Source organism: Burkholderia sp. MSMB1498, assembly GCF_001526245.1.
Lineage (GTDB): Bacteria > Pseudomonadota > Gammaproteobacteria > Burkholderiales > Burkholderiaceae > Burkholderia > Burkholderia savannae.
This window is the reverse complement of the sequence record NZ_LOYJ01000088.1, coordinates 1-49,374: the sequence shown is the minus strand read 5'-3', so window position 1 is coordinate 49,374 and position 49,374 is coordinate 1. Positions and strand designations below refer to the sequence as shown.

Below are 49,374 nucleotides of genomic sequence, written 5' to 3'. Positions count from 1 at the left end.
GCGGTTCGGCGGTTCGGCGGTTCGGCGGTTCGGCGGTTCGGCGGTTCGGCGGTTCGGCGGTTCGGCGGTTCGGCAATTGTGCGAACGGATGGACGCGCCCCGGCAAGCCGGCGATCCGGCCGCATCGAGAACCCGCTGCGGCGCGCCGGCTCGCCCGCCTCGGCGCGGCCGCGCGATGTCGTCGCACGTCGTCCGTTCGGCCGACCGCGGAAAGCCACGCGGTTTGCGGGATAATACGGGTTTTCCGCTTTCGCCCGCTTCCGCCCGAGCGCCCTCCGCCGCCACCCGTCATGTGCGGCCGCGCCGTCGGGCCGCAGCCGCCTTACCTTTCGAACGACATGACCACCGTCAACCTCGCCGCCTACCGCTTCGTCTCGCTCGACTCGATCGAGCAAATGCGGCCGCTCATCGCCGCGCGCTGCAATGCGCTCGAGCTGCGCGGCACGATCCTGCTCGCGCCCGAAGGCGTCAATCTGTTCATCGCGGGAACCCGCGACGCAACCGGCGCGTTCGTCGACTACCTGCGCCACGATCCGCTCTTCGAGGGCAAATTCGCGGACCTGCAGTTCAAGGAGAGCCTGTCCGACTCGCAGCCGTTTCGGCGGATGCTCGTGCGCCTGAAGCGCGAGATCATCACGATGAAGAAGGCCGCGATCAAGCCGGAACTCGGCCGCGCGCCGTCCGTCGACTCGCGCACGCTGAAGACCTGGCTCGACCGGGGCCACGACGATGCGGGCCGCCCGGTCGTGATGCTCGACACGCGCAATGCATTCGAAGTCGACGTCGGCACGTTCGACAACGCGCTCGACTACCGGATCGACAAGTTCAGCCAGTTCCCCGACGTGATCGAGGCGAACCGCTCGGACCTCGAAGGCAAGACCGTCGTGTCGTTCTGCACGGGCGGCATTCGCTGCGAAAAGGCGGCGATCCACATGAAGGACGTCGGCATCGAGAACGTGTATCAGCTCGAAGGCGGGATTCTCAAGTATTTCGAGGAAGTGGGCGGCGCGCATTATCACGGCGACTGCTTCGTGTTCGATTACCGCACGGCGCTCAATCCGCGCCTCGAGCCGACAGCCGACGTCACGTGCTTCGCATGCCGCGCGGTCGTGCCGGCCGACGCGCAGCAGTCGCCGCTCTACGTGCCCGGCAAGTCGTGCCCCGCATGCCATCCGGGCGAGCGCGCGGATCGCACCGCCGAGCCGGCGCACGCCGCCTGACGCCGCGCGCCTTCTTCGCACGCCGCATTCGATGACGGACTATCGCGGGCGCTTCGCGCCGTCGCCCACCGGCCCGCTGCATTTCGGCTCGCTCGTCGGCGCACTCGCGAGCTGGCTCGACGCGCGCGCGTGGGGCGGCGCGTGGCTCGTGCGGATCGAGGACATCGACGCACCGCGCACGGTGCCCGGAGCGGCCGAGGACATTCTCGCGACGCTGCGCAGCTTCGGCTTCGTCCCCGACGAGCCGCCCGTCTGGCAAAGCACCCGCGTCGCGCGCTACGCGACCGCGCTCGAACGGCTCACGGCCGCGGGGCTCGTCTATCCGTGCGGCTGCTCGCGCAAGGAAATCGCCGATTCGCTGCGCGCCGCGCACGAGCGGCACATGACGCTCGCGTATCCCGGCACCTGCCGCAACGGCCTGCACGGCAAGCCCGCGCGCGCGTGGCGGCTGCGCGTGCCGGACGGCGCAACCGCCGTCGTCACGTTCGACGATCGCTGGCAGCATGCGCAGACGCAGGATCTCGCGACGGAAGTCGGCGACTTCGTGCTGAAGCGCGCGGACGGACAGTGGGCGTACCAGCTCGCGGTCGTCGTCGACGACGGCGACGCGGGCATCACGCACGTCGTGCGCGGCGCGGACCTGCTCGACTCGACCGCGCGGCAGATCTACCTGCAGCGCTGCCTCGAGCTGCCGACGCCGCACTATCTGCACGTGCCCGTCGTCGTCGATGCGAACGGCGAAAAGCTCAGCAAGCAAACGGGCGCGACGGCGCTCGATCCCGCCGCGCCGCTGCCCCCGCTCGCCGCGGCCGCGCGGCATCTGGGGCTCGCGCTCGACGAGGCGGCGTGCGCGTCGCTCGGCGCGTTCCAGCCGGCCGCGATCGCCGCGTGGGACGCGCGGTTCGGACCGAACGCGCGTCGATGACGAGGCGCGTGGCGCTCGGCCGCGACGCGTAGCCTCGTCGCTCTGCCCGTCGCTCTGCCCGCAACCGCCGGTTCGCCGCTATCGCGCTCGTTCACCCACTACGCAGTACGCAGCCGCCGAGCCCGCGCGGAGCGGTTCTCTCGAGGCCCGACCGAGACACCGCCGCCATTCTCCCTCGGCCCGCCCGCTCTCGATCGGCCATGCAAAACGAAACGGGCGGATGCTCACGCACCCGCCCGTTTCTCATTGGCCTTGGCGCCGAGCCCGGCGTGACGCACCGTCACGCGCGACGCTCGGCCCCGCGCGTCACGACGACGTCTTGCGCGGCATCCCGAACCCGCCGAGCAGCGCGGCAAGCGGCTGCTTCGGCGCCTTCTTCTCCGGGTGCACGGGCTTCGCCTCTTCCGGCTGGCTCGCCGCAGGCGACGGCACGTACGGCTTCAGGAAGAAATCGTCGATCGGCGCATCGCGGCGCGAATGATGCGAGCGCTCGCCGCCCGCCGAGCGGCGGCCCACCGATGCGCCTCCTCGGCGCTCGTCACGGTCGCGCTCGCGGCGGCCGCCGCGGTCGTCGTGGCGATGGCGCGGCAGGTCGAGCTCGAGCGCCTCGAGCGGCAGCGCGCGCTTGATCAGCTTCTCGATGTCGGCGAGCTGCTTGCGCTCGTTCGGGCTGCACAGCGACAGCGCGTCGCCCGACGCGCCCGCGCGCCCCGTGCGGCCGATCCGGTGCACGTAGTCTTCCGCGTTGAACGGCAGATCGAAGTTGATCACGGCCGGCAGCTCGACGATGTCGAGCCCGCGCGCGGCGACGTCGGTCGCGACGAGCGCCTCGATCTCGCCGCGCTTGAACGCGTCGAGCGCCTGCATCCGCTCGCTCTGCGAACGGTCGCCGTGAATCGCCGACGCGACGATCCCGTCGCGCTCGATCTGGCGCGCGAGGCGGCTCGCGCCGATCTTGCTGTTGCAAAACACGATCACCTGCTTGAGCGAGCGACCGCGGATCAGCTTGACGACGGCCGCCTGCTTGTCGCCTTCGGCGACGTCGTAGACGACCTGCGTGACGTTCGTCGCCGTCGCGTTGCTGCGCGCGACTTCGATCGTCTGCGGGTTGCGCAGGTAGGTCGACGCGAGCTTCTTGATTTCCGGCGAGAACGTCGCCGAGAACAGCAGCGTCTGGCGCTCCTTCGGCAGCAGGTTCAGGATTCGCTGCAGGTCGGGCAGGAAGCCCATGTCGAGCATCCGGTCCGCTTCGTCGAGCACGAGGATCTGCACCTGGCCGAGATTCGCGGTCTTCTGCTGGACGTGGTCGAGCAGGCGGCCCGGCGTCGCGATCAGAACCTCGACGCCGCGGCGCAGCTCGGCCATCTGCGGATTCATGTCGACGCCGCCGAACACGACCGCGCTGCGCAGCGGCGTGTGCTTCGCGTATGCGTGGACGTTCGCGGCGACCTGGTCGGCGAGCTCGCGAGTCGGCGTGAGAATGAGGGCGCGCACCGGATGGCGGGCGGGCGACGCGCTCGTGTTCGCCTGCGGCAGCAGGCGCTGGATGATCGGCAACGAGAAGCTCGCGGTCTTGCCGGTGCCGGTTTGCGCGGCGCCCATCACGTCGCGGCCGGACAGCACGACCGGAATCGCCTTCGCCTGAATGGGCGTCGGCGTCGTATAGCCCTGATCGGCAATCGCTTTCAGGATCTCGGCGGCAAGGCCGAATTGATCGAACGTCGCGTCGACAGGCTTGGCAACAGAATCGGACATGGTGGCGTTTCGCTCAAAAGGCGCGGCGGGACATCTAGCGCGCGGCATGCTCGCTCGCGAGACACGCTGCGCAAACCACTTCGGAATGAAGACGAAGCCGCGGCGCGCCGCAGGGCGCCGCCGGCGCTTGAGGCCGTCCGGGCCGCGCGCGGGGCTTCCGCGCGCGGGGCTTCGTCCGGCAGGAGTGCCGGCAGAAAGGGCAGCATTGTAGCATCCCTCGCGAAAGGGTTCCGCCGGCCCGTCCCGCGCGGGCGATCCTGCGGGTAGATCCGTGCGGCGGCGATGCGGACGACGGCCTGCGGCAGGCGCCCGAACCACCGCGCGGCCGCACGGCACTCAGGCGCCGCGATACGGCCGCGGCGCGGGCCAAGCCGATCGATGCGGCGTCGCGCCAAGCGCCGGATGCAACGTCAGACGCCGAACGCCGGCCCCCCAATCACAATAACCCGATACCGAACGCCAAACGCCGAGCGACGACGAAGAACCGAGCGACAAGCACGAAGCGCACGCCCTCACGCGGCAGCGCCCTCCCGCCGTTCAATCCTTCTTGCGCTTCTTCTGAATCTCGCTGCAGCCGCCGAGCACGGGCGGCGCCTTCTCGTCCGCGATTTCGTCGTACAGATTCGCGTCGCGCCCCTTCGTCCACCAGACGTAGCGGCCCGCCTGATAGCGCGCGCCCGACGCCGACACGGTGTCGACGAACAACAGCGGCGTCCCGTTGACGGGCACGAGCGCGAAGCTCTGGCCGTTGTCCGCGCGCCAGTACGACACCCGCACCGGCTTCGGCTCGTTCGCGCACCGATAGACGATGGTTTCGCGCGCGTCGGCGTCGATTTCCTCGACGGTCAGCCGCGCCGCGTGCGCCGCACCCGCCGCCGCGCACAGAGCGGCGACGCCGATCGCCGCCTGCGTTGCCTTGTTCATGCCTTTCCTCTTCAAGCGATGGACGCGCGCCGCACGAGCGCCGCGCGCCGGTCCGTCAGTCCGGATCGATGACGCCCGCGCACGCGTCGGTCGGCGCCGCCGCGACGTGGCCGACGACGGGCACGATCTTCAGCCCCGCCGACGCGATCCGGCACGGCGCGGCGGCAAGCCCGCAGCCCGCCGTCGACAGACACAACACGACGATCAACATCCACTTCATTGCCACCTCCTCTACAGCCTTCGCCGCACGCCCAATCGCGGCGCGCGGCATCGGCCCGAAACCTCGACTGCCGCCGGCGGGCCGGGGGCGTCGCAACCGCCGGCCGATCGCGGCTGCCCCGCCCGTACCGGCGCGAGCCGACGCGGGCGATGCGCGATACGTGCCGCCCGCCGTCAGCGCGCGGACACCGGCCGCACCGCGGCGGCCGCCCGCTTCGCGCGCTCGCGCGCTTCGTCGACGTTCGCGCCCGCCGCGAGCGCGACGCCCATCCGGCGCTTGACGAAGCTCTCCGGCTTGCCGAACAGGCGAAGGTCCGCGCCCGGCACCGCGAGCGCGTCGCGCACACCTTCGAACGCGACGCCCGCCTCGTCGAGCCCGCCGTAGATCACGGCCGACGCGGCGGGCGTCGCGAGCGCGGGCTCGACCGGCAGGCCGAGGATCGCGCGCGCATGCAATTCGAACTCCGACTGACGCTGCGACGCGAGCGTGACGAGCCCCGTGTCGTGCGGACGCGGGCTCACTTCCGAGAACCAGACGTCGTCGCCGCGCACGAACAGCTCGACGCCGAAAATGCCGCGCCCGCCGAGCGCGCTCGTCACGCGATGCGCGATGTCGCGCGAGCGCTCGAGCGCCTTCGCGCTCATCGGCTGCGGCTGCCACGACTCGACGTAATCGCCCGCGACCTGCACGTGCCCGATCGGCTCACAGAAATAGGTGCGCGTCTCGAGGCTCGCCGGGTCGATCGCGCGCACCGTGAGTTGCGTGATCTCGTAATCGAACCGGATGAAGCCCTCGACGATCACGCGGCCGTGATTCACGCGGCCGCCCGCCATCGCGTACTGCCACGCGGGCTCGACGTCGGCGTCGCTCTTGACGACCGACTGCCCCTTGCCCGACGACGACATCACGGGCTTGACGACGCACGGGAAACCGATCTGCGCGACGGCCGCCTTGAATTCGTCGAACGATTGCGCGAACGCGTACGGCGACGTCGGCAGCCCGAGCTCCTCGGCGGCGAGCCGGCGAATGCCCTCGCGATTCATCGTGAGCTGCGTCGCGCGCGCGGTCGGGATCACTTCGGCCACGCCGGCCGCTTCGATCGCCGCGAGCGCATCGGTCGCGATCGCCTCGATTTCGGGCACGACGAGATGCGGACGCTCCGCGTCGACGAGCGCGCGCAGCGCGGCCGGGTCCGTCATGTCGATCACGTGCGCGCGATGCGCAACCTGATGGCCGGGCGCGTTCGGATAGCGGTCGACGGCGATCACTTCGACGCCGAGCCGCTGCAACGCGATGATGACTTCCTTGCCCAACTCGCCCGCGCCGAGCAGCATGACGCGCGTGGCGGACGGCGAAAGCGGCGTGCCGAGCCGCTGACCGATCTGCATGAGATTTCCCGCTGGATGATGGATGGCGAAAACGACTCGCGATGCTATCACGCGAGGCGCGCGCGCCGCCGGCCGAATTGGCGGATGCGCGGGCGGGCGCGCCGGCAACACGGCGCTGCGCGCGCCCGCGCCGCGCCGTGGCTCGAGACGCACGGTGAAACGGCCGGCGCCGCGCCGCCACGAGGCTCGGCGGCCGCGCGGCGGCCGCGTTGCCCTTGCCCTTGCCCTTGCCCGCGCCCGCGCCCGCATCATCCGCGCTGTTCACGACACGCGGCGTTCGCCGCAGCTTCCATGACTTCGCGGGCCTACGCCACGAGCATGTCGCCTCGCCGTCCGCCGGCGGCGGGTCGGCCCGTCGTCGCGCGCGACGGCGCCGACGTCGCGGAGCCATGCGCGGCCCCGGCGCATCGACCCAACTCGCGGCGAGCGCCGCGTTCCCTCGTGGCGAGCGCCGCGTTCCTTTTCGCCGCCGGCGCGCCGCGCCTCGCAACAACCCGAGGCCGATCCTCAACGCCGCGCCGCATTGCCGGCGAACCGCGCAAGAAACGCACCGCATCATCGCCGCAAAACACATGAACGAACGCGTGCGGCGACTGTCCGCTCGCATCCGGCGACGCTAGTGCGTTACCCTTACGGCTTCGCCCGCAACATTGAAAATTCGAAGAGGAACGAGGTCATGTTCAATTCATCCGCAGCCGCGCGCATGCGCTTTCGCATCGTCCGCTCGCTGCGCGCGCCGCTCGGCGCGCTGACCGTCGCCGCGCTTCTCGCCGCCTGCACGATGCCGACTCATCCCGACTCGAGCGCCCCCGCCCCCGATCCGTTCAATCCCGCGACGATCCAACTGATCGACGACACGAGCTGGGAGCTCGTCGGCTGGCGCAACGCCGACGGCTCGCAACGCGACATCCCGCACGGCGACAACGGCGAGCCGATCAAGCTCGCGCTGTCGACGCAAACGGGCGTGCGGCGCGTGGCCGGCTTCTCGGGCTGCAACCGCTACATGGGCGCCTACGACGTGAAGAACGGCGTGCTCGCCTTCGGCCCGCTCGTCGGCACGCGGATGGCGTGCGCCGCGCCCGCGCGCAGCGCGCTCGAGCGCGACTACCTCGCCGCGCTCGCCCACGTCTCGAAGGCCGGCGTGCAGATGCGCGAGCCGCAGCAGTTGATCATCGTCACCGACGACGGCGCGACGCTCACGTTCGCGCGCCGCGACAGCAAATAAGCCGCGTCACGCGACGCACGGCGCACGGCCCGGCCGGCGAACCGGACGGCGGGCGTCCCCGGCGCGCCGCACGGGAACGGCGCGGCGACGCGCGCCGTTCCCGAAAACATCGTCGTCGACCGGTTAAACTCGACGGGTTCGCGCATCGCGCCCCGTCCTCCTCCTGTTTCTGAGCATGCAAACGGTAGTTCTCGGCTGGTTCGGCTTCTCGGCCGTCTGGTTCATTCCTCTTTTCTGGCGGCTCGTCAAGGCGATGCTGCCGGGCGGCGGCGGGCTCGCGGGCCCCGGCTCGATCCGGCTCTGGCTCGGCTTCCTGTGCGTGCTGATCGCGAGCTGCACGCTCGCGACCGCGCTGCCGGGCGACGCGACGACGAACGCGCTCGGCCATGCGCTCGCGGGCGGCTTCGAGCGCGTGCTCGGACACGTCGGCACGCCGCTCGCGATGGTCGTGCTGTTCGTCGTCGGGCTGCCGTGGCTCGTCGGCGTGCGCTGGCAGCAGGTGAACGCGTGGCTCGACGCGTCGTTCGGCATCCGCCTCGCGCGCGATCACGGCGACGACGAATCGCGCGGCGTCGCGGATCTGCCGCGCGCCGCGCTGCATCGCGACGACGACCGGCGCGTGCGACGCGCGGCCGACGTGCAGCCGACGACCGCGCACACGGTCAACTCGATGGCTCCGCGACAGAACGGCCGCTATTCGCGGCCGACGCTATGGCGGCCGAACGACGCGCAACGCGGCGAGCGGCGCCATGCCGGGGCGAGCGGCGCGGCGAAAGCCGCCGCAGAGCCGACCGCGCCCGCGGGCTGGCTCAGGCCGGGCGCGACGCCGCGGAGCGCGACGCCGGCCGCCGCGATGGCGGCAGGAACGGCTGGAGCCGCGGGAACGGCAGCGAGCGGCGCCACGAAGGCGGCGGGCCCCGACGCGTCGGGGCCCGGATTCGCGAAGGCGACAGGCAGCGCCCTGCCGACGGGCGAGCCGGCAAAAACGGCCGGCGCAGCGATGCCCGTCCACATCGCACCGAACGCGGCCCATTCGACGTCGCCCGCAAGCGGCGTGCCGAAGGCCGCCGGTTTCGCGATGCAAGGAAGCGGTGCGGGTGCGGCGAAAGCGCCGACGCCCGTTTCGGCCACGCCCGCGACCGGCGCCGTGAAGCCTGCCGGAGCGACGATGCCGGCGGGCGTGCCCCTAAAGACGGCGAGCGCCGCCTCGGCGGGCGGCGCGGCCGCGCCGCTCGGCACCGGCACTTCACCCGCGTTGTTCGCCTCGCCCGCCCTGCCCGCCACGCCGCACGCGACGTTCGTGCCGGCCTCGGCCGGCATCGCGAAGCCGATCGGCTCGACCGCGGCCGTCGCGGCAATCGGCAAACGCTCTGAAGCGCGCCCGGCCACGCCCGACCACCGCTTCGCACCGCGCCGCCCGGCGACGCACGCCGCCGTGTCGGCGGTCCGCAATCGGCCGATGTCGTTCACGCCGTCGCAACAGACGGCCGGCCCGACGCGCAACGCCGCCGCGACGTCGCCGCAGCCCGCCGCCCGCGCGCCGATGCCGACGCAGGCCGCCGAGCCGGCGCGCAAGCGTGCGCCCGGCCCGGCGCGCGCGCCGCTCTACGCATGGACGGAAAAGCCCGCGGAACGCATCGCGCCCGCGCCGAGCGTGCACGAAACGCTGCGCTCGATCGAGGCCAGCGCGGCGCGGTGGACGGCGCTCGCCAGCGCAACGGATGCCGGCGCGGCGCTGGAAACAGCGCGCGCGCCGACGGCATCGACCGCATCGCCGGACTGGGATGCCGAGACGGCCGGATCGAACGTTCCGACGGCGGCGGCGATCGCCGCCGCGAGTCCTTCCGTCGCCGAAGCCGCCGCACCGGCTGAATATGCGGCCGCGCGGGCCGTCGGCGTCGCTTCCGTTGGCGTTGGCGTTGGCGGCATGGTCGCCGCCGACCCGGTAACTGAAGCTGCAGCCGCGGACATTACCGGTTGCGCAAGCGGGATTGCTCCGGTCGAAACCGCCGCCGCGGCCGCCGTCGACCCCGCCCACGACATCGACGACGGTACGTCCGTTGCCCATGTCAGCGAGGCCGGCGTGTCCGAAGAACCGGCGTCGTCGGCGACGAACGGCCCCCATCGCGATCGCGCCGACATGGCCGCGGCGCCCGCCGTTGCGGCCGTTACCGCGGGTGTCGTTGTCCAGGGCACGATGCCGGCTGCCGAAGCCGGCACGCACGCCGGCAGTTCGGTCGAGCAAAACGCGCCATCCGCCGTCGCTTCGCCGAGCAACCCCGCAACCGCCGTTGTCCCCGTTGCGGCGGCCCCCGCGCCGGTCGGCATCGAACCCGAGCAGCCGGTCGCGGCGACAAAATTCGCGTCAGCCGCAACATCCGAAGCCATCGATGAAAAGCGTGCGGCCGACTCCGCCGACGCGATGCTGCAAGCCGTCGCCGCGCCGCAAGGGCCGGCCCCCGGCGCCGCCGACACGCCGTCGTCGAACCGAGACTCGGCGAGCGCCGCAGCCTCGGCCTCGAACGAGCAACCCCGGTCAGCCGCCTCGCCGCGCGTCATGAATGCGTCGCCATTCGCGGCGCAGACGGCATTCGCCGCGCATGCCGCCACCTCGAACAACGGCGTCGCGGATCGCACCCCGATCGCGTCCGCCGGCGACGACGGCAAGCAAGCCGCACAGCAACCGGCTGCGGCGGTCGATTCGCACGCGATGACGAGCGCATCGCCGGCCGCCGGCGACATGCGCAACTCGGTCGCACCGTGGGAGAACGTGGCCGATGCCGGCGCAACGGCCGCTTCGTCCGCGACGACGCCGAGCGAATCGCACGCGCAGCCGCAGCCAGCGCAAGCCGCAATCGCGAGCGGCACAGCCGTTTCGCTCCCGGCGTTCCCAGGGGTGCCGGCAAGCGGCGCGGCCGTCGCGCTCCCCCGTTCGGCAGACGCCGCGCGCCCCGCGACGAGCGTCCAGCGCAGCGAGACGCAGGCCGTGGCGGAAACTTCGGCTGCCCAGGTCCCGGAACAGGCTGAGGCAACCTTATCGAACGACTCGAAGGACGGGGCTGCGCCGACACCGGCTGCATCGCCGGCCGCATCGACAACGTCGAGTGCGTCGGCCCCGGTCGACTCGACGTCTCCCGCAGCGCCCGCCCCGGCGGGCGACGCAGCCGCAGGCGGCGCCGTCGGCATCGTCGGTGCGGCATTCGGAATGCTCGGTGCCGTCCGCGCGGTTGCCGAGGTCGCCGAGGCCGCCGGGGTCGCCGAGGTTGCCGAAGCCGCCGGGGCCGACGCGGCTGCGCCGGCCGCCACGGCAAGCGCAAGCACAAGCGCCCCGGTGACGCCCGCCGGCCCCCCCGCGATCGATCGAGCGGCATCCGCCGCCGTGCCGCCGTTCGATGCGTCGACGGCGGCCGCTCCGACGGCGGCCTTCGGCGCCGCCAGCGGCCACGCTGGACCGACTTCCGCTGCGGCGTCGCCCGACGCCATTGCGCCGAGCAGCGTAACCGCAACGCTCCCCGGCGCGGCCGTCCCGGCCGCCCCCGCCGTGCCGACTGCGCCCGCGAGCACGGCTGCGGCGAGCACGGCTGCATCATCGGCCGGTGTGCCGAGCGTCCCGCGAGCAAGCGCCGCCGCCACGAACGTCGCCCCGTCGACCGCCGCGGCAGGCAATGCCGCTCAGAACGTTGCCGCTGCGCCTGCCGTCGCGTCGAACCCGATCGTGCCGCCCGCAGGTGCGCCGTTCGCGATGTCTAGCGTGAGCGCGCCGACAATCCCGGGGACAAGCGCCGCCGCTCCAGGCGCGACCACCGCGCCAATCACGCCGTCTATTCCGTCGCCGAACATCGCGCCGGTCGCGTCGACGCCGAGCGCCGCCGCAACGCACGCATCCGCCCCGCACGGCCACGCGACGAACGCAGCCGGGCCGGATTTCATCGCAACCAGCGGTGCGTTCCCGAGCCCGTCCGCGCCGTCCGCTGCCATGACTGCTGTCGCCGGACCGGCGGTTGCAGCGCCACCCGTTGCTGCGCCGGTAGTCGCGGCATCGACGGTCGTCACGCCGCCCGTCGTCACGCCGGCTGTGGCCGTGCCGACCGCAACCGCGCTGGGCGCGACGCTGCCGTCGCACGCCGCCGCACCGGGAGTACCGGGAGTACCGGGAGTACCGGGAGTACCGGGAGCACCGGGAGCACCGGGAACACAAGGAACACCGAGCGTCCCCGGAACGCCGGAAGCACCACCGGCATCCGGCGCACCGGCAACGCCCGGCACGCTGCTCATCCCCCCCGCGCCGGCCGCCATCGCCGCCGCGCAGCCGGCCGCCGCCCCCACTGCCCCGGCCGAGCCCGCCAGCCCGGCCCGCCAGCCCGGCCCGAACGCGTTCGAATTCCACGCGCCCGCCGCGTCGAACGTCGAGCTGCCGACGCTCGACCTGCTCGAGCCCGCATCCGACGCGATCGAGGCGATCTCCGACGAGCATCTCGCGCATACCGGCCAGATCATCGAGCAGCGCCTGCAGGAGTTCAAGGTGCCGGTGACGGTGGTCGGCGCGTCGGCCGGCCCGGTGATCACGCGCTTCGAGATCGAGCCCGCGCTCGGCGTGCGCGGCAGCCAGATCGTCGGCCTGATGAAGGACCTGTCGCGCGGCCTCGGCCTCACGTCGATCCGCGTCGTCGAAACGATCCCCGGCAAGACCTGCATGGGCCTCGAGCTGCCGAACGCGAAGCGGCAAGTGATCCGCCTGTCCGAAATTCTCGCGTCGCGCCAGTATCAGCACTCGGCGTCGCAGTTGACGCTCGCGATGGGCAAGGACATCACCGGCAATCCGGTCGTCACCGATCTCGCGAAGGCGCCGCACATGCTCGTCGCCGGCACGACGGGCTCGGGCAAGTCGGTCGCGATCAACGCGATGATCCTGTCGCTGCTGTACAAGGCGGCGCCCGAGGACGTGCGGCTCATCATGATCGATCCGAAGATGCTCGAGCTGTCGGTCTACGAAGGCATCCCGCATCTGCTCGCGCCCGTCGTCACCGACATGAAGCTCGCCGCGAACGCGCTCAACTGGTGCGTCGGCGAGATGGAGAAGCGCTACCGGCTGATGTCGGCCGTCGGCGTGCGCAATCTCGCGAGCTTCAACCAGAAGATCCGCGACGCCGCCGCGAAGGAAAAGAAGATCGGCAACCCGTTCTCGCTCACGCCCGACGATCCCGAGCCGCTGTCGACGCTGCCCCTCATCGTCGTCGTGATCGACGAGCTCGCCGATCTGATGATGGTCGCCGGCAAGAAGATCGAGGAGCTGATCGCGCGGCTCGCGCAGAAGGCGCGCGCCGCGGGCATCCACCTGATCCTCGCGACGCAGCGTCCGTCGGTCGACGTGATCACGGGCCTCATCAAGGCGAACATTCCGACGCGCGTCGCGTTCCAGGTGTCGTCGAAGATCGATTCGCGCACGATTCTCGACCAGATGGGCGCCGAATCGCTGCTCGGCCAGGGCGACATGCTGTTCCTGCCGCCCGGCACGGGCTACCCGCAGCGCGTGCACGGCGCGTTCGTCGCGGACGAGGAAGTGCACCGGATCGTCGAATACCTGAAGCAGTTCGGCGAGCCGCAGTACGAGGAAGGCATTCTCGACGGGCCGAGCGCCGAAGGCGGCTCGCAAGACTTGTTCGGCGAGGCGCCGGATGCGGAAGCCGATCCGCTCTACGACGAGGCGGTCGCGTTCGTCGTGCGCACGCGGCGCGCGTCGATCTCGTCGGTGCAGCGGCAGTTGCGCATCGGCTACAACCGCGCGGCGCGCCTCGTCGAGCAGATGGAGGCGGCGGGCCTCGTGTCGACGATGGGCATCAACGGCAGCCGCGAAGTGCTCGCGCCGCCGCTGCCCGAATAGGCGCGCCCGCGCGCATGCGGCGCAGCGCGATCGCCGCGCCGCGCGACGCAATGCGGCAAGCACAACCCCTCGCACGCCGCGAGGGGTTTTGCTTTTTCGCGCCCGAATCAACGCCAACGGCGAACGCCGCGCCCGTCGCCCGCCCCGATCCCCGCCGGGGCGGTCAAGCGCGCCGCGCGCCGCCCGGCGTCACCGCGCCGGCACGAACTTGAAGTCGACCGGCTTGCCGAGCTCGATGCGCGCCGGATTCGGCTCGAGCCGGCCGCTCGCGATGTCGCGCCGGAACACGAACACGCTGTCGCTGTCCTGGTTGCCGACCACGAGCCACTTGCCGCTCGGATCGATCGCGAACTCGCGCGGCGTCTTGCCGAGGCTCGATTGACGGCCGACGAGCGCGAGCTTGCCGTCGGCCGCGTTGACCGCATAGATCACGATGTCGTTCGCGTCGCCGCGATTGGTCGCGTACAGGAAGCGCCCGTCCGGCGACAGATGCAGCGCGCCGCCGCCGACCTTGCCCGCGAAGCCCGGCGCCGTCATCGGCACCGTCTCGACGTGCGCGAGGCGGCCGTCGTCGTAGCGGTACACGCCGACCGACGCGTTCAGCTCGTTGGTCACGTACGCGAACCGCCCGTTCGCGCTGAACACGAGATGACGCGGGCCCGAACCCGGCTTCGCGAGCGTGTAGCGCATGTCGGTCGGGCCGATGAGCCCGCGGCTACCGTCCGGCGTGTAGCGGTACGAGAAAATCTTGTCCGCGCCGAGATCCTGCACGAACAGATACCGGCCGTCCGGCGAGAACACGGTCGAATGAACGTGCGCGCCGTCCTGCCGCCCCTTCACGGGCCCCGTGCCCTCGTGATGCACGTTCAGCACCGCGGCGCCGAGCGCGCCCGTCGCCTCGACCGGGAACACCGAGAAGCTGCCGCCCGGATCGGACGCGACCGAATAGTTCGCCGCGACGAGATACTTGCCGTCCGGCGACAGGCTCAGGTAGCACGGGTCGTTCCCTTGCGCCGACACGCGGTTGACGAACGTGAGCGCGCCCGTCTTCGCGTCGAAGTCGAACGCGCTCACGCCGCCGCGCACGCTCGCGGGGCCGGCGTCGCCCGGCAGCTCGTTGACCGCGTACACGTGGCGGCCGTCGCGGCTCGCGACGAGATACGACGGGTTCTCCGCCTTCGCCGACGACACGGGCGTCATGCCGCCCGAGCCGGTGTCGAAGCGATACACGTAGATGCCTTCGCTGCCCGAGCCCGTGTAGGTGCCGACGAGCAGGTTGAAGACGCCGCCCGCCGGGCCCGCGCTCGCCTCTTCTGCGAACGCATGGGCGCCGAAAAGCGGCAGCGCGAGCGCGAAACCTTTCATCCAGTGGCTCAACCTAAGCGGGAAAGCGAAAGGCGAAGGCGCGTGAGCGCGTCGGGTCATCGGAACCTCCTTGCATCGATTCGTCTCAAGTGATGTGATGTTGCGAAACGCGGGCCGCCTCGAGCGCCCGCGCCGCGCCGCCCGCCGGAGTATACGGGCGCCCGCTTGCCGCCGTACAGCGCGGCGCGAACGTGCCCAGATCGTGAAACGACAAGGATTGTTGGAGGATCGTCGCCCATGCCCGCCCTCATCGAAGACTACGCCCTCGTCGGCGACGGCCACACGGCCGCGCTGATTTCCCGGGACGGCTCGGTCGACTGGCTGTGCTGGCCCCGTTTCGATTCCGGCGCGTGCTTCGCCGCGCTCGTCGGCACGCCGGAGCACGGCCGCTGGCTCGTCGCGCCCGCCGCCGACGTCCGCGTGAGCTCGACTTCGCGCCGCTACCGCGGCGACACGCTGATCCTCGAAACCGACTACGAGAGCGACGAAGGCGCCGTCACCGTGATCGACTTCATGCCGCCCGGCAGCGGCTGGTCGGAGCTCGTGCGGATCGTCGTCGGCCGGCGCGGCGAGATGAGAATGCAAATGCAGCTCGTATTGCGTTTCGACTACGGCTTCTCGGTCCCGTGGGTCACGCGGCTGTCGCGCGAAGCCGGCGTGAAGGCGATCGCCGGCCCGGACACGGTCGTGCTGCGCACGCCGGTGCCGCTGTCGGGCGAGAACCTGCACACGATCGCCGAATTCACCGTGAAGGCGGAAGAGCGCGTGCCGTTCTCGCTGTCGTACGCGCCGTCGCACCTGCGGCTGCCGCCCGCGCGCGAGCCGCTGTCGATGCTCGCGCGCACCGAGAATTACTGGCTCGAATGGTCCGCGCGCTGCCCGGTGCGCGGGCGCTACGCGGCCGCCGTGCGCCGCTCGCTGATCACGCTGAAGGCGCTCGCGTACGAGCCGACGGGCGGCATCGTCGCCGCGCCGACGACGTCGCTCCCCGAGCAACTGGGCGGCTCGCGCAACTGGGACTACCGCTACTGCTGGCTGCGCGACGCGACGATCACGCTGCTCGCGCTGATGCGCGGCGGCTACTACGACGAGGCGCGCGCGTGGCGCACATGGCTCGGCCGCGTGATGGCGGGCTCGCCCGAGCAGATCCAGATCATGTACGGAATCGCCGGCGAGCGGCGCCTGCCGGAGATGGAGCTCGGCTGGCTGCCGGGCTATCACGACTCCCGGCCGGTGCGCATCGGCAACAATGCGGCGAACCAGTTGCAGCTCGACGTGTTCGGCGAAGTGATGGCGGCGCTGCACGTCGCGCGCGTGGGCGGCCTGCAGGCGGACGACACGGTGTGGTCGGTGCAGACGACGCTGCTCGCGCACCTCGAGAAGATCTGGCGCGAGCCCGACGAAGGCATCTGGGAAACGCGCGGCGGCCGTCGCCACTTCACGTTCTCGAAGGTGATGGCGTGGGTCGCGTTCGATCGCGCGATCAAGTCGGCCGAGATGTTCCGCCTGCCCGCGCCGCTCGAGCGCTGGCACGAAGTGCGCGCCGAGATCCACGCGGACGTCTGCGCGCACGGCTGGAATTCGCGGATGCGCGCGTTCACGCAGAGCTACGGCAGCGACGCGCTCGACGCGAGCGTGCTGATGCTGCCGCTCGTCGGCTTCCTGCCGCCGTCCGATCCGCGCGTCGCGGACACGGTCGCCGCGATCGAGCGCGGGCTGATGCGCGACGGCCTCGTGCTGCGTTATCACACGACCGAATACGACGACGGCCTGCCGCCCGGCGAAGGCACGTTTCTCGCATGCAGCTTCTGGCTCGTCGACAATCTCGCCCTGTTGGGCCGCATCGACGACGCGCACGCGCTCTTCCGCCGCCTGCTGTCGCTCACGAACGACCTCGGCCTGCTGGCCGAGGAATACGATCCCGTGACGCGTCGCCAGGTAGGGAATTTCCCGCAGGCGTTCTCGCACGTCGGGCTCGTGCACACGGCGTTCAACCTGATGCATCACGAGGAGGAAATGCTGCGCGCGGCCGGCCAGCCGACGCCCGCCGACGCCGTCGCCGGACGCTAGCGCCGATCACGCTTTTCGCGACAAACGTAAGACAAGGTCAGATGTCGAGGCATCGCTCGGAAATGCGGGTATGCTGCGTTGCGACACCCCTGAATGTCCGATATGATCAGTCGCGACTGATTCGATCCGACGAGCGAATCGGTCCGATTGCTGACTGACACGGCACGCCGCGACGCCCCGCGCCGCGTTCGCGCACCGTTCTCCCATCGGGAGCTCGCATGCTTTACCAATTTCACGAATTCCAGCGGGCGATGTTGAGCCCGCTGACCGCCTGGGCTCAAGCCGCATCCAAATCGTTCGCGAATCCGTCGAGCCCGCTTTCGCTCGTGCCGGGCGCGACGCGCCTCGCGGCGGGCTACGAATTGCTGTATCGGCTCGGCAAGGATTATGAAAAGCCGGAGTTCGCGATTCATCAGATCGTCAAGGACGGGCACAACATTCCGATCGTCGAGCAGACGATCGTCGAGAAGCCGTTCTGCCGCCTGCTGCGCTTCAAGCGCTACGCGGACGATTCGGGCGCCGTCGGGCAACTGAAGGACGAACCCGTCGTGCTCGTGTGCGCGCCGCTGTCCGGCCACCACTCGACGCTCCTTCGCGACACGGTCCGCACGCTGCTGCAGGATCACAAGGTCTACATCACCGACTGGATCGACGCCCGGATGGTGCCCGTCGAAGTCGGCCCGTTCCATCTCGACGACTACGTCGACTACATCCAGGAATTCATCCGGCATATCGGCGCGCGCAACCTGCACGTGATCTCGGTGTGCCAGCCGACCGTGCCCGTGCTCGCGGCGATTTCGCTGATGGCGAGCCGCGGCGAGGACACGCCGCTCACGATGACGATGATGGGCGGCCCGATCGACGCGCGCAAGAGCCCGACGTCGGTGAATTCGCTCGCGACGAACCGCTCGCATTCGTGGTTCGAGAACAACGTGATCCACACGGTGCCCGCGAATTATCCGGGCGAAGGCCGCAAAGTGTATCCGGGCTTCCTGCAGCACACGGGCTTCGTCGCGATGAATCCGGAGCGCCACGCGCAATCGCACTGGGACTTCTACCAAAGCCTGCTGCGCGGCGACGAGGAAGACGCCGAGGCGCACCGCCGCTTCTATGACGAATACAACGCGGTGCTCGACATGGCGGCCGAATACTACCTGGACACGATCCGCATCGTGTTTCAGGAGTTCCGTCTCGCCGAAGGCACGTGGGACATCCGCGGCGAACGCGTGCAGCCGGCCGACATTCATTCGACCGCGCTGATGACGATCGAAGGCGAGCTCGACGACATCTCGGGCAGCGGCCAGACGCATGTCGCGCACGAGCTGTGCACAGGCATCCCGCAGGTGCAACGCCGCAGCCTCACCGCCGAGAAGTGCGGCCACTACGGCATCTTCTCCGGCCGCCGCTGGCGCACGATCATCTACCCGCAGTTGCGCGACTTCATCCGCGAGCACGCGTCGCAGCCGAAAAAGCCGACGCCGCAGGCCGGGCCCGCGCCCGCTTCGCGGTCCAAGCCGGGCGAATCGAAATCGGGCAGTGAAACGGCGAGCGCCGCGCCCGCGAAAGCGGCCGCGCTGCGTCTGACGACCGCGAAGCGCCCGGCGGCGAAAGCCCGCGCGGCGAAGCCGGCCGCCGCCAAGCGCACCGCGGCGAAGGCCCCTTCGACGCGCGCGCCGCGCTCGCGCAAGGCCGCCTGAAGCGGGCGCCGCCGCGCGCTCCCGCCGAATCGCGCGCCGCCTCCCGCCTTCGGGCGCGAGCGGCGCGCGTTTTTTTTGAATTTGACGAATCTACGGCCGCATCCGCGCCGCAAACGATCGGAACCGGCCGGGCGCCGCCCGGCTCAGCGCCTCAGCAAAAACGCGAGCAGCAGCTCGGTGTTCATCTTGATCATCTCGGTACGCTCGCCCTGCGTGCTGAAATCACGGCCGAAGATCGCCGCGAGCGTGAAGCGGTTCGACACCATGTAGTAGCCGAGCCCCGACAGCGTCACATAGAACCGCAGCGGATCGATGTCCGTGCGGAAGAGCCCGGCCCTCTGGCCGCGTTCGAGCACGCCGTCGAGCGTCTTGACGATCGGCGAGATCATTTCGCGAATGTGCGTCGATTTCTGCAGATAGCGCGCCTCGTGCAGGTTCTCGTTGTTGAGCAGGCGCAGCAAATCGGGATGATCACGGTAGTAATCCCACACGAAATGGGCGAGCCGCGTGATCGCCTCGACGGGCGCGATGCCTTCCAGATCGATCGTCCGCTCGGCTTCCATCAGCGCGGAGAATGCGTATTCGAGCACCGCGGTAAACAACTGTTCCTTGCTGCCGAAGTAGTAATAGAGCATGCGCTCGTTGGTTTCGGCGCGGCGCGCGATCTGGTCGACTCGCGCACCGAACAGCCCCCCTGTCGCGAACTCTTCGGCCGCCGCGAGCAGGATCCGGCGCCGGGTTCCCTCTGGGTCTCTTTTGATTTTTGGCTGATTCATAGTGGCGTTTTGCTATGTGAGCCGCGTAGTCCGGCTCGCGCCGCCGGCCCTGCGTCGATCGCCGGCGGCGTGAACGGGCGCGCCATCGTTAAGGGACACCCTGCTATAGTCACGCGAAAAAGCGTTTTGATTATGGCACATGCGTTGTTAAGCGCAATGCGAAAAATCGGCGATAATTGTCGTTTCGAGAGAGATCCTGGCCGCGTTCGAACGCCCGGCCGCCGCGCCGCGCCCGCGTGCCTCCCCACGTAGTCACTGTGACCGATTCCAAGACCCTCGCGGATCGCATCGAAGATCTGCTTCCTCAAACGCAATGCACGAAGTGCGGCTACGACGGCTGCCGCCCGTACGCGGAGGCGATCGCGGCCGGCGCCGCCGGCTACGATCAATGCCCGCCGGGCGGCGTCGAAGGCGTCGCGCGGCTCGCGAAGCTGCTCGGCAAGCCCGTGATCGCGCTCAATCCGGAGCACGGCGTCGAGCGCCCGCGCCCCGTCGCGTTCATCGACGAGCAGCTGTGCATCGGCTGCACGCTGTGCATGCAGGCGTGTCCCGTCGACGCGATCGTCGGGGCACCGAAACAAATGCACACGATCGTCGCCGAGCTCTGCACCGGCTGCGACCTGTGCGTGCCTCCGTGCCCCGTCGATTGCATCGAGATGATACCCGTCACGGGCGAGAAGACCGGCTGGGACGCGTGGTCGCAGCAGCAGGCGGACGCCGCGCGCGCGCGGCACGACGCGCGCCTCGCGCGCCAGAAGCGCGAGCGCGAAGCCGCCGAAGCGCGTGCGGCGGCGCGTCGCGCGGCGGCAGCGGCGAGCGCCTCCGTGGCCGCGCCGGCTGCCGATGCGCCAGCTGCCGGTGCGTCCGCTGCCTGCACGTCCGCCACCGCCACGTCCGCTACCGCCACGTCCGCCGACCACGATCCGGAAGCGAAGAAGCGTGCGATCATTGCGGCGGCGCTCGAACGCGCCCGCAAGAAGAAGGAAGAGCTCGCCGCGCAAGGCGCGGGACCGAAGAACACCGAAGGCGTGAGCGCCGCCGTGCAGGCGCAGATCGACGCGGCCGAAGCGCGGCGCCGGCGCCTCGCCGAACGGCGAGACACGACCGACCAGCCCGGCGGCGGCGAATCGAGCGCCGCGGGCGACGCGTCGCCGACCTCGAAAACGAAGCCATAACCGCATGAACGCCAACAAACGACGCGCGATCTTCGAAACGCTGCAAAGCCTCAATCCTCATCCGACGACCGAGCTCGAATACACGACGCCGTTCGAACTGCTGATCGCGGTGATGCTGTCGGCGCAGGCGACCGACGTGTCGGTCAACAAGGCGATGCGCAAGATGTTCCCGGTCGCGAACACGCCGAAAAAGATCGTCGCGCTCGGCGAGGACGGCGTGGCCGACTACGTCAAGACGATCGGCCTCTATCGAACGAAGGCGAAGAACGTCGTCGCGGCGTGCAAGATCCTGCTCGAGCGCTTCGGCGGCGAAGTCCCGGCCGAGCGCGAGGCGCTCGAGAGCCTGCCGGGCGTCGGCCGCAAGACCGCGAACGTCGTGCTGAACACCGCGTTCGGCCAGCCGACGATCGCCGTCGACACGCACATCTTCCGCGTCGCGAACCGCACGGGGCTCGCGCCCGGCAAGGACGTGCGCGCGGTCGAAGCCGCGCTCGAGAAGTTCACGCCGAAGGAATTCGTGCACGACGCGCATCACTGGCTGATCCTGCACGGACGCTACGTGTGCAAGGCGCGCCGGCCCGAATGCTGGCATTGCGCGATCGAGCCGCTGTGCGAATACAAGCCGAAGACGCCGGCGCCCGTGCAGTGACGAACGCGCGCCGCATGCGATGCGGCGCGGTCCGCTCGACTTGCTCCGCGCTTGCTTCGCGCCTGCGCGCAGGCGTTCGATGCGAAGGCGCGTGCGTCGAAATGCCTCGTCCGATCCGGCGATGCGAGACTCGAACGCGCCTTCGGCCGATGGAGACATCGTCAATCTCGCTCGCTTCGAACAGTCGCGATGAGGCCGCGTGGCGAGGCTCCGCGCCCCGTGCGTCCCGTTCACCGCAGGCTGCATCGACGCAATCGAAGCCGTTGAGGAGACCGCGGCGCGCGGCATCGACATTCGCACCGGCCGCTCAGCCGTTCCGAACGCGGATCGCACCGCCGCCTGCACGCCTCAATTCCGAGCGCCGCGTATAGCCGCTCGATCTGCTCGGCATGCTCTGCATATGGGGCGTGCTGGGCGCGCTCGCCGAAATTGAGTACGCGGCTTGCTCCGCGCGCTCGCCGTGCTTGGCTCGCTCGATGTGCTCGGCGTAGTTCATGTGTCCGGCGTACTCCGCATGCTCGTCGCTAGGCACGCTCGACATGTTCGACGTGCCCGACGTGCCCGACGTGCTCGATACGCCCGATGCACCTGACGTGCCCGATGTACTCGATGTACTCGATGCGCCCGATACGCCCGGCGGAGTCTCCGTCGCAAAAGCGCCTTCCGCGAGCGACGTCAACTCCCTCCCCACGCTCGCCCTCCGCCCCGCTCGATCGACAAGACGCCCCACGCGCCACCCCGCGCGCGTCACGCGCTCGCGATCGTCGACGGCGGCGCTTCGTCGGCCGGATTGCCGGCACGCACGAGCCACAGCACCGCCGCAAGGATCGCGACGCCGCCCGCCCATTGCAGCGGCGTCAGCGTCTCGCCGAACAGAGACGCGGCAAGCGCGACCGTCACGACAGGCTCGAGCGTCGACAGCATCGACGTTCGAGCGGCGCCGAGCCGCTCGAGGCCGGCGAAGAACGCGAGCATCGCGGCGACCGTCGACACGAGCGCGATCGCGACGAGCGCCGCCCAGCCGGACGCCGCGCGCGGCCAATGCGGCGGCGAGTCGAACGCGGCCGTGCGCGCAAGCGCGAGCCCGACGAGCGTCGCGGCAGCGGCGCAGCAGATGACCGCGACGGTCGCGAGCGGATCGACGCCGCGCGTCGCCTTCGCGCCGACGACGATGTACAGCGAATAGATGACCGCCGCGCCGAGCGCGAGCGCGATGCCGAGCGGCTCGCCGCGGCCGCCGCCCACCATCAGCGCCGAGCCGGCGACGCACAGCGCGAGCGCGAGCGCCTTCGCGCGCGTGAGCCGCTCGCCGAGCCACCACGCGGCGAGCAACGTGACGAACGCCGGATACAAATAGAGCAGCAACGCGACGAGGCTCGCCTGCGCATGTTGCAGCGCGCTGAAGTAGCACAGCGACTGGCCGACGTAGCCCAGCGCGCCCATGCCGACGATCGCGCAAAGCGCGCGGCCGCGCGGCCAGCTCACGCGCCGCCGTCGCGCGATGACGGCGAGCAGCGCGCCCGCGATCGAGAAGCGGACGATCAGCAAGCCGAGCACGTCGGCGCCGCCCGCATACGCGTAGCGGCCGAAGATCGCCATCGCGCCGAACGCGGCGGCGGACAACGCGACGTACAGCGCACCGCGCAAGGCGGCGGAAGGTGCTCCGGCGGCAGCGGCCATGGCGGGAAACGAGTAGTGAAAGCACTCGATTCTAACGAGCTTCGAACGCCCGCATAAGCGGTGTTTATGCCGAATCCGCCGCCACGCGCGCAACACGCGGCGCGGCGGGCTCCATGCCCCGCGTCACGGGCGCACCGCCCGCTCGCCAGCCGGACACGACGAAACGGAAAATCATCGCCGTGCATCTGCGCCGGCAAGCCGCCGCCGGACGATTTCCCGTGCGCCGCGACCATCCGCACGCGAACCTCGCGCGGGCGATCCGCCCCGTCGCATGCGCGCTGCCCGTCGCCCGCGCACCGTATCGACGCACTTTCGGCAGCCCGGCCGCAAGCGGCGTAAAATGCGCATTCGCGCGGCCGCGACGGCCCGCTACACGCACCCCGCTTTACGATCATGTTCAATCCGAGCCGCGACGACGTGCGTCGCTTCTTCATCGACGCCTGGCGCAAGCAGCGCAAGGGCGAAATCCTCACGCCGCTCGAAGCGATGGCGGCCGACTGGATCGTCGAGCATCCCGAATACCACGCGGAACTCGAGGACGCCGAACGTTCGGCCGCGCACGACTACACGCCCGACGAAGGGCGCACGAATCCGTTCCTGCATCTGTCGATGCATCTCGCGATCAGCGAGCAATTGTCGATCGATCAACCGCCCGGCATCCGGGCCGCGCACGAGAAACTCGCCGCCCGCTGCGATTCGGCGCACGACGCGCAGCATGCGATCATGGAATGTCTCGGCGAAACGATCTGGGAAGCGCAACGGACGAACACGCCGCCCGACTCCGACGCCTATCTGCAGCGCATCCTGCAACGCGCTTCGCGCGGCTGACGCGGCGGCGCTTCGCCACCTCGCGCTTCGCTGCCTCCTCCGGTATCTTCGTCCGGTTTCGCCATCCGCTTTCGCCGCGCCGTTTCGCGGCTTCGCACCGCCCGCTCCTGCCATCCGCCCTCGAAAGCCGCTGCGACGGCCGAAGCGACGACACGGCACGGCTTCGCCCGGCGCGCGAACATCGGCGCGCACGGATTGCGCCGCAATCGCAATCGGGCAAAAAAACGAGTCCGCCGCACGCTGCGCCGTGCGCATCCTCGGGCGAGCACACGCCGCCCGCGCGTCGCGCTCCGGAAACGCTCGCACACCGGCGAGCGCCGCGCTCACCCCGCGCTTGCGCGATCGCCCGCACCGCCGCGCTCGCGATCGCATCGCACGCCGCTATCCGCGCGCTGCGCGCCGAACAAAAAAATGCCCCGCGCGAAGCGGGGCATTTTTTCGGGCGCGCGCCGCGCAAGCGGACGCACGCGACGCCGGACGTATCCGTCCTTACTTCTTGAACACGAGGCTGCCTTGCAGCGACTCGAGATACGCGGCGATGTCCTTCATGTCGGCAACCGACAGGCTCTGCACCTGCGCCTGCATGATCGCGTTGTTGCGGCCGAGGAGCGGGTTCGTCAGGCCCATCTGATACTCGCGCATCGCCCAGACCAGATAGTCGGCGTGCTGGGCCGCGAGGCGCGGATATTCCGCGTTGATCGGATTGTCGAGCTTCGCGCCGTGGCAGGCCGCGCAGTTGTGCGACTCGACGAGTTCCTTGCCCTTCGCGATGTCCGCCGCATGCGCGGTGCCGATCGCGAAGCCGGCCGCGAGCGCGAGCGCCGCCGCCGTCTTGAGTGCCGTCTGAGGCTTCTTCATGGATGCTCCTATCCCGGTGCTGAGATCAGCAAGCGCGAGCTTACTTGTAGGGATTGTTCTTCGAATCGGGCTTTTGCGCGGCGTAGTAGGCCGCGAGATCGGCGACGTCCTGATCCGTCAGCGATTCGGCGATCGCGTTCATCGACGGGAAATGGCGATCCTTCTTCCGGTAGGCCTTCAGCGCGTTCTCGAGATAAACCTGGTTCTGGCCGCCGAGGAGCGGAACCCGGTAGACTTCCGGGTAAGCGACGCGGTAGCCGTCGATGCCGTGACAGCCGATGCACATCGCGGCCTTGCTCGCCCCGTCCTTCGGGTTGCCGACCACACCGGCCGCCTGCGCGCCGGCGGCGAGCGCCGCGAGCGCCGCTGCGACAACGACATGTTTGCCGAATTTATTCATAGCTCTTGTAACCTAGCTTGAGGGGAAACTGGCGCCCGCAAAGGCAACGGCCGGCGCCGTTTTACTTGTGAGGCCGCCACGCAGGCCAAAAAAACGGCCAGATTGTACCGCGTCGCCGGGGAATGCGTCCACCATGCGGCCCCGCCGAGTGCGCCCCGCACGATACACCGCGCGCGCGAAGCCGTCGGCGCTTCTGCCTTATACTGGGATTTTTTCGCCGGAAGCTCGCCGCCATGCGTTTCGAAGGTTCCTCGCACTACGTCGCGACAGACGATCTGAAGCTCGCCGTCAACGCCGCCCTCACGCTGCAGCGCCCGCTCCTCATCAAGGGCGAGCCGGGCACGGGCAAGACCATGCTCGCCGAGGAAGTCGCCGCGGCGCTCGGCATGCCGCTCTTGCAGTGGCACGTCAAGTCGACGACGAAGGCGCAGCAGGGCCTCTACGAGTACGACGCGGTATCGCGCCTGCGCGACTCGCAGCTCGGCGACGAGCGCGTGAAGGACATCGCGAACTACATTGTCAAGGGCGTACTTTGGCAGGCGTTCGACGCCGAGCGCCCGAGCGTGCTCCTCATCGACGAGATCGACAAGGCCGACATCGAATTCCCGAACGACCTGCTGCGCGAGCTCGACCGGATGGAGTTCCACGTGTACGAGACGCGCGAGACCGTGCGCGCGAAGCACCGCCCGCTCGTCATCATCACGTCGAACAACGAGAAGGAGCTGCCCGACGCGTTCCTGCGCCGCTGCTTCTTCCACTACATCCAGTTCCCCGATCCGTCGACGATGCAGAAGATCGTCGCGGTCCACTACCCCGGCATCAAGCAGGACCTGCTGCGCGCGGCGCTCGAGAGCTTCTTCGAGTTGCGCGGCGTGTCGGGGCTGAAGAAGAAGCCGTCGACGTCCGAGCTGCTCGACTGGCTGAAGCTGCTGCTCGCCGAGGACATCCCGCCCGACGCGCTGCGCTCGAAGGACCAGAAGCAGATCGTGCCGCCGCTCGCGGGCGCGCTGCTCAAGAACGAGCAGGACGTGAGCCTGTTCGAGCGGCTCGTCTACATGAACCGCCATAACCGCTAGGCGCGCGGGCGCTGCGAGGAGACACGCGAGATGAGCCGCCGGATTTCAGCCGCCACGAGCGCGAACGAGCGCGCGACGCGCGTTTGCCGCCCGGCTCGCCGCGATTGCGCGAGGGCCCGCCCATGCTGATCGATTTCTTCTACTCGCTGCGCGCCGCGAAGCTGCCGGTGTCCGTCAAGGAATACCTGACGCTGCTGGAGGCGCTCAAGGCGCAGACGATCGAGCCGTCGCTCGACGCGTTCTACTATCTCGCGCGCATGACGCTCGTGAAAGACGAGCAGTACTTCGACAAGTTCGACAAGGCGTTCGGCGCGTACTTCCACGGCGTGTCGGCGCTGCCGTCGGACGCGTTCGACATCCCGCTCGACTGGCTCGAAAAGCGCCTCGAGCGCGAGCTCACGCCCGAGGAGAAGGCGCAGATCCAGTCGCTCGGCGGCCTCGACAAGCTGATGGAGCGCCTCAAGGCATTGCTCGACGAGCAGAAGGAGCGCCACGAGGGCGGCAACAAATGGATCGGCACGGGCGGCACGTCGCCGTTCGGGCACGGCGGCTACAACCCGGAAGGCGTCCGGATCGGCGGGCCGTCGAGCGGCAACCGCACCGCGGTCAAGGTGTGGGAAGCCCGCGCGTATCGCGACTACGACGACTCGGTCGAGATCGGCACGCGCAACATCAAGGTCGCGCTGCGGCGGCTGCGGCGCTTCGCGCGCGAAGGCGCGGCCGAGGAGCTCGACCTGCCCGACACCATCCGCAGCACCGCCGCGAACGCCGGCTGGCTCGATATCAGGATGGTGCCCGAGCGCCACAACAACGTGAAGGTGCTGATGCTGCTCGACGTCGGCGGCTCGATGGACGACCACATCAAACGCACCGAGGAGCTCTTCTCCGCCGCGAAGGCCGAATTCAAGCACCTCGAGTTCTACTACTTCCACAACTGCGTGTACGACCATCTGTGGAAGAACAACCGCCGCCGCCACGCGGAGCGCACGCCGACGTGGGACGTGCTGCACAAGTTCACGCCCGACTACAAGCTGATCTTCGTCGGCGACGCGACGATGAGCCCTTACGAGGTGCTGCAGCCGGGCGGCTCGGTCGAATACAACAATCCCGAGGCGGGCGCCGTGTGGCTGCGCCGTCTCGCCGACCAGTTCCCGCGCTTCGCGTGGCTGAACCCCGAGCCCGAGCGGCTGTGGGAATACCGGCAGTCGATCTCGATCATCCGCGACGTGCTCGGCGACCGGATGTATCCGCTCACGCTCGCGGGCCTCGAATCCGCGATGCGCGCGCTGAGCAAGTGACGCACGCGCCGCGCACCGCGCCTTTCACCTCCCCCAACGCATCAGACCCGACGTTTCACCGATGAGCAGTCAGCCGCCCGCCTCCAATCTGTCGCCCGCGCTCGCGCGGCTCAATCTTCTCGCGGACACGTCGCCGTCCGCGCTCGTCGCGGGCTTCGTCGCGATGATGACGGGCTACACGAGCTCGCTCGTGCTGATGTTCCAGGCGGGCCGCGCCGCGCATCTGAGCGATGCGCAGATCTCGTCGTGGATCTGGGCGCTGTCGATCGGCATGGCCGTGACGACGATCGGGCTGTCGCTGCGGTATCGCGCGCCGATCGTCGTCGCGTGGTCGACGCCCGGCGCGGCGCTCCTCGTCGCATCGCTGCCGGGCGTCGCGTACTCGGACGCGATCGGCGCGTTCGTCGTGTGCGCGCTGCTGCTCGCGGCGGTCGGCGCGAGCGGCCTGTTCGACACGCTGATGCGCAGGATTCCGTCCGGCATCGCCGCCGCGCTGCTCGCCGGCATCCTGTTCGAGATCGGCATCGAGATCTTCCGCGCCGCGCAGTTCCAGACCGCGCTCGTGCTCGCGATGTTCTTCACGTACCTGATCGTCAAGCGCGCGGCGCCGCGCTACGCGATCGTCGCGACGCTCGCGGCCGGCACCGCGGCCGCCGGCGCGCTCGGCCTGCTCGACTTCAGCCGCTTCCACGTTGCGCTCGCGCGGCCGGTGTTCACGATGCCGTCGTTCTCGCTGTCGGCGATCGTGAGCATCGGCATTCCGCTCTTCGTCGTCGCGATGGCGTCGCAGAACGTGCCGGGCATCGCGGTGCTGCGCGCGGACGGCTACGAGACGCCGTCGTCGCCGCTCATCGCGACGACGGGCATCGCGTCGCTCGTGCTCGCGCCGTTCGGCTCGCACGGTATCAACCTCGCGGCGATCACGGCCGCGATCTGCACCGGCCCGGAAGCGCACGACGATCGCACGAAGCGCTACACGGCGGCCGTCTGGTGCGGCGTGTTCTACCTCGTCGCGGGCGTGTTCGGCGCGACGATCGCCGCGCTCTTCGGCGCGCTGCCGAAGGCGCTCGTCGTATCGGTCGCCGCGCTCGCGCTGTTCGGCTCGATCATGAGCGGCCTCACCAACGCGATGCAGGACGCGCGACAGCGCGAGGCGGCGCTCGTCACGTTCATGGTCACGGCCTCCGGCCTCACGCTGCTGTCGATCGGCTCGGCGTTCTGGGGGCTCGTCGCGGGCGTGCTCACGCAGGCGATTCTCAACGCGCGTCGCACCGCCTGACGTTCGCCGGGCTCGCGTGCGCGCCGCGTTCGGTCCGCCCGGCTCGCACGCGGGCGGCGGCGCGATCGGCATCCCGATGCATCGCCGGCATGCGCGCTCGATGCGCGGTCGGCGCGCGCCGCGCAACCGTCCGCGCACGAGCGTTCGGCACCGGTTCCCGATTCGGGCCTAAAATGGAGGGCCCGGCGGCCGCGCAAGCCGCGCCGCCACGCATCGCCCCGCGCCTCGCCGCGCGGTCGTCCTCACCGAACCGGCGCGCCGCGCCTCGCTTTCGACTCGTCATGACTACCGCACTCGACCAGCTCAAGCAATACACGACCGTCGTCGCCGACACGGGCGACTTCCAGCAACTCTCGCAATACCAGCCCCGGGACGCGACGACGAATCCGTCGCTGATCCTGAAGGCCGTCCAGAAGGACGCCTATCGGCCGATTCTCGAAAAAACGGTCCGCGACCATGCGGGCGAATCCGTCGGCTTCATCATCGATCGCCTGCTGATCGCGTTCGGCACCGAGATCCTGAAGCTGATCCCGGGCCGCGTGTCGACCGAAGTCGACGCGCGCCTGTCGTTCGACACGCAGCGCTCGATCGACAAGGGCCGCGAGCTCATCAAGCTCTACGAAGCGGCGGGCATCAGCCGCGAGCGCGTGCTGATCAAGCTCGCGTCGACGTGGGAAGGCATTCGCGCGGCGCAAGTGCTGCAGCGCGAAGGCATCCGCTGCAACATGACGCTGCTGTTCTCGCTCGTGCAGGCGGCCGCGTGCGCGGAGGCGGGCGCGCAACTGATCTCGCCGTTCGTCGGCCGGATCTACGACTGGTACAAGAAGCACAAAGGCGCCGAGTGGGACGAGGCGAAGGACGGCGGCGCGAACGATCCGGGCGTCGTGTCGGTGCGCCGCATCTACACGTACTACAAGCACTTCGGCTACACGACCGAAGTGATGGGCGCGAGCTTCCGCACGACGAGCCAGATCACCGAGCTCGCCGGCTGCGATCTGCTGACGATCAGCCCCGATCTGCTGCAGAAGCTGCAGGACAGCGCCGAAACGGTCGCGCGCAAGCTGTCTCCGGACGCGGCGAAGGACGCGCAGCTCGAGCGCGTCGCGATCGACGAATCGTCGTTCCGCTTCCAGCTGAACGACGACGCGATGGCGACCGAGAAGCTCGCCGAAGGCATCCGCCTGTTCTCGGCGGATGCGGTGAAGCTGGAGCGGATGATCGACGCGCTGCGCTGACGCGCGCGGGCCCCGAATCGCGGTGCGGCGCGCGGCGCGGCGTCGACGTCCGCCGCCGCGCGGCTCGGGGCCGGCATCCGTTTCTTTGCTTGCCATTGCATGAATCGACGAAGCGCTGCGTCGCGATGCGATGCGGCGCTCTTGCATCGCGCCGGTGGCGCATGCCCGGCCGTCCGCCACCGGCACGGTTCTTTTGGGGTCCTGTTCGATCGCGGCCCTTCTCCCGAGCGCTTTCCCCGCTCGCGCGTTGCGGCCCTTTTCATTCTTCCCGTCGCTGTCATCCAGACGCACTACAATCGTTCGCACGGGTGCGACTGCGCCCCTCCCAGCCCAAGTTCAAGGAGACGACGATGCAAGTACAACCGTATCTGTTTTTCGGCGGCCGCTGCGACGAGGCGCTGAAGTTCTACGGCGACGCGCTCGGCGCGAAAGTGAATTTCATCGCGCGCTTCAAGGACGCGCCGCCGAATCCCGAGCGGCCGACGCCGCCCGAGATGGCCGACAAGGTGATGCACGCGAATTTCCAGATCGGCGACTCGGTGCTGATGTGCTCGGACGGCGATTGCAAGTCGGGCACGCAGCAGGTGCACAACGGCTATTCGCTGTCGCTCAATCCTCCGAGCGTCGACGAAGGCAAGAAGATCTTCGACGCGCTGCTCGGCGGCGGCGGCGCGGTGACGATGCCGTTCGAGAAGACGTTCTGGGCGCTCGGCTTCGGCATGCTGCGCGACAAGTTCGGCGTGCACTGGATGATCAACGTCGAAGATCCGAACATGAAGAAGTGAAGGCGGCGAACGCTTCGGAAGCCGAAGCTTCCCGCAACCGATCGACGGACGACGCCCGCGGCGCGATGCGCGCCGCGGGCGTCTTTGCTTGCGTTTCCCGCCGGAGCGGACGCGCGCTTCAGCTCTCGACGACGTCGAGATAATCCTCCGGCCGCGTGCGGTCTTCCGCATGCGCCATCCCGAGCACGCGCACGAGCGCGCTGACGACGATCGACACGACGAGATTCACGGCCAGCGCCCAGACGGCCGCGTAGCCCGGAATCGCATAGCCGAACAAATGAATCGTGAAGATCGAGCCGGCGAGCTTCAGCGAGATCGCCATCCACGTGCCGCAGACGAGCCCCGCCGCCCAGCCGAGCAGGAGCCCGCGATAGTCGAGCATGCGCGTGTAGAGGCCGAGCACGATCGCGGGCAGCGTCTGGATGATCCAGATCCCGCCGAGCAGCTGCAGCTGGATCGCGTACGTGAGCGGCAGCCCGAGGATGAACGCGACCGCGCCGACCTTCACGATCAGCGACACGAGCTTCGCGACGTTCGTCTCCTGGTCGTGCGTCATGTTGCGGTTGACGAACTCGCGATGGATGTTGCGCGTGTACAGGTTCGCGGCCGCGATCGACATGATCGCCGCCGGCACGAGCGCGCCGATGCCGATCGCGGCGAACGCGACGCCGACGAACCACGACGGGAAGAAGTGCAGGAACAACGCGGGCACCGCGAAGTTCGGGCCGAACGCCTTGAAGTACGGCGCGTATTGCGGCATGTCCTTCACGCCCGACGCGAGCGCCATGTAGCCGAGCAGCGCGAGCAGGCCGAGCACGAACGAATACGCGGGCAGCATCGCCATGTTGCGGCGAATCGTGTTGCCCGACGACGACGACAGGATCGCCGTCACCGAATGCGGATACAGAAAGAGCGCGAGCGCCGAGCCGATCGCGAGCGTCGTGTATGCGCTGAAGCCGTTCATGCTCGACGCGTCGGGCACCTTCAGCAGCAGCTTCGCGGGGGGCACCGCGCCGAAGATGTGCCCGAAGCCGCCGAGCTTCGCCGGAATCACGATCACGGCCGCGGCGATCGTGATGTAGATCAGGATGTCCTTGACGATCGCGATCATCGCGGGCGCGCGCAGGCCCGACGTGTACGTGTACGCGGCGAGAATCGCGAACGCGATGATGAGCGGCAGGTCGCCGACGAAGCCCTTCGTGTCGAAGCCGAGCCCGCCGATCACCACTTCGATGCCGACGAGCTGCAACGCGATGTACGGCATCGTCGCGACGATGCCCGTCACGGCGACGGCGAGCGCGAGCGAGCGGCTGCCGTAGCGGGCGCTGACGAAATCGGCGGCCGTCACGTAGCCGTGGCGCTTCGCGATGCTCCAGAGCTTCGGAAACACGACGAACGCGAACGGATAGATGAGGATCGTGTACGGCAGCGCGAAGAAGCCCATCGCGCCCGCGCCGAACACGAGCGCCGGCACGGCGACGAACGTGTACGCGGTATAGAGATCGCCGCCCAGCAGGAACCACGTGACGATCGTGCCGAAGCGCCGGCCGCCGAGGCCCCATTCGTCGAGATGCGCGAGATTGCCGCGCCGCCAGTTCGCGGCGAGAAAGCCCATGATCGTCACGCCGACGAAGAACAGCACGAAGACGAAGGTCGCGGTCAGGTTCATTTGCCGTCTCCCCGCGGAACGCCCTTCCAGCAGTTCTTCGTCTTGAAGTAGACGAACGCGGTGATCACGGCGCTAATGAACACCCACATCAGTTGGTACCAGTAGAAAAACGGGAAACCGAGCCATTGCGGTTCGATCTTGTTGTACGACGGCACCCAGACCATCGCGACGAGCGGCAGGACCAGCAGCCAGAGCCAGCGTTTCGCGGCCCGGTTGGCGTCGGCATCGTGAGCCATGACGTCTCCTCTTCACATCCCGGTTATTGATATGTTCTGAACGGGTACGGCGGTGCGAGAGGAACGACACGACGGGTAAGCTGCGCCTCCCCTGGCGTCAGTCAGTATAAAAGTCGGAAATACCCTGTCATACGAGGGCGAACCCGGAGCCGGCCCCGCCGCCGCCCGCCCTTGCGGCGGCGGCGCGGGCGGCCTGCGCGGCCTCTGCGGCCTCTGCGGCCTCTGCGGCATACGCGGCCTTCGGCCTGCGCGGCCGCTTCGGCGTCAGATCGTGAACACGTCGGCGCGCTCGCCGAGCGACGCTTTCAATTCTTTCACCCATGAGCGCGCGGGCAGGCGCAGCTCGGCCTCGATCAGCTTCGCGCGCTCGGTCAGCTGCGCGAACGGCACCGATAGCGCCGGGCCCGAGAACGCGAGCGCGATCCGATTGCCGTCGTGCACTTCGGGCAGCGCGATCACGCGCTGGTCGAACGCGGCGTTCAGGTGCTTCATGTTGCGCACGAAGCTCGGATGATCGCCGAACAGGTTGATCGTCGCGACGCCCGCACCGGCCAGGCAGCCGCGCACCGCGCGATAGAACGCGACGCTGTCGAGCACCGGGCCGCGCGCGGTCGCGTCGTACAGGTCGATCTGCAGCGCGCCGATCGTGCCGCGATTCTTCGGATCATTGACGAAATCCCACGCGTCCGCTTCGTGGACGGTCAGGCGCGCGTCGTCGGGCGGCAGCTCGAACATCGATCGCGCGGCGACGATCACGGCCGGATTCAGCTCGACCGCCTCGACGTGCGCGCGCGGCAGGAAGCGATGCGCGAACTTCGTCAGCGCGCCGGTGCCGAGGCCGAGCTGGACGATGCGCTTCGGCGTCTCGAGAAAGAGCAGCCACGCCATCATCTGCTGCGCGTACTCGAGCTCGATGTGATGCGGCTTCGACAGGCGCATCGCGCCCTGCACCCACTCGGTGCCGAAATGCAGATAGCGCACGCCGCGCTCTTCGGAGAACGTGACGGGCGCGAAGCGCGGCTTGCGAGGCGCGTCGAGCACGGCAACGCCGTCGACTTCGTCGTCGAACGCGGCGCGGCTACGCTTCGCGCGGGACGGCTTGAGCTTGTCGGAGCCGTTGAACGGAGACGGCTTGCCGCGCTGGAACGCGCGCGCCTCGGCGGACGCGCGCTTGATCAATCGGGTCATGGATGAATCTCGTACTGATGTGGGTCTTCGGGCGAACGAGAGGATAGCACTCGCGGCATTGAGCACACGTGAAACGGTTGCTCGCCGCATCGGTTCGCCCCGCATTCCGCGGCACTCGACGCGAAGGATGACGAAGCAAAACGAAACGAACGGGAAACGCGCGACGGCCGGCGTCGGCGATCGCGTCGCGCGCAGCGCGTCAGGCGACGATGCCCTTCCAAATGATCAGCTTCTGGTCGAACGACAGCGTTGCATTGGCCGGGCTCGACGATGGCAACACGAGCGTATCGAACCCCGCCGCGCGAATGATCGCTTCGAACCGCCCCGCCGTCTTGCCGTTGAAGCACACCTTCTTCAGCGACGGCGCGACTTCCCGCAGCGAATCGAAATCATTGGGCTTCGCATGGCGGATCGCCGAATCGAGGCTGCCTTCGCGGTGGCACGCAGCGAGCACGTCCCAGATGCCGAAGCCGTGCGCGAGCACGCGCGCGAGACGCGCGTCGTACGGCAATTCATGCAACGCAGGCTCGCCGAGCGCCGCCCCGAGCAGCCGCCAGAACTGATTGCGCGGATGCGCGTAATACTGCGCGGCCACGAGCGACGCCTCGCCGGGAAAGCTGCCGAGAATCAGCGTGTGCGTGCCGGGCGCCACGACGGGAGGAAAGCCGCGCAACATCACGCGGCCTCGCCGCCGCGCGCGCGGCGCGCGCCGGGCGCATCGAGATGCCGCCACAACGCGGGCAGCATGCATTCGGTCACCATCAGCGGCTCGCCGTGCCGCTCGAACACCGAGCGGCGCGCGGCGAATGCGTGCGGCGCGATTTGCGCGCGCTCGAGCGCGCGCGACGCGAGCGCGAACAGCGAATGGCCGGCGATCACGCGCCGGCTCACGAGCGCCGAGCGCGTCACTTCGGGATCGCTGTACAGCAGCTCCGCGAGCGGCCGCGTGCGCAGCCGCCGCATCGCCTGCCACACGCCCTTGCTCGCGGCGAGCGGCGCGATGCTGTGCGCGGCGACGAACGGCGTGCCGTCGACCGCGAGCACGACTTCGCGCACCCACACCGGCGTGCGCGGCGCGCATGCGAGCGCCGCGTGCTCATCGGCCCACGGCGTCGCGACGGTCTCGCGCGTCACGCGCACCGTCACGCGGCCGAGCCGCGCGAGGTGCGCGGTCAGCGAGCCGCCGCGCGTGAGCCAGTCCTTCTGCGCGCTCGACGCGCCGGGGCGCGGCGTCTCGCGCCAATGCGCGTCGGCCGCGTCGAAACGCATCCGCGCCATCACGCCGCGCGCGACAGCAACAGCGCGTTGGTCCGCTTCACGAAGCTTGCCGGGTCCTCGAGCGCGCCCCCTTCGGCGAGCAGCGCCTGCTCGAACAGCAGATGGCACCAGTCGCCGAAGTCCGCGCCGTCGGCCTTCAGCGCCTTGACGAGCGGATGCTCCGGATTGATCTCGAGGATCGGCTGGAACGACGGCGCGTTCTGGCCCGCCGCCTTCAGCATCCGCTGCAGGTAGCCGCTCATGTCGTTGTCGTCGGCGACAAGGCACGACGGCGAATCGGTGAGCCGGAACGTCACGCGCACGTCCTTCACCTTGTCGCCGAGCGTTTCCTTCATCTTGTCGACGACGGGCTTCATCGCCTCGCCCGTCTGCTCCTGCGCCTTCTTCTCGTCGTCGTTCAGCGCGCCGAGATCGAGGTCGCCGCGCGCGACGCTCGCGAGCCCCTTGCCGTCGAACTCGTGCAGGAACGACAGCATCCATTCGTCGACGCGATCGGTGAGCAGCAGCACTTCGACGCCCTTCTTGCGGAACACTTCGAGATGCGGGCTGTTCTTCGCGGCCTGCCACGTGTCGGCCGTCACGTAGTAGATCTTCGTCTGCTCGGGCTTCATCCGCGCGACGTAATCGGCGAGCGGCACGTTCTGCTCGTCGGTGTCGCCGTGCGTCGACGCGAAGCGCAGCAGCTTCGCGACGCGCTCGCGATTCGCGTGATCCTCGCCGACGCCTTCCTTCAGCACCTGGCCGAACGCGCTCCAGAACGTCTTGTACTTCTCGCGGCCGGCGTCGTCTTCGGCGTTCGCGAGCTCTTCGAGCATCGACAGGGCGCGCTTGGTCACGCCTTCGCGGATCGCCTTCACGTCGCGGCTTTCCTGCAGGATCTCGCGCGACACGTTGAGCGGCAGATCCGACGAGTCGACGACGCCCTTCACGAAGCGCAGGTACTGCGGCAGCAGTTGCTCCGCGTCGTCCATGATGAACACGCGCTTCACGTACAGCTTGAGGCCGCCGCGATAGTCGCGGTTCCACAGGTCGAACGGCGCGTGCGACGGCACGAAGAGCAGTTGCGTGTACTCGCTGCGGCCCTCGACGCGGTTGTGCGTCCACGCGAGCGGATCTTGGTGGTCGTGCGCGACGTGCTGGTAGAACTGCTTGTACTGCTCCTCGGTGACGTCGCTCTTCGCACGCGTCCACAGCGCGCTCGCCTGGTTGACGGTCTCGTCCTCGTCCTTCTCGACCATCTCGCCCTTTTCCTGATCCCACTCTTCCTTCTTCATCAGGATCGGCAGCGCGACGTGGTCCGAATACTTCTGGACGATCGATTTCAGGCGGTACGACGAGAGCAGTTCGTCCTCGCCGTCGCGCAGGTGCAGCGTGATGGTCGTGCCGCGCGCGGCGCGCTCGATCGCATCGACCGAGAAGTCGCCTTCGCCCGCGCTTTCCCAACGCACGCCCTCGGACGCGGCCAGGCCCGCGCGGCGCGTCTCGACGGTGATCCGGTCCGCGACGATGAAGCCCGAGTAGAAGCCGACGCCGAACTGGCCGATGAGCGCCGCGTCCTTCTGCTGGTCGCCGGAGAGCTTCGAGAAGAATTCCTTCGTGCCCGAGCGCGCGATCGTGCCGAGGTTCGCGATGGCCTCGTCGCGGCTCATGCCGATCCCGTTGTCGTCGATCGTGATCGTGCGCGCGGCCTTGTCGAATGACAGGCGGATGCGCAGGTTCGGATCGCTCTCGTAGAGCGCGTTGTTTTCCAGAGCCTCGAAACGGAGCTTGTCAGCGGCGTCGGACGCGTTCGACACGAGTTCGCGCAGGAAGATTTCCTTGTTGCTGTAAAGCGAATGAATCATCAGGTGGAGGAGCTGCTTGACCTCTGCCTGAAAGCTCATGGTTTGCTGAGTCATCTTGATTTACCCATTGATTGCGTCAATTACGACAGACGTTTTCGATTCACGACCCCAAAGGAGCCGGCGCGCGGCGTCATCACGCTTTCGCGACGCTCGACCGCGCCTCAAGTTGGGGCGCTCGACGGAATTTCAAGAGGCGCGGCGGTTCACGCCGTCGAGATAGCGGCCGAGGAACGCGGGCAACGCCGGATCGCCGCAGTTCGCGACGTTAAAGCGCGTCCACGTCGACGGCGACTGCTGCGGCGAGAACAGGCTCCCAGGCGTGAGCAGGAAACCCTCCTCGTGCGCGGCCGCGGCGAGCGCGTCCGAATCGACGCTCGTGTCGGCCCACAGGAACATCCCCGCCGCCGGCATCGTGAAGAGCCGCATCCCGCTGCGCTCGAGCATCCGCGCGGTCTTGTCGCGCACGCCGTCGAGCCGCGCGCGCAGCCGCTCGACGTGGCGCCGGTAGTGCCCTTCCGTCAGCACCTTGTACAGCACGCGCTCGTTGAGCTCGGGCGTCGTCATTCCGACGAGCATCTTCTGGTCGGTCAGCGCCTTCGCGAGCTCCGGCGCGCATGCAATGTAGCCGACCCGCAGGTTCGCCGCGAGCGTCTTCGAATAGCTGCCGAGGAAGATCACGCGCTTTAGCTGATCGAGGCTCGCCATGCGCGTCGCCGGATAGCTCGGCGGGCACAGATCGCCGTAGACGTCGTCCTCGACGACGAGAAAATCGTACGCCTCCGCGAGCTTCAGTATCCGGAACGCCTGCGCGGCCGACAGCGACGTGCCCGTCGGGTTGTGCAGCACCGAGTTGATCACGAGCATCTTCGGGCGCCACATCTGCACGAGATTCTCGAGCGCGTCGAGATCGGGGCCGTCCGGCGTGTACGGCATCCCGACGAGCTGCGCGCCCTGCGACGCGAAGCGGCCGAACATCTGGAACCAGGCCGGATCGCCGACGATCACCGCGTCCCCCGGCCGCACGCAGTGGCGCGCGATGAGGTCGATCGCCTGCGTGATGCCGGACACGAGCACGAGCTGCTCGGGCGTCGCGCCGATCTCGATTTCGGCCAGGCGCGTCTGCAGCTGCTGGCGCAGCGGCAGGAAGCCCTGCGCGCTGCCGAAGCCGAGCATCTGCGCGCCGGACTGCCGGCCGAGCGCGCGCAACGCGCTCGTGATCAGCTCGCCGTCGAGCCAGCGGCTCGGCAGGTAGCCGAGCCCCGGCCCCTTTTCAGGGCTGACCGTATGCAGCATGTTGCGCAGCAGCCAGACGACGTCGATCGTGTTGTGCACGGGCTGCGCCCGCCCGCCGCCCGCCGCAACGGGCGGCGGCCCCGGCGCGCGCTCGCGCACGTAGAAGCCGGAGCCGCGCCGCGAATCGAGATAGCCCTGCGCGACGAGCCGCTCGTAGGCTTCGACGACCGTGAAACGCGACACGCTCTTGTCGATCGCGAGCTTGCGGATCGACGGCATCCGCATGCCGGGCCGGAACACGCGCTCGTCGATCCGGCGGCGCGCCCACTGCACGAGCTGGTCGACGAGCGTGAGCGTCGCGGTATCGTGCGGCGCGGGAATCTGCGCGAGCGGAACGGTGGACATCGCGGGCCTCCAACTGTACCGAAGAGTATCGCGGCGATTGTACCGTTACTGTGCCGGCCCCTGCGATTACAGTTTTTTCGACGGCGATGCGACGCGGTGACGCACGCGCGCCCGAAAAACCGGTTCCGACTTCCGGCCGGGCACGGCGCACCTGATCGGCGTCGAGACGGGCGATGCGCCCGCGCTCGCGGTCGAATTCGACACGCCGGCGGGCACGCTGCGCTCACGCGTGCGCCCGCCCCGCTTCCCGCTCACTACAACCGCTCACTACAACCGCTCACGACAACCGCTCATGACAACCACTCGCGACCACGGAGCCCCCTCATGAATTCGCGCGAAACACGCGGCATGCTGCTCGGCCTGATCGGCGTGATGATCTTCAGCCTGACGCTGCCGATGACGCGCATCGTCGTCACCGAGCTCCATCCGCTCCTGAACGGCCTCGGCCGCGCGCTCGCCGCCGCGGTGCCGGCCGGGCTGCTGCTGTGGCTGCGCCGCGAGCGCGTGCCGAGCCGCGCGCAGTTCAAGAGCCTCGCCGTCGTGTCGGCGGGCGTGATCGTCGCGTACCCGGTGTTTTCCGCATGGGCGATGAAGACCGTGCCCGCCTCGCACGGCGCGGTCGTCAACGGTCTGCAGCCGCTTCTCGTCGCGTTGTATGCGGCGTGGCTGTCGCGCGAGCGGCCGTCGAAAGCGTTCTGGGCGAGCGCCGTCGTGGGCAGCGCGCTCGTCGTCGCGTACGCGCTGCGCGACGGCGGCGGCGCGCTGCAGCGGGGCGACCTGCTGATGCTCGTCGCGGTCGGCCTCGGCGCGCTCGGCTACGCGGAAGGCGCGCGCCTCGCGCGCGAGATCGGCGGATGGCAGGTGATCTGCTGGGCGCTCGTCGTGTCCGCGCCGTTGCTCGTGCCGCCCGTCGGCTGGCTCGCGTGGGCGCACCACGCGGCGCACCCGGGCCCGGTGTCGCCGCGCGTGTGGCTCGCGTTCGGCTACGTGACGCTGTTCTCGCAGTTCGTCGGCTTCTTCGCTTGGTACGCGGGCCTCGCGATGGGCGGCACCGCGCGCGTGGGCCAGGTGCAGCTCCTGCAGATCTTCTTCACGATCGCGTTCTCGGCGCTCTGCTTCGGCGAAACCGTTTCCTCGTCGACCTGGCTGTTCGCCGCCGCCGTGATCGCGACCGTCGTGCTCGGCCGCCGCGCCGCCGTGAGCACCGCGCCGCAGCCCGCTCGCGCGGCCTGATTTGACGAGCGATAATCGCCCCTTTCATTCACGACCCACGATACCGACCGAGGAGACCATGAATCCGAGCGATCTCAAGCCGCCCCACTGGGCCCTGTCCGAACGCGCACGCAAGCTCACGAGCTCGGCGATCCGCGAGATCCTGAAAGTGACCGAGCGCCCCGAGGTGATCTCGTTCGCGGGCGGCCTGCCGTCGCCCGCGACCTTCCCCGCCGAGCGCATGCGCGAAGCCGCCGACCGCGTGCTGCGCGACTCGCCCGCCGCCGCGCTGCAATACAGCGCGACGGAAGGCTTCCTGCCGCTGCGCGAGTGGATCGCCGAGCGCTATCGCGTGCGCGCGACGCAAGTGCTCGTCACGACGGGCTCGCAGCAGGCGCTCGATCTGCTCGGCAAGGCGCTGATCGATCCGGCGAGCCGCGTGCTCGTCGAGACGCCGACCTACCTCGGCGCGCTGCAGTCGTTCTCGCTCTTCGAGCCGACCTACGTGCAGGTGCCGACCGACGACGCGGGCCTCGTGCCCGACGGGCTCACGCCCGAGCTCACGAAGGACGCGCGCCTGTTGTACGCGCAACCGAATTTCCAGAATCCGACCGGCCGCCGCTTGCCCGTCGAGCGCCGCCGCGCGCTCGCCGCGTTCGCGCAGACGAGCCCGTTCCCGGTGCTCGAGGACGATCCGTACGGCGCGCTCAACTATGCGGGCGAACCGCTGCCGACGATGCTGTCGATGGCGCCCGATCACGTCGTCCACCTCGGCACGTTCTCGAAGGTGCTCGCACCCGGCCTTCGGATCGGCTATATCATTGCGCCCGAGGAGCTGCACTTCAAGCTCGTGCAGGCGAAGCAGGCAACGGACCTGCACACGCCGTCGCTCACGCAACGCATCGCGTACGAGGTGATCCGCGACGGCTTCCTCGACGAGCACATCCCGACGATCCGCAAGCTCTACGCCGCGCAATGCGAAGCGATGCTCGCGTCGCTCGCCCGGCACATGCCGCAAGGCGTGAGCTGGAACCGCCCGGAGGGCGGCATGTTCATCTGGGTGACGCTGCCCGCGCAGATCGACAGCATGCAGCTCCTCGAGGCGGCGGTGGCGAACAACGTCGCGTTCGTGCCGGGCGCGCCGTTCTTCGCGAGCGACGCGCAGAAGAACACGCTGCGGCTGTCGTTCGTCACGGTGCCGCCGGAGCAGATCGAGGAAGGCATCGCGCGGCTCGGCAAGCTGCTGCGCGAGCGCCTGTGACGCTTCTCGTTCGTTCACACATTCACGATTTCACGATTGACTCACGAGGATAGGAATCAGATGGCAAACGTCTACGACAAACTGAAGGATCTCGGCATCGAGCTGCCGGTCGCGGGTGCGCCCGCCGCCGCCTACGTGATGAGCGCGCAATCCGGCGACACCGTCTATCTGTCCGGCCACATCGCGAAGAAGGACGGCAAGGTGTGGGCCGGCAAGCTCGGCCACGACGTGACGACGGAGCAAGGCAAGCAAGCCGCTCGCGCGGTCGCGATCGACCTGCTCGCGACGCTGCACGCGCACACCGGCGACTTGAACAAGGTCAAGCGCATCGTCAAGGTGATGAGCCTCGTCAACTCGACGCTCGAGTTCACCGAGCAGCACATCGTGACGAACGGCGCGTCGGAGCTGATCGCCGAAGTGTTCGGCGACGCGGGCAAGCATGCGCGCTCGGCGTTCGGCGTCGCGCAGATCCCGCTCGGCGCGTGCGTCGAGATCGAGCTGATCGCCGAAGTCGCGTAACGCGATGGCCGCCGCTGCCGGCACCGTGACGGTGCGCTTCAAGCAGGTCGACGTGTTCACGTCGGTGCCGTTCAAGGGCAATCCGCTCGCCGTCGTATTCGACGCGCACGCGCTCTGCGACGCCGACATGCTCGAGATCGCGCGCTGGACGAACCTGTCCGAGACCGCGTTCCTCGTCGCGCCGACCGATCCCGCCGCCGACTACCGCGTGCGGATCTTCACGCCGGGCGGCGAGTTGCCGTTCGCGGGCCACCCGACGCTCGGCGCCGCGCACGCGTTTCTCGACGCGGGCGGGCAGCCGAAGACGCCCGGGCGGCTCGTCCAGCAATGCGGCGCGGGGCTCGTCGAGCTCGCGCGGCGCGACGGCGGCTGGGCGTTCGCCGCGCCGCCCGCGCGCGTGACGCCGCTGCCCGAGCGCGACTGGCCGGCGCTCACGGCCGCGCTGCGCACGGGCGCGATCGATTTCGGCGCGCCGCCGCAGGCGGTCGACAACGGCGCGCCGTGGCTCGTCGTGCGGCTCGCGTCGGCGGCCGACTGCCTCGCGCTCGCCCCCGACCGCGAGGCGCTCGCGCCGATCGCCGCCGCGCTCGGCGCGGGCGGCCTCGCCGCATACGGCCCGCATCCGGCCGACGGCCCGGCGACGTTCGAAGTCCGCTGCCTGATGACGGGCGACGCGTTCGCCGCAGGCGAAGACCCCGTGACGGGCAGCGCGAACGCTGCGATCGCGGGCCTCCTCGCGCAGGCCGGGCGCCGCCCGGGGCGCAGCTACACCGCGCGCCAGGGCACCGCGCTCGGCCGCGACGGACGCATCGCGGTCGATTACGACGACGACGCGGGCAAGATCTGGATCGGCGGCGCCGCGGTCACGCTCGTCGACGGCCGCATCCGGCTGCGGTAGGCCGCGCGTTCACCCGGCCGCGCCCGCCGCGCGGCCGGTTCCGCGCGGGCCGCGCGCGGGACCGATCCCCTCCTCACCCGGTTAGCGATATCCTGGCCGCGCTAAATTAAAGACTGACCATTCAGTAATATCGGGCCTCGTCTATTGTCTTCTTTATCGGCCCGTTTACTCGGTTATCCTGTCGGATCGCCCATGCGCGCAAGGACACGTTTCGTCCGATGAGTTCGTCCCGGTCACACGCCGCCCGCGCCGCGCGGCCGGTGCGCGCGACACGCAAGTCGCGCCGCCGCCGCGCGTTGTTCGCGATCCCGCTCCTCGGCACGCTCGCGCTCGCGCTGCTGTGGGTAGCCATCATCGCGCGTCTGTCCGTCGAGAAGGAAAGCGCGTACCGCGAGGCCGCGGCGTCGGCCGCGATCCTGTCGACCGCGCTCGAGCAGCACACGGTCAAGGCGATCCATCAGGTCGACCAGATCACCCGCTTCGTCAAGTACGAGTTCGAGAAGTCGCCCGCGCACTTCAATCTCGCGAGCACCGTCGAGAAAGGCGTCGTGCCGAGCGACACGCTGATCCAGGTGTCGCTCCTCGACGCGCGCGGCCGGCTGACCGCGAACACGGCCGACCCGCATCCGAAGCCGATCGACCTGTCCGACCGCGAGCACTTCAAGGTGCACGCGCACCGCAACGACGACGATCTGTACATCAGCAAGCCGGTGCTCGGCCGCGTGTCCCGGCACTGGACGCTGCAGATGACGCGGCGCCTGAACCATCCGGACGGCTCGTTCGCCGGGGTCGTCGTCGTGTCCGAGGACCCGACCTACTTCACGAACGACTTCTACAACAACGCGACGCTCGGCAAGGACGGCGTGATCGCCGTGATCTCCGACACGGGCGCCGTGCTCGCGCGCAGCACGGGCTCCGCGCAGAAGGTGCCCGGCACGTTCTCCGCGTCGGGCGTGTATCCGGTGTCCGAGCGCGCGTCGGGCACCTACGTCGATCCGATCGACAGCATCGTGCGCATCGTGTCGTACCGCCATCTCGACGGCTACCCGCTCGGCGTGATGGTCGGCCTGTCGCAGGCGGACGAGCTCGCCGACTACCACCACACGCGCAACGTCTATCTGCTGATGACGAGCTTCATCACGCTCGCGATGCTCGCGTTCTTCGGCGTCGCGACGGGCCTGATCGGCAAGCTGCTCGGGCGCGAGCGCGAGATGACCCAGCTCGCCGAATTCGATCTGCTCACCGGCCTCGCGAACCGCTACGCGACGCTGCGCAGCCTGCGCAACGACGTCGCGCTGCCGTCGAACCTGTCGCGGCTCGCGATTCTCTTCATCGATCTCGACAACTTCAAGACCGTCAACGACACGCTCGGCCACAACGCCGGCGACATCGTGCTGCAGATGACGGCCGCGCGCCTGTCCGACGCGGTCGTGAACGAAGGCGCGCTCGCGCGCATCGGCGGCGACGAGTTCGTCGTCGTCGTGAAGGGCGACGACGTCGAGCGGCGCGCCGAGCGCCTCGCGGAGGCGATCGTGCGGATGTTCGCCGAGCCGTTCGACGTGCGCGGCAGCTCGTTCGTGCTGCACGCGAGCATCGGCATCGCGCTGCATTCGGTGGAAAACGAAAGCGAGATCGACCTGCTGAAAAAGGCGGACCTCGCGATGTACAGCGCGAAGGACGCGGGCAAGAACTGCTATCAGTTCTACGCGCCGCATCTGTCGCATCGCGCGGATCACCTGATGCGCTGGGAACAGCAGTTGCGCGTCGCGCTGGCGGACGGGCAGCTGTTCCTCGCGTACCAGCCGAAGATCGACCTCACGTACCGCTGCATCACCGGCTTCGAGGCGCTCGTGCGCTGGGACCATCCGGAACACGGCGTGATCTCCGCGAACGAATTCATTTCGATCGCCGAATCGACCGGACTCATCGTGCCGATCGGCGATTTCGTGATCCGCACCGCGTGCGAGCAGCTCGCGCGCTGGCGCAACGAAGGCCACGACAAGCTCACGCTCGCCGTCAACATCTCGCCCGTGCAGTTTTGGCGCGGCGACCTGATCGAGACGATCTCGCGCGCGCTCGTCGAGACCGGGATCGAGGCGCGCCGCCTCGAGCTCGAGATCACCGAGACCGCGATGATGGAATACCCTGAGCTCGTGTCGGAGAAGATCGTCGCGCTGAAGAAGCTCGGCATCCGCGTCGCGCTCGACGATTTCGGCACCGGCTATTCGTCGCTGTCGTACCTGCACCGCTTCTCGGTCGACACGCTGAAGGTCGACCGCTCGTTCATCCAGGCGATCCCGGCCGACCGCAGCGTCTGCGTGATGGTGTCGTCGATCGTGCACCTCGCACGCTCGCTCGGCCTCACGGTCGTCGTCGAGGGAACGGAAACCGAGGAGCAGATCGCCTGGCTCACCGCGCTCGGCCGGATCGAGGCGCAAGGCTTCCTGTTCTCCCGACCGGTGCCCGCCGACGGCATTCCGGCCCTTCTCGCGCGCTTCGGCGTATGCGGCGGCGACAGCGCTTCCCCGCTGCGCCGGGATATCGCGAGCACCGCTAAACAATCGACGGGCGGCGACTAAACACCGCACCCTCGTTTGCGCCGCGCGCCCGGTGCGTACTCGTTTTCGCTCATACAACTACCGGTTTTCCGAGTGCACAATGGAACGTGCGACGCACATGTGGCCGCGGGTGCGTCCACGACCGCACTTGGACATCAGCATGACAATCGCAAGCGTGGAGGCCGCGTGTTGCGGCGAGCGAGAATCGCTATGGGCATTGTTCAAGACCGTGACAGGCGTTTCCGCCGTGTCGTGGGGCGGTCTTGCGATGATGGCTCAGCTCGAGCAGCATTACGTCAACCATGAGCGGCGTATCGATCCGCTTTCGTTCGCCGATCTCGTCGCGCTCGCGTGGATGATGCCCGGCCCCGTCGGCTGCAACGTCGCGGTTCAGGTCGGGCACGCGCTGCGCGGCCACGCCGGCGCGTGGATCGCCGGCATCGCGAGCGTGCTGCCGTTCTTCGCGGCGATGACGGTCTTCGCGATCTTCTACCAGACGCCGTTCGTGCGCACGCTCGCGTCGCCCGTGCTGCTGCATCACTTCGGCATGGTGCTCGCCGCGCTGATCGGGCTCACCTGGTTCAGGCAGATCCGCGCGCTGGTGCACGCGCCGCTCGAGCGCGTGATCGCCGCGCTCGCGACGGTGCTCCTCGCGCTCGCGCACAGCCCGGCCACGTTCGTCGCGATCCTGACCGCCGCGTTCGCCGTCGGCTGGCTCGCGGGCGGGCACCGCAGCAGCGAGACGCTGCGGCTCGCGCTGCCCGCGCGCGAATGGCGGCTCCTCGTATCGCTGGCGGTCCTGATCGCGCTGTTCGCGCTGCCGCTGCCGATCGAATACGAATCGTCGCTATTCTGGCCGCGCCTCGCGGGCGCCGGCATGACGCTCTTCGGCGGCGGCTTCTCCGCGCTGCCCGTGCTGAAATCGCTGTTCGTCTCGCGCGCGACGGGCATCACCGAGCAGGACTTCATGCTCGCGTTCACGCTGTCGCCGGTGTCGCCCGGGCCGCTCCTGAACGTCGTGCCGTTTCTCGGCTATCTCGAGGACGGCTGGCGCGGCGCGCTGCTGTCGACGGTCGCGCTGTTCGTGCCGTCCGGCTGCCTCGTCATCTTCGCGCGGCGGCACGTCGAGCGCCTGAAGCTGCATCCGCGCTTCGCGAGCGGCATGCGCGTGCTGCGCGCGGCCACCACCGCGTTCCTCGCGATCGCGGCCGTGCGGCTCGTCGCGAAGACGCCCGTCGAGCCGGTGTATTGGGCGACGGGCGTGATCGCCTGGCTGTGCCTCGCGCGATTCAAGGTGCCCGTCTATGCGCTATACGGCGCGGTCGCGGCCGCGTGCGGCGGCTGGCTGATTCTCGCGGCGCATGGGTGAATGCGGCCCGAGGTTTTCCGCGATCTATTGTTTCTCGTGGTTTCGCGTTGTTGATTTGAGTTGCTGATTCGAGTCGTCGATTCGCTTCACGGTCGCGTTTCGCGTCGCGCCGTACTTGTCTCCCCCTTCGTTCGCTGCGTTGTGCTTCGCTGCCGCCCGCCTCCCGCTTCGCGGCCTTTGGCGATGCGTCGCGCGCCACGTGTCCGCGCCGACGGGGCAACTGCCGTCGGCGAAATAGCGGCCCGCCCGCGCGAGCACGCCGCGCGGCACAGCGCGTTCGGCTCGCGCTCGAACACCTCCGACATCACTGCGTCGCCCCAGTCCTCCGGCATCGTGTTCCACCCGCGATGCGCAGCGTCGAGAAAGCGCAGCTAGTTCATGTCGTGCACGGCCGCGATCGGCGCGACGCCGAAGTCGGCCGGCTCGCGCACGGAAAGGCCCATCGCGAGCGCCGCCGCGACAAGCCGCGCCGCGCGCTCGGGCACCTACGACGAAGCGCGCCGCGACGCGCTTGCACAAAAAAAGAAAAAGCCGGCGTCGCGCCGGCTTTCGAAAGGGACCATCGAAGAAGAATCGGATTCCGTTCATCGCCACGCCACCGCCCTTTGCGCGATCCAGCGCGCACGCAGACGGTCGTAGCCGAGGTTGAACAGGAACGTGAACGGCAGGAAGAACAGCAGGATGCCGAAATCGAGCAAGAGCGCCTCGAGCAGGCTGATCCCGAGCCACCATGCGGCGAGCGGCAGCGCCATCGCGACGAGGCCGAGTTCGAACGCGATCGCATGCATCGCGCGCACCGCGAACGTCCGCGCGAGACGATAGCGGCGCTCGATCCGCTCGAAGAGCGCGTTGAACACGACGTTCCACACCATCGCGATCACGGATACCGCCGCCGTCAGCACCCCGACGTGCACGAGCGACAGGCCGAGCACCCAGCTGACGACCGGCGCGCAGATCGCGATCGCGGTCACTTCGAACGCGAGCGCGTGCACGACGCGCTCGGCCAGCGTCTTCGTCGGCACGTGCCTGGTCATTTGCATTTGCATGAAAAGCTCCATCGGTGAATGAGATGGCGCTATTTTCATCGGATTAACCGTAATCATCCAATTTGATATGATCGGTTTTTCCGATACATCAAAGGAGCATGCGCGATGCGCCACTCCCCCGAAGCGCTGCTCGCGTTCGCCGAGGCCGCCAACCTCGGTTCGTTTTCGGCCGCCGCGCGCAAGCTCGGCAAGCGGCAGTCGACGATCAGCGAAGCGATCGCGAACCTCGAGATCGACCTCGGCGTCACGCTGTTCGACCGCTCGACGCGCCAGCCGACGCTGACCGACGCGGCCCGCGCGCTGTTGCCCGAAGTGCAGCGCGTGCTCGAGGCGAGCGAGGCGATCGATCAGGTCGCCGCGCGTCTTGCGGGCGGCGAGGAGGCGCGCCTCACGCTCGTCATGTCGGACACCTATCAGTCGAGCCGATACGAGCAGACGCTTGCAGCGCTCGACCGTCGCTTTCCGACGCTCGAGTTCGAATGTCAGATCGCCGAGCACGACGACGTGCTCGACCTGATCCAGCAAGGCCGCGCGCAGCTCGGTCTGATGGCGGCGCGCAGCACCTACCCGCCCGACATCGGCGCGGCGACGGTCGCCGAGCGCTCGGAGATCGGGCTCTACGTCGGCCGGCAGCATCCGTTCGCCGCGTACGGCGACGCCGAAGTACCGCTCGCCGCGCTGCACGACGCACGCGAGCTGCGCCTCAATACCTACGTGGCGCCGCACGGCGAGCGGATCGAAACGGGGCTCGTCGCGGGGCGGCGCTGCTGGTCGGCGCCGAGCTATCTGCTGTTGCTGGAAATGGCGGTGGCGGGCTTCGGCTGGGCGGAGTTGCCGCGCTGGATGGTCGAACACTTCGCGCGCGAACAGCTCGTCGAGCTCAATGCGCGCGGCTGGCCGCGGCGCGTGCCGGTGGATGCCGTGTGGTCGCGCGGCCGGCCGCTCGGACCAGCCGGCTCATGGCTGCTGGAGACGATGCTCGCGCCGTGACGCGCGCATCGGCGAAACAAACGCCCCGCGTGCGCGAGCGTCGAAGGCTGGGGACGCCGAAGGTCAGAAGCCGCGCGACAGCGCCGCGGCGGCGATCGTCACGACGCCGAGCACGAGGTTGACGATCACGAGGAGACGCACCGCATTCACCGCGCGCGCGCCGTCCGGCCAGTTCTGCGCCTGAACCGCGCGGCGGATGCGCGGGAACAGCGCGAAGCGGATGTGGCCGAAGATCAGCATCATCACCACGCCGAGCCCCGCCATCGCATGCAGCGGCCACGTCGCGTGCGCGCCGCCGAACTGCGTGAGCAGGAAGCCGCCCGTGAGCAGGATCACGATCACCGAGCCCGCGACCCAGTTGAAGAAGCGGCCGAATACCGCTTCGACGAGCGGCAGGCGCAGTTGCGGCGACAGATCGGACAACGCGGGACGCAAACAGAAGTTCGCAAACACCATGCCGCCGACCCACACCGCGACCGCGAGCAGATGGAGAAACAGAGCGACGGCGATGGCGTGAGACATGAGGGGGACCTTTTCTTTCCGGTTTTCAGGTGACCGATGCGCCGCGCGGATGCACGGCGCGCGACACGATGAGCGCATTCGACAGCCGCGGCGCGCGACGGTTCAGCGCAATGCACGCGGGTTGCGGCTTTTGGGTGCGCCGCTCTAGTCGAACGGCGCTTCGGCGTTTCGGCGTTTCGGCGTTTCGGCGTTTCGTTTGTCGATTGCGGGTTCGTCGACGTTGCGACGATGCGTGCGATTCGCTTGACGCGCTGCGGATACGCCGCGACACGTGCGCCGCCGCGCGGATCGCCATGGCCGACATCGTGCGCAAAGGATAACGAACGAAGAGGGTCGGCGGTCGGCGGTCGGCGGTCGGCGGTTCGCCGTTCGCCGTTCGCCGTTCGCCGTTCGCCGTTCGCCGTTCGCCGTTCGCCGTTCGCCGTTCGCCGTTCGCC

General features: G+C 69.1%; 41 protein-coding genes and 3 pseudogenes. 23 read left to right on the top strand and 21 right to left on the bottom strand.

The genetic code is table 11. The features are described from left to right. The 3 genes and pseudogenes from WS91_RS37425 to gluQRS form a co-directional block, all read left to right on the top strand. A pseudogene (locus WS91_RS37425) lies at window positions 1–234 on the top strand (hypothetical protein); the annotation flags it as partial. 104 nt (window positions 235–338) lie between these two features. Continuing rightward, the gene (locus WS91_RS19410) at window positions 339–1,220 is read left to right on the top strand and encodes a sulfurtransferase (protein WP_038748651.1); all 882 of its coding nucleotides are present in this window, start codon (window positions 339–341) and stop codon (window positions 1,218–1,220) included. A gap of 31 nt (window positions 1,221–1,251) precedes the next feature. Next, window positions 1,252–2,145 (top strand): tRNA glutamyl-Q(34) synthetase GluQRS, encoded by an 894-nt coding sequence (gene gluQRS / locus WS91_RS19405; protein WP_038748653.1) that lies wholly within the window; start codon window positions 1,252–1,254, stop codon window positions 2,143–2,145. 306 nt (window positions 2,146–2,451) lie between these two features. Here gluQRS and WS91_RS19400 read toward each other — a convergent pair whose 3' ends face one another. The 4 genes from WS91_RS19400 to purT form a co-directional block, all read right to left on the bottom strand. Next, on the bottom strand, window positions 2,452–3,900 hold the full coding sequence (locus tag WS91_RS19400) for a DEAD/DEAH box helicase (protein WP_059670805.1): 1,449 nt from the start codon (window positions 3,898–3,900) through the stop codon (window positions 2,452–2,454). A gap of 537 nt (window positions 3,901–4,437) precedes the next feature. Then, window positions 4,438–4,824, bottom strand: coding sequence for an MliC family protein (locus tag WS91_RS19395; protein ID WP_059670804.1), 387 nt, complete (start codon window positions 4,822–4,824; stop codon window positions 4,438–4,440). A 55-nt stretch (window positions 4,825–4,879) separates the two neighbouring features. Next, window positions 4,880–5,044: a DUF6726 family protein gene (locus tag WS91_RS19390; protein ID WP_038748659.1), complete on the bottom strand. Its 165-nt coding sequence runs from the start codon at window positions 5,042–5,044 to the stop codon at window positions 4,880–4,882. Between the two features lie 173 nt (window positions 5,045–5,217). Then, on the bottom strand, window positions 5,218–6,432 hold the full coding sequence (purT, locus tag WS91_RS19385) for a formate-dependent phosphoribosylglycinamide formyltransferase (protein ID WP_038748661.1): 1,215 nt from the start codon (window positions 6,430–6,432) through the stop codon (window positions 5,218–5,220). Window positions 6,433–7,108: 676 nt separating this feature from the next. Between purT and WS91_RS19380 the strand changes: the two genes are divergently transcribed. Further along, complete coding sequence (locus tag WS91_RS19380) at window positions 7,109–7,657, top strand: META domain-containing protein (RefSeq protein ID WP_038748664.1); 549 nt, start codon at window positions 7,109–7,111, stop codon at window positions 7,655–7,657. Window positions 7,658–7,780: 123 nt separating this feature from the next. Here WS91_RS19380 and WS91_RS37780 read toward each other — a convergent pair whose 3' ends face one another. Next, entirely contained in the window at window positions 7,781–8,188 is a 408-nt protein-coding gene (locus WS91_RS37780) for a hypothetical protein (RefSeq protein WP_156432399.1), read from the bottom strand. Here WS91_RS37780 and WS91_RS37420 point away from each other — a divergent pair. Beyond that, window positions 8,100–13,538: a DNA translocase FtsK gene (locus tag WS91_RS37420; RefSeq protein ID WP_442854975.1), complete on the top strand. Its 5,439-nt coding sequence runs from the start codon at window positions 8,100–8,102 to the stop codon at window positions 13,536–13,538. The two genes, WS91_RS37780 and WS91_RS37420, sit on opposite strands and share 89 nt — an antisense overlap. Window positions 13,539–13,727: 189 nt before the next feature. Here WS91_RS37420 and WS91_RS19370 read toward each other — a convergent pair whose 3' ends face one another. Then, window positions 13,728–14,903, bottom strand: a complete 1,176-nt coding sequence (locus tag WS91_RS19370; RefSeq protein ID WP_038748668.1) for a lactonase family protein — start codon at window positions 14,901–14,903, stop codon at window positions 13,728–13,730. 56 nt (window positions 14,904–14,959) lie between these two features. Continuing rightward, window positions 14,960–15,185 (bottom strand): annotated as a pseudogene (locus WS91_RS38200) (hypothetical protein). Between WS91_RS38200 and WS91_RS19365 the strand changes: the two are divergent. Together WS91_RS19365 and WS91_RS19360 are read left to right on the top strand one after the other, a co-directional pair. Next, window positions 15,141–16,973, top strand: coding sequence for a glycoside hydrolase family 15 protein (locus tag WS91_RS19365; RefSeq protein WP_038748670.1), 1,833 nt, complete (start codon window positions 15,141–15,143; stop codon window positions 16,971–16,973). The pseudogene WS91_RS38200 and the gene WS91_RS19365 sit on opposite strands and share 45 nt — an antisense overlap. A 218-nt stretch (window positions 16,974–17,191) precedes the next feature. Next, complete coding sequence (locus tag WS91_RS19360) at window positions 17,192–18,670, top strand: polyhydroxyalkanoate depolymerase (protein WP_038748672.1); 1,479 nt, start codon at window positions 17,192–17,194, stop codon at window positions 18,668–18,670. Between the two features lie 143 nt (window positions 18,671–18,813). On the opposite strand, the gene bspR is transcribed toward WS91_RS19360, so the two are convergent. Continuing rightward, window positions 18,814–19,446 (bottom strand): T3SS transcriptional regulator BspR, encoded by a 633-nt coding sequence (gene bspR / locus WS91_RS19355; protein ID WP_038748673.1) that lies wholly within the window; start codon window positions 19,444–19,446, stop codon window positions 18,814–18,816. Between the two features lie 257 nt (window positions 19,447–19,703). Between bspR and rsxB the strand changes: the two genes are divergently transcribed. Both rsxB and nth read left to right on the top strand, forming a co-directional pair. After that, window positions 19,704–20,621, top strand: a complete 918-nt coding sequence (rsxB, locus tag WS91_RS19350; protein WP_059670802.1) for an electron transport complex subunit RsxB — start codon at window positions 19,704–19,706, stop codon at window positions 20,619–20,621. A gap of 4 nt (window positions 20,622–20,625) precedes the next feature. Next, window positions 20,626–21,270, top strand: a complete 645-nt coding sequence (gene nth / locus WS91_RS19345) for an endonuclease III (protein ID WP_059670801.1) — start codon at window positions 20,626–20,628, stop codon at window positions 21,268–21,270. A gap of 747 nt (window positions 21,271–22,017) precedes the next feature. Here nth and WS91_RS19330 read toward each other — a convergent pair. After that, entirely contained in the window at window positions 22,018–22,950 is a 933-nt protein-coding gene (locus tag WS91_RS19330) for a DMT family transporter (RefSeq protein WP_059670798.1), read from the bottom strand. Between the two features lie 393 nt (window positions 22,951–23,343). Between WS91_RS19330 and WS91_RS19325 the strand changes: the two genes are divergently transcribed. Further along, window positions 23,344–23,778 carry a DUF1841 family protein gene (locus WS91_RS19325; protein WP_038748684.1) on the top strand — a complete coding sequence of 145 codons (435 nt, stop codon included), beginning with the start codon at window positions 23,344–23,346 and terminating at the stop codon, window positions 23,776–23,778. A gap of 489 nt (window positions 23,779–24,267) precedes the next feature. On the opposite strand, the gene WS91_RS19320 is transcribed toward WS91_RS19325, so the two are convergent. After that, a complete protein-coding gene (locus tag WS91_RS19320; RefSeq protein WP_038748686.1) occupies window positions 24,268–24,636 on the bottom strand; it encodes a c-type cytochrome in 369 nt (122 codons plus the stop codon). 40 nt (window positions 24,637–24,676) lie between these two features. Further along, entirely contained in the window at window positions 24,677–25,036 is a 360-nt protein-coding gene (locus tag WS91_RS19315) for a c-type cytochrome (RefSeq protein ID WP_038748688.1), read from the bottom strand. A gap of 233 nt (window positions 25,037–25,269) precedes the next feature. On the opposite strand from WS91_RS19315, the gene WS91_RS19310 reads away from it, so the two are divergent. The 5 genes from WS91_RS19310 (at window position 25,270) to WS91_RS19290 (ending at window position 30,709) form a co-directional block, all read left to right on the top strand. Then, on the top strand, window positions 25,270–26,112 hold the full coding sequence (locus WS91_RS19310; protein ID WP_038748690.1) for an AAA family ATPase: 843 nt from the start codon (window positions 25,270–25,272) through the stop codon (window positions 26,110–26,112). A 122-nt stretch (window positions 26,113–26,234) separates the two neighbouring features. Continuing rightward, window positions 26,235–27,410 carry a vWA domain-containing protein gene (locus WS91_RS19305; RefSeq protein ID WP_038748692.1) on the top strand — a complete coding sequence of 392 codons (1,176 nt, stop codon included), beginning with the start codon at window positions 26,235–26,237 and terminating at the stop codon, window positions 27,408–27,410. Between the two features lie 61 nt (window positions 27,411–27,471). Then, window positions 27,472–28,689: a benzoate/H(+) symporter BenE family transporter gene (locus WS91_RS19300; protein WP_059670797.1), complete on the top strand. Its 1,218-nt coding sequence runs from the start codon at window positions 27,472–27,474 to the stop codon at window positions 28,687–28,689. Between the two features lie 281 nt (window positions 28,690–28,970). Continuing rightward, window positions 28,971–29,924, top strand: coding sequence for a transaldolase (tal, locus tag WS91_RS19295; RefSeq protein WP_059670796.1), 954 nt, complete (start codon window positions 28,971–28,973; stop codon window positions 29,922–29,924). A 350-nt stretch (window positions 29,925–30,274) separates the two neighbouring features. Further along, complete coding sequence (locus WS91_RS19290; RefSeq protein ID WP_059670795.1) at window positions 30,275–30,709, top strand: VOC family protein; 435 nt, start codon at window positions 30,275–30,277, stop codon at window positions 30,707–30,709. A gap of 118 nt (window positions 30,710–30,827) precedes the next feature. On the opposite strand, the gene mctP is transcribed toward WS91_RS19290, so the two are convergent. From mctP to WS91_RS19255, 7 genes are all read right to left on the bottom strand, one after another. Then, on the bottom strand, window positions 30,828–32,378 hold the full coding sequence (gene mctP, locus WS91_RS19285) for a monocarboxylate uptake permease MctP (protein ID WP_038748699.1): 1,551 nt from the start codon (window positions 32,376–32,378) through the stop codon (window positions 30,828–30,830). Continuing rightward, window positions 32,375–32,614 carry a DUF3311 domain-containing protein gene (locus WS91_RS19280; protein WP_038748701.1) on the bottom strand — a complete coding sequence of 80 codons (240 nt, stop codon included), beginning with the start codon at window positions 32,612–32,614 and terminating at the stop codon, window positions 32,375–32,377. Before WS91_RS19280 ends, mctP begins: the two co-directional genes overlap by 4 nt. Window positions 32,615–32,878: 264 nt before the next feature. Further along, window positions 32,879–33,802, bottom strand: a complete 924-nt coding sequence (locus WS91_RS19275) for a hypothetical protein (RefSeq protein WP_059670794.1) — start codon at window positions 33,800–33,802, stop codon at window positions 32,879–32,881. Window positions 33,803–34,001: 199 nt separating this feature from the next. Then, on the bottom strand, window positions 34,002–34,478 hold the full coding sequence (locus WS91_RS19270) for a DNA-deoxyinosine glycosylase (protein ID WP_038748743.1): 477 nt from the start codon (window positions 34,476–34,478) through the stop codon (window positions 34,002–34,004). Further along, window positions 34,478–35,080 carry a chorismate--pyruvate lyase family protein gene (locus WS91_RS19265; protein ID WP_197419449.1) on the bottom strand — a complete coding sequence of 201 codons (603 nt, stop codon included), beginning with the start codon at window positions 35,078–35,080 and terminating at the stop codon, window positions 34,478–34,480. The genes WS91_RS19270 and WS91_RS19265 overlap by 1 nt, the downstream gene beginning before the upstream one ends. Beyond that, entirely contained in the window at window positions 35,080–36,978 is a 1,899-nt protein-coding gene (gene htpG / locus WS91_RS19260) for a molecular chaperone HtpG (protein WP_038748705.1), read from the bottom strand. The genes WS91_RS19265 and htpG overlap by 1 nt, the downstream gene beginning before the upstream one ends. A gap of 132 nt (window positions 36,979–37,110) precedes the next feature. After that, window positions 37,111–38,562 carry an aminotransferase-like domain-containing protein gene (locus WS91_RS19255; RefSeq protein WP_059574701.1) on the bottom strand — a complete coding sequence of 484 codons (1,452 nt, stop codon included), beginning with the start codon at window positions 38,560–38,562 and terminating at the stop codon, window positions 37,111–37,113. Window positions 38,563–38,886: 324 nt separating this feature from the next. Here WS91_RS19255 and WS91_RS19245 point away from each other — a divergent pair, with 324 nt between their 5' ends. The 6 genes from WS91_RS19245 (at window position 38,887) to WS91_RS19220 (ending at window position 46,379) form a co-directional block, all read left to right on the top strand. Beyond that, window positions 38,887–39,795 (top strand): DMT family transporter, encoded by a 909-nt coding sequence (locus WS91_RS19245; protein WP_059670793.1) that lies wholly within the window; start codon window positions 38,887–38,889, stop codon window positions 39,793–39,795. Between the two features lie 58 nt (window positions 39,796–39,853). After that, a complete protein-coding gene (locus WS91_RS19240) occupies window positions 39,854–41,035 on the top strand; it encodes an aminotransferase-like domain-containing protein (RefSeq protein WP_038748712.1) in 1,182 nt (393 codons plus the stop codon). 60 nt (window positions 41,036–41,095) lie between these two features. Then, window positions 41,096–41,554: a RidA family protein gene (locus tag WS91_RS19235; protein WP_038748714.1), complete on the top strand. Its 459-nt coding sequence runs from the start codon at window positions 41,096–41,098 to the stop codon at window positions 41,552–41,554. A 4-nt stretch (window positions 41,555–41,558) separates the two neighbouring features. After that, entirely contained in the window at window positions 41,559–42,452 is an 894-nt protein-coding gene (locus tag WS91_RS19230) for a PhzF family phenazine biosynthesis protein (RefSeq protein ID WP_059645794.1), read from the top strand. A gap of 218 nt (window positions 42,453–42,670) precedes the next feature. Beyond that, complete coding sequence (locus WS91_RS19225; RefSeq protein ID WP_059574704.1) at window positions 42,671–45,031, top strand: bifunctional diguanylate cyclase/phosphodiesterase; 2,361 nt, start codon at window positions 42,671–42,673, stop codon at window positions 45,029–45,031. Window positions 45,032–45,170: 139 nt separating this feature from the next. Next, window positions 45,171–46,379, top strand: coding sequence for a chromate transporter (locus WS91_RS19220; protein ID WP_052145093.1), 1,209 nt, complete (start codon window positions 45,171–45,173; stop codon window positions 46,377–46,379). Window positions 46,380–46,505: 126 nt separating this feature from the next. Here the strand turns inward: WS91_RS19220 and WS91_RS36895 are convergent. Together WS91_RS36895 and WS91_RS19210 are read right to left on the bottom strand one after the other, a co-directional pair. After that, window positions 46,506–46,864 (bottom strand): annotated as a pseudogene (locus WS91_RS36895) (histone deacetylase family protein); the annotation flags it as partial. 99 nt (window positions 46,865–46,963) lie between these two features. After that, a complete protein-coding gene (locus WS91_RS19210) occupies window positions 46,964–47,425 on the bottom strand; it encodes a multidrug/biocide efflux PACE transporter (RefSeq protein WP_038748747.1) in 462 nt (153 codons plus the stop codon). 105 nt (window positions 47,426–47,530) lie between these two features. On the opposite strand from WS91_RS19210, the gene WS91_RS19205 reads away from it, so the two are divergent. Beyond that, complete coding sequence (locus WS91_RS19205) at window positions 47,531–48,415, top strand: LysR family transcriptional regulator (protein WP_038748721.1); 885 nt, start codon at window positions 47,531–47,533, stop codon at window positions 48,413–48,415. Between the two features lie 63 nt (window positions 48,416–48,478). Here the strand turns inward: WS91_RS19205 and WS91_RS19200 are convergent, their stop codons facing one another. After that, window positions 48,479–48,937: a CopD family protein gene (locus WS91_RS19200; protein WP_059670791.1), complete on the bottom strand. Its 459-nt coding sequence runs from the start codon at window positions 48,935–48,937 to the stop codon at window positions 48,479–48,481. A 68-nt stretch (window positions 48,938–49,005) separates the two neighbouring features. On the opposite strand from WS91_RS19200, the gene WS91_RS36025 reads away from it, so the two are divergent. Beyond that, the gene (locus WS91_RS36025; RefSeq protein WP_197422252.1) at window positions 49,006–49,257 is read left to right on the top strand and encodes a hypothetical protein; all 252 of its coding nucleotides are present in this window, start codon (window positions 49,006–49,008) and stop codon (window positions 49,255–49,257) included. The last annotated feature ends 117 nt before the right edge of the window (window positions 49,258–49,374 follow it).

What these genes read in the sequence shown, in the direction of transcription:
- WS91_RS19410 (WP_038748651.1), top strand. Translation starts at nt 339, where the DNA reads ATGACCACCGTCAACCTCGCCGCCTACCGCTTCGTCTCGCTCGACTCG.
- gluQRS (WP_038748653.1), top strand. Translation starts at nt 1,252, where the DNA reads ATGACGGACTATCGCGGGCGCTTCGCGCCGTCGCCCACCGGCCCGCTG.
- WS91_RS19400 (WP_059670805.1), bottom strand. Translation starts at nt 3,900, where the DNA reads ATGTCCGATTCTGTTGCCAAGCCTGTCGACGCGACGTTCGATCAATTC.
- WS91_RS19395 (WP_059670804.1), bottom strand. Translation starts at nt 4,824, where the DNA reads ATGAACAAGGCAACGCAGGCGGCGATCGGCGTCGCCGCTCTGTGCGCG.
- WS91_RS19390 (WP_038748659.1), bottom strand. Translation starts at nt 5,044, where the DNA reads ATGAAGTGGATGTTGATCGTCGTGTTGTGTCTGTCGACGGCGGGCTGC.
- purT (WP_038748661.1), bottom strand. Translation starts at nt 6,432, where the DNA reads ATGCAGATCGGTCAGCGGCTCGGCACGCCGCTTTCGCCGTCCGCCACG.
- WS91_RS19380 (WP_038748664.1), top strand. Translation starts at nt 7,109, where the DNA reads ATGTTCAATTCATCCGCAGCCGCGCGCATGCGCTTTCGCATCGTCCGC.
- WS91_RS37420 (WP_442854975.1), top strand. Translation starts at nt 8,100, where the DNA reads ATGGTCGTGCTGTTCGTCGTCGGGCTGCCGTGGCTCGTCGGCGTGCGC.
- WS91_RS37780 (WP_156432399.1), bottom strand. Translation starts at nt 8,188, where the DNA reads ATGCCGAACGACGCGTCGAGCCACGCGTTCACCTGCTGCCAGCGCACG.
- WS91_RS19370 (WP_038748668.1), bottom strand. Translation starts at nt 14,903, where the DNA reads ATGAAAGGTTTCGCGCTCGCGCTGCCGCTTTTCGGCGCCCATGCGTTC.
- WS91_RS19365 (WP_038748670.1), top strand. Translation starts at nt 15,141, where the DNA reads ATGCCCGCCCTCATCGAAGACTACGCCCTCGTCGGCGACGGCCACACG.
- WS91_RS19360 (WP_038748672.1), top strand. Translation starts at nt 17,192, where the DNA reads ATGCTTTACCAATTTCACGAATTCCAGCGGGCGATGTTGAGCCCGCTG.
- bspR (WP_038748673.1), bottom strand. Translation starts at nt 19,446, where the DNA reads ATGAATCAGCCAAAAATCAAAAGAGACCCAGAGGGAACCCGGCGCCGG.
- nth (WP_059670801.1), top strand. Translation starts at nt 20,626, where the DNA reads ATGAACGCCAACAAACGACGCGCGATCTTCGAAACGCTGCAAAGCCTC.
- WS91_RS19330 (WP_059670798.1), bottom strand. Translation starts at nt 22,950, where the DNA reads ATGGCCGCTGCCGCCGGAGCACCTTCCGCCGCCTTGCGCGGTGCGCTG.
- WS91_RS19325 (WP_038748684.1), top strand. Translation starts at nt 23,344, where the DNA reads ATGTTCAATCCGAGCCGCGACGACGTGCGTCGCTTCTTCATCGACGCC.
- WS91_RS19320 (WP_038748686.1), bottom strand. Translation starts at nt 24,636, where the DNA reads ATGAAGAAGCCTCAGACGGCACTCAAGACGGCGGCGGCGCTCGCGCTC.
- WS91_RS19315 (WP_038748688.1), bottom strand. Translation starts at nt 25,036, where the DNA reads ATGAATAAATTCGGCAAACATGTCGTTGTCGCAGCGGCGCTCGCGGCG.
- WS91_RS19310 (WP_038748690.1), top strand. Translation starts at nt 25,270, where the DNA reads ATGCGTTTCGAAGGTTCCTCGCACTACGTCGCGACAGACGATCTGAAG.
- WS91_RS19305 (WP_038748692.1), top strand. Translation starts at nt 26,235, where the DNA reads ATGCTGATCGATTTCTTCTACTCGCTGCGCGCCGCGAAGCTGCCGGTG.
- WS91_RS19300 (WP_059670797.1), top strand. Translation starts at nt 27,472, where the DNA reads ATGAGCAGTCAGCCGCCCGCCTCCAATCTGTCGCCCGCGCTCGCGCGG.
- tal (WP_059670796.1), top strand. Translation starts at nt 28,971, where the DNA reads ATGACTACCGCACTCGACCAGCTCAAGCAATACACGACCGTCGTCGCC.
- WS91_RS19290 (WP_059670795.1), top strand. Translation starts at nt 30,275, where the DNA reads ATGCAAGTACAACCGTATCTGTTTTTCGGCGGCCGCTGCGACGAGGCG.
- mctP (WP_038748699.1), bottom strand. Translation starts at nt 32,378, where the DNA reads ATGAACCTGACCGCGACCTTCGTCTTCGTGCTGTTCTTCGTCGGCGTG.
- WS91_RS19280 (WP_038748701.1), bottom strand. Translation starts at nt 32,614, where the DNA reads ATGGCTCACGATGCCGACGCCAACCGGGCCGCGAAACGCTGGCTCTGG.
- WS91_RS19275 (WP_059670794.1), bottom strand. Translation starts at nt 33,802, where the DNA reads ATGACCCGATTGATCAAGCGCGCGTCCGCCGAGGCGCGCGCGTTCCAG.
- WS91_RS19270 (WP_038748743.1), bottom strand. Translation starts at nt 34,478, where the DNA reads ATGTTGCGCGGCTTTCCTCCCGTCGTGGCGCCCGGCACGCACACGCTG.
- WS91_RS19265 (WP_197419449.1), bottom strand. Translation starts at nt 35,080, where the DNA reads ATGGCGCGGATGCGTTTCGACGCGGCCGACGCGCATTGGCGCGAGACG.
- htpG (WP_038748705.1), bottom strand. Translation starts at nt 36,978, where the DNA reads ATGACTCAGCAAACCATGAGCTTTCAGGCAGAGGTCAAGCAGCTCCTC.
- WS91_RS19255 (WP_059574701.1), bottom strand. Translation starts at nt 38,562, where the DNA reads ATGTCCACCGTTCCGCTCGCGCAGATTCCCGCGCCGCACGATACCGCG.
- WS91_RS19245 (WP_059670793.1), top strand. Translation starts at nt 38,887, where the DNA reads ATGAATTCGCGCGAAACACGCGGCATGCTGCTCGGCCTGATCGGCGTG.
- WS91_RS19240 (WP_038748712.1), top strand. Translation starts at nt 39,854, where the DNA reads ATGAATCCGAGCGATCTCAAGCCGCCCCACTGGGCCCTGTCCGAACGC.
- WS91_RS19235 (WP_038748714.1), top strand. Translation starts at nt 41,096, where the DNA reads ATGGCAAACGTCTACGACAAACTGAAGGATCTCGGCATCGAGCTGCCG.
- WS91_RS19230 (WP_059645794.1), top strand. Translation starts at nt 41,559, where the DNA reads ATGGCCGCCGCTGCCGGCACCGTGACGGTGCGCTTCAAGCAGGTCGAC.
- WS91_RS19225 (WP_059574704.1), top strand. Translation starts at nt 42,671, where the DNA reads ATGAGTTCGTCCCGGTCACACGCCGCCCGCGCCGCGCGGCCGGTGCGC.
- WS91_RS19220 (WP_052145093.1), top strand. Translation starts at nt 45,171, where the DNA reads ATGACAATCGCAAGCGTGGAGGCCGCGTGTTGCGGCGAGCGAGAATCG.
- WS91_RS19210 (WP_038748747.1), bottom strand. Translation starts at nt 47,425, where the DNA reads ATGCAAATGCAAATGACCAGGCACGTGCCGACGAAGACGCTGGCCGAG.
- WS91_RS19205 (WP_038748721.1), top strand. Translation starts at nt 47,531, where the DNA reads ATGCGCCACTCCCCCGAAGCGCTGCTCGCGTTCGCCGAGGCCGCCAAC.
- WS91_RS19200 (WP_059670791.1), bottom strand. Translation starts at nt 48,937, where the DNA reads ATGTCTCACGCCATCGCCGTCGCTCTGTTTCTCCATCTGCTCGCGGTC.
- WS91_RS36025 (WP_197422252.1), top strand. Translation starts at nt 49,006, where the DNA reads ATGAGCGCATTCGACAGCCGCGGCGCGCGACGGTTCAGCGCAATGCAC.